The organism is Acanthopleuribacter pedis, assembly GCF_017377855.1.
Taxonomy (GTDB): Bacteria; Acidobacteriota; Holophagae; order Acanthopleuribacterales; family Acanthopleuribacteraceae; genus Acanthopleuribacter; species Acanthopleuribacter pedis.
This window is the reverse complement of record NZ_JAFREP010000037.1, coordinates 57,672-99,594: the sequence shown is the minus strand read 5'-3', so window position 1 is coordinate 99,594 and position 41,923 is coordinate 57,672. Positions and strand designations below refer to the sequence as shown.

Here is a 41,923-nt window from a genome sequence, read left to right as displayed (position 1 = left end):
GCACGAGACCTTCAACCTGATCTAGCGTTGGCTCGTGGTTCTAGCTTAAAGGAAGCGAGGGCGCGTTTTTGCCTGCTCGTTGGTAGGCTTACAAACTTGGCGCGTTTCCCATTTCATTGGGTTTCATGTGGCCGCCGCGGAACAAAGCAGCCGCAAGGCCGGATCTGCCGCTACACCTTCGAAAAGGGTTCAATCCAGTGTTTTTCCGTCCCATGGGTCTTGTTGTTGGCCGGGCGTTCCTGCAAATAACGGCATGAAAAATATTTTAAAAAAATCGAGTCCGGGTAGCCGCCTGAACGAGGTGGTTGATTCGGAGCGGCCGACAATGTTTTGGTGATTGCCTCGTGGAGGTTTCGCAGCCAGCCCGTTGGGTGCGGAGAGTTTTTCGCAAGGCTTTGTCGTCTGGACGTTTGGTAAAAACCCTCAAGGATTATCGAGGTGCTTAGGTTTAATCGCTGAGCTCGGGATAGTAGTTGTTGTAAACCGCTTCAGCTTCATCAACCCGTCCAAGTGAAACAAGCGTGATGCCATATTCATGAAAAAAGCCTCGTGCGATCTTTGGGTGCTGCTCACGTAGCATAATTAAACTTTCTTTATGAGGCAATAAAAATTCGAGTCCTTTTTGTGGCTCCTGTTTATATCGGTATATTTTACTGAGGATGGTCGCGATTTCCACGGTTCTCAATAAATGCGTTATCTGCTGAGACGGATCCTTGGCATTTAGATATGCGTTGGCACCTCGATTGTAGGCTGACAACAAGAAAGGCAACGATTCTTTATCTTTGCCCATGTAATACAGTTGGGTACCAAAGCGAGCTTCTGCCTCAAGTAAACCAATTGAATCAATATTCGGAACCTTAATCGTGGCAAGGTAAATTTTAGTTTCGGCGGCAGAACGACCTTCATAATGGCGGGTGTTCTTGAATAACCTGGCATAAATTTCCAATATTTTCTTTTTGTTGGCTTCTGTTATTTGGTATTGGTCAAAATTCAGGGCGCTTTGATAGACACGTTCCGAAATAGTGGCCTCGGCATGCAAAGAAGGCTGATGCCCGTCACCAATAATCCCACTCATCACCGAAAGGATCTCCTCCGCCTCTTTCTTTGCATGAAAGGCAGCTCGAATTTTATCCTCTGTTTTTCTTAGCTCTGTTGAAAGGGTAAGCGATAACCCAGCCAAAAAAAGCATGGTCCAACACATGATTTGAATTGTTGGTTTGTTGTTTCTTGTAATTTGTCGTAAACGCGCCATTGGTGAGTTTATGAGTCTATCCAATGGTTGGTTTTCAATCGTTTGTTGTAGGTCATATTGAAGATCATGAAGGGATAAATATCGGTCATCGGGGTTGAAGGCGATACATTTCAAAATAATTTCAAATAGGTTGTTCATGTATTGTTGCTTGTTTCTCATCGAGGATAGGGTGCTTTTGATAAAGATACGTACCTTTTCGTTCAGGTTACTACCCATGATTAAGCCCATTGAACTTGTAGTTTTTGATAAACGGTTTAAGAAGTTTGTAATTTTTACTCCAGAAAAAATTTCAAAAATAATGATCCCAAGTGCATAGATGTCAGAAGAAGTGCTTGGTAAGGCCATATTAACATGCAATCTATAAGGATCAAGATAGCCAAGGGTTCCGCCTATTTCTGCCGCTTGAGGCATAGGACTGCTGATATTTGGTTGCTTCGTTTTCTGAGAAAGGCCAAAATCGATAATCTTTACCTTGGGTTCTTTTTCAGAAGTATCAACAAGAATGTTTTCAGGTTTCAAGTCGGCGTGGACTACACCTTTGTTGTGGATATACTTTAAACCAGAGCATAGCTGCATTACAAGGTCTAGGTTATGTCTTGGCGTGCAGTTGCTTCTCTTGATATATTCAAGAATGTTTCCTCCATCTATGCATTCCATAACTATGTAAAACAGATGGTTTTCAATATTGCTGCAATGGAAAAATTTAACGACGTTTGGATGATTCAAGCCTGAGACAGATTCAATCTCGCGATAGAAAGCTTGTTCCTGTGTTTTTTGATAGCCGCTTGTGTTAATCACCTTCACTGCGACCTTTCTTTTAATCGGCCTTTTCTCAAACCCAATATAAACCTTCGAGTTCACACTAGCTTTGATCAACCCTTTGATCTCGATTTCTCTCAACTTGAAATATATTGATTGTTCGATACTCAAGTGAATTCCTTTTAACGACCTAAATGAAAACCCCTGCTACAACTAAACGGTCACCTCAAACGATGATTTGTTTTACCTAAAAGGTGCAATCACTGCGAGGTGTTTCTGGTAAAACATCTTTCGACGGATTTCCCACGGGGGCCTTCCATCCCAACATTTTATGCGGGTAGGCCGGCCGCGCATCGCTCACTTTCGCTCAATACTACCCCGAACCTTCTTGTTCAGAGCCCCGTCCCTTTAGACGTGTCCTCACCCAGTAACCAGCGGGCGTAGTCCGTTCCTGGTTGGTAGGGTTGGTCGAGGTGGTCCCAGTTGGAGGGCTGCACGGGTTTGCCGACGCCTTCTAGGCGGAGGTGGGGTTGGGGGATGAGCAGGAAACCGTCGAGGCGGTAGCCCATTTGGTACAGGGCGCGGTCGCGTAGTTCACGGTAATACTGGAACGCGGGGACGTCGGCCGGGGCGCGGATCAGGCGCGCCAAATGCCAGAAACGGATGCGGTTGTCGTTGGTGACCGTGGCGAGTTGGCTGCCGCCCGGCTGGAAGGCGGCGCAGAAGTTGAGGCCGCTTGAGTGACCCTCGAGGACGGCCAGCGGGCGGCGGCTCCGCACATCCCACAGCCGCACGGTTAGGTCCGACGATGCGGTTGCCAACAGCGCGCCGTCCGGGGAGAAGCCGACCCCGTAGACGGCGCCTTGGTGGCCGTGCAGTACCGCGCGTTCCGCCTCCGCCGCCGGCGCGTTCGGGTCCCACAGGCGCACGCTTTGATCGTGGGAGGCAGTGGCCAAGAGCGCGCCGTCCGGTGAAAACGCCACCCCGATCACGCTGCCCGCGTGGCCGCGCAGAATGACGGGTTCTTTTTCTCCGTCGGCCGTCTGGTAGCGCCACAGCCGCGCGGTTTGGTCACGGGATCCGCTGGCGAGCAGGCGGCTGTCCGGCGAAAAAGCCAAGCCGATCACGCTGGCACCGTGGCCCTCGAAAACGGCGACGGCGGCCCGACCCGGCGGCGCGGATGGGTCCCACAGGCGCACGCTTTGATCGCGTCCGCCGGTGGCGATCCGGCGGCCGTCGGGTGAAAAGGCCACGCATCGTATCGATGATTGGTGGGTGCCGATCACGCCGCGGGCCGCTTTTCCCGGCGGGGCATGGGGATCCCACATGCGCAGGCTGTGGTCCAGGCCGATGGTGGCTAGGCGCTTGCCGTCTGGGGAAAAAACCACGTCGTTGACCGCGCCGGTATGACCCCGCAACACCGCGCGGGCCTCGCCGGTACGGGGATCCCACACCCGCACCGTGCCGTCTTGGGAGGCCGAGGCCAGGAGTTGCCCGTTCGGCGCGAAGGCCATGCCCAAAATGTTTTCCGTGTGGCCGGTTAGGAGCGGGGTGACGGCGTCTTCCCGCGGGTCCCAGATGCGCAGGGTTTGGTCCACGGAAACGCCGGCCAAGCGTGTTCCCTCCGGGGCGTAGGCCACGTCCCAGACCGCATCGTGGTGGCCGCGTAACACCCCACGTAACGCGGTTTCGGCCGGGGCGGCGGCATCCCACAAGCGCACGGTGCTGTCACCGGAAGAGGAGGCGATCCGCGTGCCGTCCGGCGAAAAGGCGACGCCCGAGACGGAGGCACGGTGGCCGTGGAAAACCTGGCGGGCGGCCTCGGCTTCCGGTACGCGGTTATCCCACAAGCGCACGGTTTTATCCTCGCCGGCGGTTGCCAGGCGGTTACCGTCCGGCGAAAAAACCACTTCCCACACGCGGCCCCGATGGCCGAGGTACATTCGTTTTTGTGCGATGTCCGGCGCGGCCTCGGGATCCCACAGCCGCACGGTTGTGTCCCCGGCCGCGCTGGCCACGCGGGTGCCGTCCGGTGAATAAACCACCGAGTAAATGCTGTGCGCGTGGCCCGTAAACACGGCGAGCGGGCCCTGGTCGGCCGGGGCGTCGGGGTCCCACAGGCGCAGGGTGCGATCACCCGAGCCGGAGACGAGCCGGCGGCCGTCCGGTGAAAAAGCCACGCTGAATACGGTGTTTTCGTGGCCGCGCAAGACGGCGGTTTCGCGGCCGTCGGCCAGGTTCCACAGGCGAATGGTTTGGTCTTCACCACAGGAGGCCAGCCGTTTGCCGTCGGGTGAAAACGCCACGTCAAACACCACGCCCTGATGCCCGCGCAGGACCTTGGTTTGGCGGACGCCTTCGCGCGGTCTGTAAAGCAACACGCTGCCGTCCAAACAGGCCGCGGCTAGCTTGGTGCCGTCAGGGCTGTAGGCCACCCGCCACAGTCCGGCCGCCGCGCCCAGCAGGGCTTGGCGCGGTTTGCCGGTGTGGATGTCGAGACGAAGGAGCCGCCCGGTTGGGTCCAAGCCGCTGAGTGTTTCGCCGTGGAGAAAAAGCTGCTGCAATTCGGTGCCGGTTTCGAGTTGGTATTCCTGTTTGGCATCGGGGTCCCACACCCGGAGCGGTGCCTTCCCGTCGGCGAGCACGATCCGTCCGTCGGTGCGCGCGATGCCGGCGGCGGTAACGGTGTGGTTCAATTCCCGCGACTGGACGCGGGTGCCGTCGTGGCGGTACAACTCGAAACGACCGGCGCCGTCTACCAAACCAACGCGGTCATCGCCGATCAGGCCCAAAGCGCGCACGGGATGCTCGCGCGCGGGCGACAGGCTTCTGGGTACGGGTGTTTGCCCCGGCCTGACCGGGAGGTGCCACAACGCGCCCGCCTGGTTGGCCGCGAACAAAACGTCATCGAGGAACACCAAGTGGCTGGGCCACCCCAAATCCGCGAAATGGTGAAGGGTGCGGTTATTTTGGGGATCAGCCAGCACCAAGGTACCACTGTCGTGGGCAACGGCAATCCAGCGGCCGTCGGCGGAAAGGGCCTGGGCGGCGACCCCGTCCCCGGTATTTTCGCCGACCTTGAGCCCGTGTCGACGGGCCAGGTCCCATACAATTACGCCACCTTGGCGGGAACCGGCGGCCACGGCGCCGCCGTCCGGGCGAAAGGCCAGGTGGGAAACGCCTTGGTTGACCTGGCCGAGTACGGCTTCTTCGATTCCGGTCGCCCCGTTGAGCAAACGCACCAAACCCTGCCGGTCGGCCAAGGCGATCCAACGGCCGTCGTCGCTTACGGCGAGCTGAACGGCGCTGGTGACAACGGGAGAGGTCCACAGCAGTCGGTTTTTGGCTTGCAGGCGCGGATCGGCGAAGCGGCCGACCGGTTCGGGCAAGGCTTTGTCGGCGGGTATTTCCTGGCTGAGTGCCGCGAGCGATAGCAGCCAGGCCTCTTGCGCCTTGCCATTGTCGAGGGCGATCCCTGCTTTTTCGTTCAGGGCGAGCGCCAGGTTGTAATTGCTTGCCAAGGTTTGTTGTTCCGCTTGGTTCCTGGCGGTTTCGGCCCGCTCCCTGGCCGCCGAGACGGCGGCGTTGGCGGCCTTGGATTGGAAAAACAAGGTAAAGGCAAACACGGCCAGCGCCGCGCTGACCAGCCCCAAGGCCGAGACAACCACCAGCATCAGCCGTTGCCGTTGCTGCTCCCGCGCGCGACCTTCCAGCGAACGCGTCACAAATTCGGTTTCCAAGGCGCCCACTACGCCGCCGTGGTTTTCCTGGAGTTCCGCCATTTGCAGCAGGGGACCGCCGCGCAACAGGTGATCGCGGTCGCGGCCGGCGTCGTCCCATTCGGCCGCCCGCCGACGCAAGCGGTTGATGCGCCGCGCGGTATCGCGATCTTCATCCATCCATTCGCGGATGCGGTGCCAGTTGCGGATCAAGGCCTCGTGGGCCACATCCACCAAAATCACATTGCGCACCGAATCGTGGGAACTGGAGAGCAGCCGCGCCGCGGTCCAATCGTCCAGCAATGCTTGCGCGTGTTCGCCGCCGACCGCGGCCAGTTCTTTTTGGGTGGCCCGGCGTCGGGTGTCCTGCGTGCCCTCGCCGGGATGCACCAAACACAGGGTAAACATCGAACGCAGCGCCTTCTGCGCCTCGGGTGTCAAGGCGGCGTATTCCTGTTCGGCGCGACCGGCAAGCGCACCGGCGATGCCGCCGACGGCGTCGTAGGCGGCGCGGGTCAACAGCCCTTCCTCGCGGCGTTCGTACAACTCCAGCAGCGCGTGCTCCAGTAAGGGGAGTTTGCCCGCCGCGCCGGCGACGTCGTCGAGCAAGCGGTCCAACAAACCGGCTTCCAGGCGCAAACCGGCGAGCAGGGCCGGGGCCGTAATCGCACGGGCCAAATCAACGCGGTCCATCGGCATGACTTGGAAGAGGTGGTCGACAATGTAGTTGTTGAGCCCAAAATGGACGGCGCATTTACCCAAAAAATCGGCGCGCATGGTCAGCAACACCTGAATCCCCGGGTCGGCCTGATCGAGGAGCCGGCACAAACTGTCGGCGAAGGCGGTGGTTTCCGCCTCATCGGCCAGGGTGAACAGTTCCTCGAATTGGTCGATCACCAAACACAGATTGGTTTGTTCGGCGATGACCTGCCAATCGCGCAGAATGGTGGTGAGCGCTTCGCTCGAGGCCTGGAGGCGACGCAACAGGTGTTCGGCCGGGCGGAAGGCCTCGCGGGTGGCAAACAAACCACTGAGACCGAACGCCAGCTCGGCGAAGGGGTTCTGCGTGGGGGCCATCAGCAACACGGCGGTGTCTTTTTTGCGCAGGGCGGGCAAGACGCCGGCCTGGACCAGCGACGATTTGCCGCTGCCGGACGGCCCGCACACGGCGCTGAAGCGGTGGACGCGGACATGTTCCAAAACGGCCTGGCTCAGTGCCTCGCGCCCGAAAAACAAATGCTGATCCTCCTCGCGAAACACCTCGAGACCGCGGAACGGGCACAGCCCGTTGGGTTGCAGCGCGACTTTTTCGTCGCGGGTTTTGCCGTGGATCGCCGCCACCAGCGCGGCCATTTCGTGTTCGTTGCCGGGATTGACGCGTCGCCAGGTTCGTCCCCGTAGAAATCCCGGCAGGGCGCTTTGTTTTTCGGGGAAAGCCGCGCCGGGGAGCAGGAGCGGCACCAGGTTGAGGTCGCCCGCATAAAAGGCGAGGGCGTCGCGCTGGGCCGAACCCACCCACCAGGGGATGTGATCGTCGCGGCCCAGGCAAATCACACAGGCGTGGGCGTTGGCCACCGTCGTTTCAAAGCGTTCGTCGTCCAGTTCCGCGGCACCCTCGCGCGATTTCGGCTGGACCCGGAGCTTGTACCGTTCGGCCAAAACGGCGGTGAGTTCGGTGACCTGATCGCGATCATGCGGATGGCACCAAAAGACGGCGTCGAGGGATTTGGCGGGATCGGTCGGGGCGCTTTGGAGATGGAACACATTTTTTTTCAAGCGCTTGAGGGCGGTAGCCAAGGTGTTGCCGTTGGCAAAACGTTCGTGGCCCCAATCCGCCAAACACCGCCGCAACACGTAACCCAAGGCCTCGGGAAAAGGTTGCCGCGCGCCCCCGGGACGGGGTGGGGGTGGTGAACCCTGGGAATCCCGGTTCGGCGTAAGGGCCTCGGGGGTGTCGATGGTTTTTTCGGCGGCATGGTGACACAGGGTCGGCGCGCCCTCGGCAAAAGCCGGGTCTTCGGCGAGCAGACGGCCTTGTAACAGGTGATCCACGGCCTCGCGTGGACTGCAACCCAGGCGATAGGGTGCGGCGCCGGAAAGCAATTGGAACAGAACCAAACCGAGGGCGTACACGTCGGTTGCGGGGGAGACGCCGCGGGCGAACCGCTGTTCCGGCGCGGCGTAAGCAGGGGTCATGGGTCCCTGCTCGCTTCTGCCGTCGCCGGTCTCGGCGAAATGGGCAATGCCGAAATCCAGTAATTTGGGAATGTTCTGGTCGGTCACCAAAATGTTTTGCGGCTTGATGTCACGGTGAATGATGCCTTGTTCGTGGGCGGAACCCACGGCTTCAACCACCTTGAGGAAGGTTTCCAGGAGGAGGGCCAGGTCGGGATGGGTATCGCGGAACCAGGCATCGATGTGGCGGCCGCGAATGTGTTCCATAATGATGTAGGGTCGGCCCTTTTCGGTGAGCCCGGCATCCAGGAGGGTGGCGATATGAGGATGGTTGAGGTCGGCCATGAGTTGGCGTTCGCGACGAAAGCGGGCCAACACCTCGGGGGTATTCATGTGCTCGTGCAGGAACTTGATGCACACGTTCATGTGCAACACATCGTCCTCGCGTTTGGCCAAGTAAACGGCGCCCATGCCGCCGGCACCCAATTTGCGCAAAATGCGATAGGGGCCGACACGCGAGCCGATAACGGGAAGTTCTTCCGCAAAAGAAAGGCTCATGTTCTTTGGAATCCTGAAAATGTGGCGAATAGAGAACTTCACTTTATCACAGTTGTTTCAATCGGGTCCAAGGAAGGCATTTCATCTAAGAAACGCCCGAGGAAGTGAATTTCCAAAACAAAACTCGCGCCGAGGGGTAGCGACCGGTTCGTGTTAAGATTCGATGCCGTTTTCAGATTCGCTTTTTTGCTCTGTTGGGGAGGTTGTTCTTGTCCAGACCGATTGCGATTGACTTGTTTGCCGGGGCGGGCGGGATGAGTCTTGGTTTTGAGGAGGCCGGCTTCGACATCGCCGCGGCCGTTGAGATCGATCCGGTCCATGCCGGCATCCACGCTTACAACTTTCCCTTATGTACAACCATCCCTTTCTCGGTTCTCGGTCTCTCAGGTCAGACGATTCGCGACGCCGCAAAATTGCACGGCAAACCCATCGATCTCGTGTTTGGCGGGGCGCCCTGTCAGGGGTTTTCCATGATTGGTCAGCGATCCCTGGACGATCCGCGCAACGCCTTGGTGCGGGAATTCGTTCGCTTGATTGCCGAACTTTCACCTACCTATTTTGTGTTCGAAAATGTCAAAGGCCTGACCTTAGGGAAACATCGTTCCTTCTTAGGGGAATTGTTGGAAGCCTTTGAACAAGTTGGTTATCAAGTTCAAGATCCCTGGCGGATTCTCAACGCATGTGATTTCGGGGCACCCCAATATCGGGAGCGGCTTTTTTTAATGGGTGCGCGCAAAGGCCACCCCTTACCCGATTACCCAAATCCGCGTACCGCCTCACCCAAAACCCCCAATCTTTTGCTGCCAAAGGCCCCCAATTGTGCCGAGGCTTTGGCCGATCTTCCGAAAGTAGAGCGGTTTCCGCTGCTGGCAAGAAGGGATTGGGTTCATACAGATGATTGGGGACAGCCGAGCGAATATGCGGCAACAATGAGACGGATCAAACACCAGGATTGGGGATGTGGTTACCGGCGAAACTTTGATCGCAAGCTGCTCTCCTCCAGCATGCGAACGAATCACACCATGATTTCGCAACGACGGTTCACGGAAACAGAACCGGGCAAGGTTGAGCCTATTTCTCGTTTTTTCAAGTTGGCACCCCATGGGTTATCCAACACCTTGCGCGCGGGGACGGATTCGGCACGAGGCGCATTCACCTCACCGCGTCCGATCCATTACGCCGTACCTCGTTGTGTGACCGTCCGCGAAATGGCGCGCCTACACGGCTTTCCCGATTGGTTTCGTTTCCATGCCACCAAATGGCACGGCGCGCGTCAAATCGGAAATGCGGTGCCGCCGCCGTTGGCGAGAGCGATTGGAGAACAAATCCTCGCGGTACTTGAGGCACAACCCACGATGCCGGAACGGATACTAGATTTGGGTGATGAACAACTGCTGGTTCTTGATATGAAACATGCCGCAAAGTATTGGGGCGTACCGGTTCCCATCGCGGGACGAAACAAGAAAAGCGGCGCAAAAAAACGAAAACAAACAGAAATCGAAGCGCTTCGAATCCAATAGGTAAGGAGGGACCTTGGTGGATGACGGAAAGGGTAAAACGCAAAACAGGTATCAACGCATCGCCGAGAAGATTTTTTTCGACCGTTATCAGGCGGGCCGAACCGTCTTGCCCTTTCTCAGAACAGATTTAGAAAGCGCGGCGGAAGAATTAGGGGTTGCCTTGCCAAAAAATCTTGGCGATGTGGTTTATGCCCTTCGGTATCGCATTGAAATGCCCAAACGCATCCGCGATACTCAAACCGGTGAAAAAGAATGGGTCATTCAAGGCGCGGGACGCGCAAAATACGAATTTCGGTTGGTGACGGTTAACAGGATCAAACCCAATCCCCATTTGCTCACCATCAAAATCCCTGATGCGACACCAGAAATCATCAACGCTTATGCATTCTCGGATGAACAAGCGCTGCTTGCGAAGGTGCGCTACAACAGGCTGATTGATCTTTTTTTAGGTCTACCCACTTTTTCGCTCCAAAACCACCTGCGTACGACCGTGAAAGGCGTTGGCCAAATCGAAATTGACGAAATCTATGTAGGAATCGATAAAAAAGGCCGCCAATTTGTTATTCCCGTTCAGGCGAAAGGGGGGAACGATCAGTTGGAGGGATCCAAACGCGGCAGGATTTGTTATGTTGCAGGCAAAAATTTCCAAATCTCATTTGTCGGTCGGTATCCACCCAATTCCTCGTGAACGACTTGATCGCGATGTTCGAACTCACTTTGGTTGATGATGTCATCAAGGTCGTTCAGGAGTCCCACTACCAGTTGGTGCCTCACCAACGCATCCACGAAAGCGAGTTGCGGCGCTACAACCAATTAACCTAGCCCGCAATGCTCACTTTTTCGGTGGAAACTGACCCGCGCGGATCGCACTTGACCCGGTCTTACAAAACTTTCTGTCGCGGCTGACGGAAATCACCAAAATAAATTTTGCGTTGATTATCGTTCACTCAGGCCTTATTCTTTAGTGCAGGTTGTCTTCTTCAATTTGGTGCTCGGCGATTCAGCCGCCCTTCATCTAGCTTTTTAGCCCTTGTCCTCTTTTTAAACCCTTTATCGTTCTTATTCATCGGCACTTACGCCCTAAGTCAACCCCTTCAGGACAACGATTTTTGAACCGGACCCCCATTACCCGGCCGGCCCTCAAACATCGCACCATACGCCCATCCAACCAACATTCGTTGGTATCGCCAAACGCCCCAACGCGGGGAAGGTTGACGCGACATACCCAACAAAATCGCGAATTTGCCAAGAGGGAGGTTTGCTTGGTGCGTTTTGTTTCGTATGTAACCCTTTTGCTGAGTCTGGCGGCGGCCCCTTGCTGGGCGCAGAGCCCAGGCTTTTCATCAAACCCTTCCGAACCCGGTGACGCCGAAGACGTCAAACACGTTTTGGCCGCGCGCTCCTGCGGCGAAATGGATGTCACCCTAACGCTGCCCGGTTATGCGGTGATTTCGGGTGGGAACCAGCGCCAGGCGCTTAAGACCGGCGACAGGCTGGGCATGGAAGCCTTTAAGGTCGTCGCCGTGCAAGATGAACAAATTTTTCTAGAGACACCCTTGGGTTTTGCTTTATTGGAACGCTTGGAAAATGGGCGTACCCATTTCCGCAACGTGCGCCCGGCGGAAATTCCGCTCGAACTGCGCAACGGTTTTACGGTTGCCAATCGCGATTAACGCGCCTACAAATCCCAAAAACTTTTGGTTTCTTCGTCCACGTCGAAAATGCGCGCGTGGATCACCAACGCATCGCCGCTTTGAATCACCAGGTTCATCACCCACAAGTCGGCTTGTTCCGGGTGCTCGTGTACATCAATCGAGGCGATGGCTTCGCTGCGTCCCTTGGGAAAAGTTCGCGACAGCGCGGTGTGCATGAAGCCGTGGCCCACAATCGTGATTTCGCGGTGATCTTCACCGGTGGTTTCTACTTTGATGCGCGCGTCACCGGCGAACCAATCAAGTTCGACCTCGTGTAAAACAGCATCGTTAAATGTTTCCCATTGGAAATTGGCGTTTTGCTCGCTTAATCGCTGTTCGGCCATGTGAGAACCCCCTCCATCCGTGCGGGTCCTTGGTAAACGCTGTCGCGGGAAGGGGAGAGGGTGACGTGAACCCATGCCTCGTAGCTGTCTTCCAGTTTGCGTCGATCCACCAGGATCCCTGTTGAGAAATTGTGCCGTGCCAAAATTGCGTCGACTTGGTCGGCCAAGGTCACCGTCAGATTACCGGATTGGGCTTGCCAGTCGAGGTTCTCCAACGCGTTAAGGTTGCTGTCCCGATAGTCCTCGGGAAGATGGTCGGTATCAAGCGGTAGAAAGACGCCTTCAATTTTGGGCTGGAGGCAGGAGTGACCACCGACTTGATTGCTGTAAATGACGCCGGTTTGTTTCTTAATAACAACACCAACGCCGTTGAGGTTGTACAAACTTAAGTGAATCGGTTGCGATGCCACTATTGGGTTCCCGTTTTTTTATGGTCCTCACCAAATTCTAGACGAAAATTGCAAAACAGCGATTTGAAACGGAGCAACCGCCGTCCCTTTGAGGCCTTGATGCGGGCGTTCGTCGATGGGCCCGGGTGAGGTCAGCAGTCGGCAAGTGTTTTCGTTCCTGCCCGAAAGCCGCATGGTGTATACTTCGCGCATATCTTCTTCTTCCCGCTTGACAGGCTTCAAGCACGATTTTGGCGGGGTTTAACGTTCTTCATTATTTCACCAATTTGTCTCGAATTACTTATTCAAAAAACAGCTTTTGTCCTGGAACCGTGGCTTGTTGTGGGCCGCAAGGTTTCGATCTGGACGCCTGCACCTATCGATATTTACCCCCTATTACCCCATAAGGAAAAATCATGCACTTTTCTTGGTGGAACCTGTTCCACATCACCTTACTTTGCTGTTGTTTTGTCGTGGACGAGGTTGCCGCGAGCGAGCTCTATGCCGAACACGCTTCTACGACACGCTTTTTTTTGGCCAATCAGGCCCATCCCCGAACCGGAAAAACCCTGGTGGATCAAGACGCGGTGGTCGCCTTTGTGCAAACCCAACAGGGTCGGGTTTTGTTTACCCCGGCCGGGGCGGCGATTGGGATGCCCGCTGCCGACAAAACCAAACGCGGGGGTGCCCAAAGCGGTACCGTCGTCCTGCAGGCGGGTTTTGCCCCCGGTCACGCGGCCAAGCGTGCGTTATCACCCCGTCTCGCCGCGCCTAGCCCGGCCAAGGCGCATTTTTTGGTGGGTGAGCGTGCCAATTGGCGCACCGATCAAACCATGTACGGCGAATTGGTTTACGACCACGTCTGGGACGGTATCTCGGTGACCTACCTCGCCGGCGCCGATCATCTACGCATGCGCGTCACCGTGGAACCGCACGCGGATCCGGCTCGCATCGCCCTGCACAGCGGCGGCGACATGCAGCTTGGCGCCGACGGCACGATCACGGCTTCGCTGGCGGGTGCCGAACTGCATTGGGCCACACCCCAGGCCTACCAAGAAGTCGGCGGTCGGCGATTGGCGCGCACCGTTTTTTACCGCATCTTGCCCGACGGCGGCTTGGGCTTTTCAATCGACGGGTTCGATCCCAGCCGGGCGCTGACCATCGAACCCCAACTCTCTTGGAGTACCTTTCTCGGCGGTGGCGGCGGGTCCGGCGAGGAAACCGCCGAGGCGGTCACGGTCGACGGCGAGGGCCACGCCTACGTCACCGGTGCCACACCCACCGCGGATTTCCCCACGACCGCCGGCAGCTACGCGGTCGATTTCCACGGTCGCTTGGATGTTTATGTCGCCAAGCTGAACCCCGACGGGTCCGCCTTGCTTTACAGCACCTTTATCGGTGGTCGTCACGATGATCTACCTTGGGCGGTGAAGGTTGATGCATCGGGGCATGCTTACGTGGGCGGCTACACCCGATCCGACAATTTCCCCACCACGCCCGGCGCCTACGACCAAACCTTCGGCGGAAATTTTTCATCCGACGCCTTTTTGGTCAAACTCGATCCGGCCGGTGCCGCGATGGAATACGGAACCTACCTTGGCGGTGACTTCTACGAGGTGATCACCGATCTTGCACTGAATGAGGCCGGCGAGGTGACGGTGGTTGGCGAGACCTTTTCCAGCGACTTTCCCACAACCCCTGGTGCGTTTGATGAAACCCACGGCGGCAGTATGGATGCCTTTGTCGCCAAGTTCAACAGCGCCGGCAGCGGGCTTGCCTTTGCAACCTACCTCGGCGGCGCGGCCGATGACGGTGCCGCTCGTCTGGCCCTGGCGCCCAACGGCAACGTCTAGGTGACCGGCTACACTGAAGACCCCCTGTTTCCCACCACGCCCGGCGCCTACGACGAAAGCCACAACGGGGGCCGTGACGCCTTTGTGAGCGCGTTGCAGGCCGACGGGTCCGCCTTGGTCTACAGCACCCTGCTCGGAGAAAGCGGCCGGGATGCCGGAACCGCGATTGCCCTGGACGCCGCGGGCAACGCCTACATCGCCGGAAAAACCAGCTCGCGGACCTTTCCCACCACACCCGGCGTGTTCGATCCGACCAGCAACGGGTCCGCCGACGCCTTTATTACCAAACCGCCGCGGTGCCGGCCGCCCCCGAGGTGATTAACGGCAACGCGGTCATTTGCGCGGGCGACACCAACGTGGTGTTCACCGTGCCGACCGTGGCGACCGCCACGGGTTATAGCTGGTCGGTACCTGACGATGCGGTGATTACCGGCGGGCAAGGAACCCATGAAATCACCGTGACCTTCGGCGCGGCCGGCGGTCCGGTATCGGTTGCGGCCGAAAACGCCTGTGGTCCCGGCCAGGCCTTTTCCTTGGACGTGGCCCTGCTGCCGGACGTGACCGTGGATGTGGGACCCGCGACGCTTTTGGTTTGTCCCGGCGATCCCGTCACCCTGATCGCATCCATCGCTGATGTCAAAGACTTGAATTACCAGTGGTTTAAAGATGAGGTGCTGCTGGAAGGGGAGGCCGAGGGAAGCTTGCGTTTGGCTGGAATCGATCTTGCCCAAGAGGGCGCCTACCACTGCACCGTGACCGCGCCCCGCGGGACCTTTGTGTCCACCGCGACAAACCTGACGATTGACGCCTTGCAACGGGTAAGCCTCACCCCACGGGACCAAATCGCACGCACCGAACCCCTGATCTTCGACCTGCGTTTGGCCTTTTCCTTCCAAAACATGCGCGTGGCCTGGACCGCGACCCCGGCGACCACGCTTATTGAGGACGGCCCACGCGTCACCATGGATCCGCCGCCGACGGAAACCACGCTGTTGGAGATGGTCCTCAGCGACGACACCACCGGCAACCAAGCGACCGATTTCGTGTGGATCCTGGTTGCGGCCAACACCGGCTTCGAGGATTACAACGACGACGGCTGCAGCAACACGCAAGACCTGTGGGACTTGGCCCAATTCTGGAACCAAGATTTCGCGGGCGATCCCAGCGGGGACGGAAAAATCACGGTGCTTGATTTTCTTTTTGTGAGGATGACCGATCCGACGCCCTGTCCGTAGGTGAGACGGAAAACCACCGCGGTCCTCCCCTTGTACAAAACATCATTCAGAGTCATGCCGATCCAAAGCGATGTGGCTCAGGGGCCCATCGGAACAGCCCCTTTGTCGGCGTGCCGACAAAGGGGCGACCCGCCTGCAGCGGTAACCACCCGCTGAGAACGCACGGTGCGCGACCAAACCAAGGGCGCGGTGCCGGATTCTTTGGAGGAACAAAGAAGGTTTCTCGAGTCGTCGCGGGTGCGCAACATATATATAATGATCACCGTTTTATTCTTCAACCTTTTGTTAACCACGCCTTTAATGCTATTTTCTTGGATATCATCCTGCAAAAACACGTAAATCGCGTCGCGATGGAATCACCCCCACGCGGACCGTGCCGCATCCGACCTACGTGCCGAGGGGGGTGGTCTTGAAGATTTCCTCACCCTATCCATAAAGGAAGTGTTATGACACGTTTAACCACGACCAGTGTCACCCTGATCTTACTCAGTGTAGGAATGCTTTTCGGCCAGGTAACGACCGAGACCGAAACGGCCGCGACGGCGTCCTATATGTCGGCGCCCAGTTACTTCATCCCCAACCAGGCACACCCCAACACCGGCAAACGGCTTTCCCAGCAGGACGGGGTGACAGCCTTCGTTCAAACGCGCTTCGGCCGCGTTTATTTCACCGCTTCAGGTGCCTTTATCGGCATGCGTGCCCCATCGCCCGCGCAAAAAGTCGGCAACACCGGTACCGGAACACCTTTGGCCGTGTTCCAGTCCGGGTTTGACCCCGCGTTTGCCGCCAAAAAAGGGTTAACCCCACGCTTGGCCGGCCAAACCGATGCAACCGTTAACTTCCTTGTCGGACCCCGTGAACGCTGGCAAACCGGTTTGCCCACTTACGAAAAAGTGGTTTACGACCGGGTTTGGGACGGCGTCTCCGTCGAATACCTCGGGTTTATGGACCGACTCGCTTATCGGGTGATCGTTGCGCCCGGTGCCGATCCCTCGGTGATCGAAATGCAAACCGGCGCCGCCTTGACCCAAACCGAGAACGGTGACCTGATCGCCGAAATCGCCGGCGCACAACTGCAGATCGGCCGCGTCAAAGCGTCCCAACTGATCGACGGGCGCCGCGTCCCGGTGAGCGTCGCCCTGCGCATTTTGGGTGACGGCGCTTATGGATTCGCCCCGGGTAACTACAACCCGCGCTACGCGCTGAAAATGGAACCCGAACTGACCTGGAGCACCTTCCTCGGGGGTGGTGGTGGTTTTGGCGACGAAATCGCCCGCGCCGCGGCAAGCGATGTGCAAGGCGACACCTACATCGCCGGTGAAACGCCCACCGCGGATTTTCCCACCCAAGCCGGTGCCATTGACGCGGAATGGAACGGGACCACCGATGTGTTTGTCACCAAACTCAACAGCGCCGGCAGCGGCCTTGAGTACAGCACCTTTCTCGGCGGTGAAGGGGCGGATATCGCCTACGGCCTGACCCTGGACATCTTCGACAACCTGTACCTCACCGGCTCCGCCTCGCCTGGTTTTCCCACCACCAACAACGGTTGGAACCGAACCCATGAGGGCGATTTGGATGTGTTTGTCGCCAAGTTAAACCCAAACGGCACCCAACTCCTGTACGCCGGGCTTTTGGGGGGCGGCGATGATGATGTCGGTTACGCCGTCGCCGTGGACGACAACGGCGCCGCGGTGGTCACCGGCGGCACCGCTTCTTCCGATTTTCCCACCACCGCCGGCGTCTATGACGGCAGCCACAACGGCTTCGAGGACGGTTTTGTCGCCCGCATCGACGCGCTCGGCAGCAACCTCGAATACGCCACCTTGATCGGCGGGACCCGCTTTGACCGACCCGTTACCATCGCCCTGGACAGCAGCGGCAACACCCTGATCGCCGGGGAAACCGCCTCCTCCGATTATCCCGTTTCGGGCGGCGCTTTTGACGAGGAAGCCAACGGTTCCCACGACGCCTTTGTGAGCAAACTCAGTCAAAACGGCGCCACGCTGATGTTTTCTACCTTTCTGGGCGGCAGCAGTTTCGACGACATTGCCGGGCTGGTGCTGGACGGGAACGGCGACATCATCGTCGCGGGTTCAACGTTTTCCAACGATTTCCCCGCGAGTAACGGCGCCTTCGACCAAACGCTGAGCGGCACCAACGACGGTTTTGTCGCGAAACTGGACGCCGCCGGCGCCAACCTCATGTTCGCCACCTATCTCGGCGGCTCATCCACGGAGGACGTCGTCGGGGTCGCGGTCGATTCTGAAGGCAACGCCTACCTGGCCGGAACCACGGCGTCGAGCAATTTCCCCGCATCCCTGGGCGGCGTTCAAGAGAACTTCGGCGGGGTCCTCGATGCGTTTATCGTAAAGGTGAATGCAACCGGTACCAACCTTGAGTTCGCGACCTTTCTCGGCGGCACGGGCACCGATGAGGCCTTTGGGATGAACCTCGACCTCGATAACCAAGTGATCGTCGTCGGCAAAACCCATTCTGCGGATTACCCCACCTCTGCCTCCGGTTTTGATCGCGCCCTCGGCGGGAATGTCGACGCCTTTGTCACCAAAATTGATTCGACCGGGACCACCCTGCGGTTCAGTACCTTCCTCGGGGGGTCTAGCGGCGACGCCGCCTTTGATGTGGCCGTCGACGGCGCGGGTGCCGTCTATGTCACCGGCGATACCCAAGCCGAGGACTTTCCCACCACCGGCGGGGTTTTTGACCCCGATTTTAATGGTTCAAACGATGTCTATGTCGCCAAACTGGACCCCACCGGGGCCAATTTGACCTACGCCACCTACATCGGCGGCAGTCAGGAAGAGGGCGGGGTCGCCGTCGCCGTCGACGGCGCCGGTAATGCTTATGTCACCGGCTTTACCCGCTCCAGCGATTTCCCAACCACCGCCGGCGCCTTCTCCCAAACGCTGACCGGTACTTCCGATGTGTTTGTCACCAAACTCAACGCAACCGGTACCGCTTTGTCCTACTCTTCCTTTTTGGGAGGGGACGGGTTTGAGCGCGCCACCGACATTGCCGTCGACGGCGCCGGCAACGCGCACGTGGTGGGTGCCACCTTTGCCAGTGATTTTCCCACCACCGGCGGCGCCTTCGACACCACCTTCGCGAGCAGTTCAGACGGGTTTGTCACCAAATTCAACGCCACCGGCACCGCGCTGCTGTATTCGACCTTATTGGGTACCACGGGCGGGGCCGAGGTCGCCGGGATCGCCTTGGACGGCGCCGGTAACGCCGCCCTTGCCGGCACCACCGGCGCGGCCGACTTCCCAACCACCGCCGGCGCCTACGACGAAACCGCCAACGGCGACGACGACGTATTTGTCAGCCTGTTGAACGTCACCGGCACCAACCTCATCTTTTCCACCCTGCTCGGCGGCAGCGGCCAAGACACCGCCACCGGCATCGCCATCGGCCAAAACGACGATCTTTACGTGACGGGGTACACCCGTTCCTCCTCGTTCCCGATCACCGGCGGCGCCTTTGACACCAGTTTCAGCGGCGTCTACGAAGGTTTTGCCGCGCGGATTGCAAGCGCGGGTAATGCCTTGACCTATGCCACCTACCTCGGCGGTTCCCGTAGCGATTACCCCGCATCCATCGCGGTGGACAGCGACGACCGGGCCGTGATCACCGGCCAAACCGAATCCACCAACTTCCCCACGACCACCAATGCCTTTGATCGCTCCGCCAACGGCGGGACCGATGCGTTTGTCACCCTGCTGAGCGATGACGGAACCCAGTCCTTGTACTCGAGTTACCTCGGCGGCGCGGACGAAGATTACGGCAACGGTGTTGTGTTTGACCCAAGCGGCAACGGCGTGGTCGTCGGTTCCACCCGCTCCAGTGAATTCCCAACCACCGCGGGGTCCTTCAAACCCAATCCCGGCGGCGTGGGCGACGGTTTTGTTACCGCGATCTGTTTCGACCTCCCCGATCCCGCGGGCGCCATCACCGGCAGCACCACCTTCTGCTCGGGTCAAACCGGGGTGACCTACAGCGTGGCCGCGGTGACCGGCGCAACCGGTTATACCTGGACCGTGCCGTTCGGCGCCACCATCACCGCGGGGCAGGGGACCACCTCGATTACCGTTACCTTTGGAACGATTGCCGGCAACGTCACCGTGGCCGCCGAAAACGCCTGCGGCCCCAGCCCGCGCGCCGAGTTAGCGGTGACCTTGTCCGGGGGCGTTTCCTTTACCACCCAGCCGTCGGATGTAACCACCTGCCCCACGGAACAAGTCCAATTCAGCGTCGTGGCCGAGGGCGCCGGTTCGTTGACCTACCAATGGTACAAAGACAATGTGTTGCTGGGTGGCGAAACCAGTGCCGACTTGGTGCTGGCCTCGGTGACGAGCGCGGATGCGGGTTCCTACCAGTGTGAGGTTACCGATAGTTGCAGCAGCCTGCGTTCCGATGCCGCCCTGCTCACCATCAGCGGTCTTGCCGATGTATCGGTCCAACCCGTATCCCAAGGGCTCGGTCTTAACCCGCCGGAATTTGAAGTCAACCTCGCCTGTGCCGGGATCAACACGACGACCCTATGGTCGGCAGACCCCGCCACCACCTTGGTCACCAACGGGGGCATGGTCACGCTGAACCCGCCGCCGTCCGTTTCCACCCAGGTCACGGCCACCGTCCGCGACACCGACACCAACGCGGAAACCACGGCAAGCGCCTGGCTGCTGGTTTCGCCCAACACGGGGTACGACGACGCCAACGGGGACGGGTGCAACAACATCGCCGACCTGTGGGAGCTCACCCCGTTCTGGCAACGCCCCTTCGAAAACGACCCCGACGGCAACGGCTTCATCGACGTGCGCGACTTCCTGTACCTCAACCTGACCGATCCATTCCCTTGCCCGCTTTAACCCAATCCTAGAAACAACACCACGGGGCCGGATGTCAATCAAGCATCCGGCCTTTTTTCTTTAAGAATTAGCGTACGGTTCACTTACCATACTTTATTTAACGAGGGCACAGAGTTCTATTTTTCACAAGCCACGATTTATGTTTTTTTTTAATGCAATTTTTATTTATTTTTATTATTCTGAAAATTCCCCAAATAGCCGGCTATCCACGTGTTGGTTCGTTGATCCACTTATCCGCTTTGATTAAAACAACATACGCTTTTAATTCAATAATCCTTGTTCAAACCTTTTGATGCGGTGGTCCGTGGAGAAATAAATGATCAAATCCTTATTTTCGATAATCCTCGCTCTCGCTTTGGCTTTTGCAAATCTGTTTGGCGGAAATAGCCCAATTCCTAGCGAATCATCTTTACATCGCTTCAATACCACCCCAACCAACTTCATCCCCAACCAACGCCACCACAAAACCGGTAAACCTTTGGTTTCAGACGAGGCGGTTGTCGCCTTCCTCCAGACACGGCAAGGTCGTGTCCTTTTTACCCCAACGGGTGCCTACATGGCTGCACCAGGGGTCGCTACTGGGAAGTCTTATGGAATGAAGGAGGAAACGGAGTCGCTGCCGACCAGGAAAACCGTTGTCTTTAAGGCTGGTTTTGCCAAGGATCTGATAGCCAAACGCCGTTTAACACCGCGTTTATCCAATCCGGCGGGGACGGTCAACTTTTTTATCGGTCCCCCGGAAAACTGGCGCACCCAAATCCGCACGTACGGGGAACTTGTTTACGAACAGGTTTGGGAAGGGGTATCGGTGGTTTACCAAGGCCGAATGCAGGGGCTCGCGATGCGCGTAGAAGTAGCGGCCCACGCCGACCCATCGAACATAGCGCTCCAGATGGGCAGTACACCGACCGTGGATGAAGCGGGAGCATTACGCGTGACAAGGGAGGGCGCTGAGATGGTATTCTCCAAACCCACCGCGTCCCAAATCATTCAGGGACAACGGGTTCCCGTGAATGTCGCTTACCGCGTCCTTCCGTCTGGTTCGGTTGGCTTTTCGCTTGAGCATTACAACCCCGAGGCCTCACTCACGATTCATCCACAAATAACCTGGAGTACCTTGCTCGGCGGCGAAGGCGGTGACGGAACTGAAGAGAGCCGAGGCATTGCTGTCGATTCCCAGGGACACGCGTACCTTACCGGGTCCTCCCCGAACGCTGACTTTCCAGTTGTCACGGGCGCCTATGATGAAAGTTGGAACGGCGCCCACGATGTATTTGTAACCAAGTTTAATCAAACGGGAACCGACTTGGTTTACGCGACTTTTCTGGGGGGGACCTCGATTGATCAAGGATTTGCAATTGCTTTGGATGAGGTTGGTAATGCAACCGTGGTGGGACGCACCTATTCGAACGATTTCCCAACAACCCAGGCCGCGGTTGATCGAACCTTTGGAGGCGTTACTGAAGCCTTCGTCTTTCAACTCAATGCATCCGGCGACACACTAAATTTCAGCACCTTACTTGGCGGTGACACCGAGGATCACGGGTTTGGCGTAGCCCATGACGCGGAGAGGAATGTCTACGTGACCGGCGAAACCTTCTCCCAAAACTTTCCCACCACGGACGGTGCTTACAACGAAACCAACCTCGGTTTTGGCCATGCGTACGTGTGTAAGTTAAATGCTACGGGTTCCCTGATGGTTTATTCGACCTTGATCGGCGGAAACAGTACGGCAAGTGCACGATCAATTTTTGTAAACCACCGTGGCGAAGCCTACATTGCAGGCCTTACCGCCGACAGTACTTTTCCAACAACAGCCGGTGCGATCACAACAACCTTCGCGGGTGAGAGGGATGGGTTTGTAAGTAAATTGAACGCTACCGGCTCGGCATTGGTTTATTCGACCTTTTTGGGGGGCTCCAGTGAAGACAACGCCTCAGCAGTTTTCGTCGACAATAGCGATCACGCTTACGTGACAGGAACGACCTCGTCTTCCGACTTTCCAACTACAGTTGGATCGTTTGATCCAAGTTTTAACGGCGCCACGGATGGGTTTGTGGTGAAACTAAACAGCAACGGTTCGGCCTTTCTTTACGCCACGTTTTTGGGTTCTTTCGGTAATGACATCGGAAACGACATAGTGGTGGACACGGAAGGGCAAGCTTATATAACCGGTGAAACGTCGTCGAGCGGTTTTCCTGTGACCGACCAGGCTTACGATACCACCTACAACGGGAGTTCAGATGCGTATGTTGCCAAATTAAATCCATCGGGCGCCTTATTAACTTATGCCTCGTTTCTTGGTGGCTCTAGTGAGGATCGTGCTGCCGCGGTCGCCATCGACCCTGCCGGAAATGCGTATGTCACAGGTCTCACACGTTCGACCCGTTTCCCAACAACCCCCGGCGCATTTGACCGCGCATATTCCGGTAATTCCAATCTATTTCTAAGCAAAATTCAATCAGGCGGCGACACCCTAGCTTTTTCAACATTTTTTGGTGGATCGGGTCGCGATTTCCTTCAAGACTTAGCCGTTGACGGCGCTGGAAATGCGTATTTGACAGGATCCGTACAAAGTAATTCCTTTCCAACAACCGACGGTGTTTTCTCTCAGCAATATGCTGGAAACAGGGATGTACACATTACAAAGGTAGACGCATCCGGTTCCACCCTTCTGTACGCAACCTATATGGGCGGTCCCGGAACAGAAGCAGGAACAGGGATCGCAATCGACCTCGATGGCAATGCTTATGTCACCGGGGTCACGGATTCCGGTGCCTTTCCTACCACGCCAGGCGCCTTTGATATCAGTTTTAATGGGTTAGACGATGTTTTTGTAACCAAGTTAAATTCTACAGGTTCGTCATTGTTGTATTCAACTTTTCTTGGCGGGTTCGATACTGAATGGGCGTTTGACCTTGCGCTGGACAACTTAGGTCACGCCTACGTTGTCGGCCTTACACCCGGACAAAATTTCCCCATTACTCCAGGTGCTTACGATGAAACCTACAACGGCTTCTTTGATGGATTTGTGAGCAAGCTAAACCCAACCGGATCAGCATTGGTGTATTCAACTTTTCTCGGTGGCTCAAGCAGAGATGAACTGATCTCAGTGGATTTAACTTCTGACGGCGAAGCAATCGTAACCGGCCAAACGCGATCCTACGATTATCCAACCATCGCGAATGGCTTTGATACCTCTTATAATGGTGGTTTGGATGTTGTTGTTTCAAAATTAAACAGCATGGGAAGTGATCTGATCTTCTCAACCTTCCTTGGCGGTATGCAAGATGATGCGGTTCGAAAAATTACCTTAGATGCAAATGGGAATTCATACGTATGTGGGATCACCTTTTCAAGCGACTTTCCCACGACGCAGGGTGCTTTTAATAATACTTACAGTGGAAATCAAGAAGGTTATGTAACTAAGTTAAGTTCAGACGGCAATAGATTATCATATTCCACTTTTCTTGGCGACACGGGGAATGACATTGTCTATGGTATTGCGGTTGGCACCGGCGGCGAAGCAACGCTTACCGGCAGTACGTCTTCTGTTAATTTTCCCACGACCGTTGGTTCTTTCGATGAATCCCACAACGGTGGTCTTGATGCCTTTGTAGCGCGACTTGATCCACGCGGCGAAGCGCTCCTGTATGGCACGTTTCTCGGCGGTGAAAACCGGGATTCGGGTTTCGGTATTGTCCTCGACCAAAGCGAAAACCCACTCATCATTGGACACACAAATTCGCTGCTGTTTCCCACCTCTGACGATGCCTTTGACCAAACCCTTGGCGGCAACGGGGACGGGTTTGTTGCCAAACTTTGTCTTTTCCTTCCCGAGCAACCCGCGGCCATCCTCGGCGTCGATAATCCGTGCCCCGGGGAACACGGGCTTGTTTATTCGACCACGCCGGTTCCCGGTGCTACTCGTTACCGTTGGACCGTACCCGAGGGCGCCATGATCACCGCGGGATGGGGGACGCCCACCGTGACCGTGCGCATGGGAAGCCGGCCTGGTCACATCACCGTGGCGGGCGAAAATCTCTGTGGACCCGGTCCCGCGATAAGCCTTGCGGTTACCCCGGCCACTTTACCGCCACAACCCGGCGCCATCACCGGCGCCAATACCATCTGTGCCGATGACGATGATTTTTCGTTCCGTGTCGAGGAAATCACTGGCGCAACGGGTTACCTCTGGAGCGTTCCCGAGGGTGCCGTCATTACAAGCGGACAGGGAACAGCAACCGTGACCGTCATTTTCGGTCCCCATGTAGGCCTTGTTTCTGTTGCTGCTGAAAACGCCTGTGGTTGGGGTCCCCCGCAAACCCTAGAGGTACGCCTCCTTCAGAACGAAACAGTCTCCGTGGTGCCGGCCTTGGTCACCCTTTGTCCCGGCGAATCAGCGCGCTTGACGGCAACGAGCGCCGGTTCACCAACACTTAGCTACCAATGGTTCAAGGACAATCTTCCATTATCCGGCCAGACCAAGGCAATCTTGGTTCTGGATGCGGTAACCGATGAGGATACGGGCGCGTACCATTGTCACATCACTGGAGCTTGCGGTACGGCGGCAACGGAGCCCGCGAGACTTTCCATCAACCCCCTGCGTGATGTGATAGTGGTTCCCGGATCGCAGAGTTTGGGGTTGACCCTCCCCGAATTTGACATCGCCTTGGCCTGCATCGTGGACGCGGATGTCGCATGGCGCGCAATTCCGTCAACCCAATTGGTTCTAAACGGAACGGGCGTCACCTTGAATCCTCCACCACCGATCACCACCCGCATCGAGGTCACCGTAACCGACCCCGCAACAGCCCAACAGACTCGAGCCAATGCCTGGCTTCTGGTAGCAAATGAGAGCGGCTTTGAGGATGCTAACCACGATGGGTGCAACAACATCGCCGACTTGTGGGAACTCACCCCATTTTGGCGACAAGCCTTCGAAAACGACCCGGACGGTAGCGGTTTCATTGACGTGCGTGACCTCCTGTATCTTAACCTGGGGGATCCCTTTCCTTGCCCAATAACAAAACCCTAATAGCCACGTCAGGGGTCGGGCGTCTATCAAGAAGGTGGCGGTGGGAAAAGGGTTCTTCAAAAGGTGGTGGTGTGGACAGGTATCGACAAGGTGCTGAATTGGTTTGGGATGCTCCGCTGCGCCTTCAGCGCAGGTGTCACCATTTCCCGTTACCCATGGTTGGTAACCGGCTGCGCCGCGCCTGTTACAAACCATGGGTTTAAATCCGGCTAGGCTTCACCTTGCCAACGGTTTACGAGCCTGCGTCCCTTTCTACGGGTTTGAATCGGCGACCGTTTTCTTTTGGATCACCTGATGCGCGGGCCGGTTCATCATGACGTTGGCGGTGCCGGTTTTGGCGTTTTCATCCCTGAATGCTCCCGGAAGACAGGCCTCACGCTGGCGGAACCATGTGCAACAGGTTCCAGGGGAAGATTCCTAGAACTTTGGGTTGGTAAGTGCTGAAACATGATGTAAGGTACGCTTGTGTGAAAATTTGCCCTCTTCAATTTATAGCGTAAATTTGTTCTACCCTTTTTGATTTTTTATGGTTCCCGGCTATTCCGGGTTCGCCGCCAAGCGGCATCACTTCTTTTAACTTATTCAAACCAAAGGGACAGCCCCATCAACGTGGTCTGGTTCCGCTTGTCGCCATCCCCCGGTGTTTTTCCGGGATCGGGTCGGCTCAGGCGCGGCTCGTCTAGGTGGTACGCACGGGTGAATTCCTCTGTCCCAACGGAATGTCATTACCATGACAAAAGGAAACGGCATGAACCACTTTATGTTCAAACGTGTTGCGATGATGGTCCTCGGTTTTGTTTTTCTGCTCGGCCACACCCAAGCCACACCCCCGGCGTCGGAGCTGCACCTTTTTGCGAAGGCATCGAACTTTTTCGTTCCCAACCACCGCCATGAGACGACCGGCAAACGGCTGGTCGCCGACGATGCGGTGGTTGCTTTTGCCCAAACCCGGCGCGGTCGCGTGTTGTTCACCCCAGGTGGCGCTTTTGTGGCGGCAAGGACCGGCCCCGATGACCGCAACGGCTACCCAGGAACCCTGGACGTTGCCGCCCCAAAAAGAAGAACCGCTGTATTTCAAGTAGGTTTCGCCGCTAGCCAGGTGGCGAAAGGAACGGTGAAACCGCGTTTGGTGGAACCGAGCGAGGTGCCGGTTAACTTTTTGACCGGGCCTTCCACGAATTGGCAGACCGGTGTCACCACCTATCAAAAATTAATTTATGACCAGGTTTGGGAGGGGATCCACGTTGAATACTTGGCCGGCGCGGATCGGCTGAACATGCGGCTGGTGTTGGAACCTTTTGCCGACCTGAATCAGGTCCATCTGGAAACCGGCGCCGTTGTCGCCACGACCGAGGAGGGCGGCCTGGAAGCGGCGCTCGGCGATGCGGTTCTGCAGGGGGCGCGTCCCATCGCTTATCAAATCATCGACGGTCGCCGGGTAACCCGTGCCGCCGTTTACCGGGCGAAGGCGAACGGTGCGTTTGGGTTCGTCGTGCCGGATGCGGATCCCGCTGTTGCCTTGGTTTTGGAACCCACCTTGAGTTGGAGTTCCTACCTTGGCGGCGACGGGGGGTTTTCCACCGAGCGCGGGACCGATGTGGCTTTGGACGCCGCGGGCAATACCTACATCATCGGGTACACCGGTACGGCCGATTTTCCCACCACCGCCGGTGCCTTCAACCAAAGTTGGAGTGGTGATGAGGATGTGTTTGTGGCTAAACTCAACCCCGGCGGCACCGAGGTGATGTACGCCACCTACCTCGGTGGCTTGAACGCGGACCGAGGTATTGCCGTCGCCCTTGACGGCGATCAAGCGGTGATCCTCGGCCATACCGAATCGCCCGAATTCCCGACCACCGTCGGCGCCTTTGAACGCACCCACAAAGCAGGGACCGATCTGTTTGTCGCCAAGCTCAACGCGACAGGTTCGGCCTTGGTATTTTCTACCTTTCTCGGTGGCTACCGCAACGATGAAGCGCGAGATCTCGCCCTGGATGCAAAGGGCCGTGTGCTCATCACGGGCGGCACCACCTCGCAAGGTTTCCCGACCACCGAAAACGCCTTCGACCCGTCTTTTAACGGCATTGAAGATGCTTTTGTCGCCAAACTGGACGCGGACGGTGCATCGCTGCTTTTTTCTACCTTCTTGGGCGGGGCGGCCAGGGAGAAGGCCTACGCCGTGGCCGTTGATGCCGCGGGCAACACCTATGTGGCCGGTGAAACAGCCTCGGAAAACTTCCCAACCACCGCCGACGCTTACGGTACCGAGCCGGTGGGATCGTATGACGGTTTCGTGGCCAAACTCAACAGCACGGGTACTGAATTGTTGGCGGCAACCTTCTTGGGCGGCTCGGAAACGGAACGCTGCACCGGGATTGCCGTGGGTGCGGGGGGCGCGGTGACCGTGGTGGGCACCGGCCGTTCCCCCGATCTTCCCACCACCGCCGGCGCCTTCGACACCCAACCCAATGGCGGCCTGGACGCTTTTGTGGTGCGCCTGAATCCCAGTTGCACCGGGTTAATCTATGCCACCCTGCTTGGTGGTGAACGTTCGGATAGGGCCGGGGCCGTGCACTTGGACGAACGGGGGAACGCCTTCATCTTCGGCGAAACCTATTCCCCCGATTTCCCCGCAACAGAAGGGGCGTACGACGTCCGCCACAACGGAAACCAGGATCTTTTCCTCGCCAAGCTAAGCAATGACGGCGCCCAACTTATTTATGCCACCTACCTGGGCGGGGAAGGCAATGATTACGCCGGTGGCGCGGCGTTTGATCCCGCCGGAAACGCCACCCTGGTAGGTTATTCTTCTTCAGACAACTACCCCACCACCACCGGTGTCCTCGGTGAACGGCGCAACGGGCTTGCCGATGTGGTGGTTACCCGACTTAATGCGACCGGTTCCGACCTGCTGTTCTCTACGTACATCGGGGGGTCCGGTTATGACGAGGGTCAAGCGCTTGCCTTGGATGGCGAGGGCGCGGTTTATGTGGCCGGCAACACCTTCTCCGATTCCTTTCCAACCACCGGCGGCGTGGTTGATCAAACCTACAACGGGGATTTTGATGTGTTTGTCGGCAAAATGACGCCCGAGGGGGATCGCTTGCTGTACGCCACCTATCTTGGTGGCGGCCGTGCTGATTCCGTCCACGGGATCACCGTCGACGGGGACGGAAACGCCTACCTCACCGGGATTACCTATTCCGCGAATTTCCCCACCACGGCCGGCGCCTTTGAGACGGGCTACAACCAATATGGCGACCTCTTTGTGGCCAAGCTCAATCCCGGTGGTACGGCATTGGCCTATTCGACCTTTCTCGGCGGTTATTACGGTGATTCGGGACGCGCGATCGCCGTTGACGGGATGGGACAGGTCACCGTAACCGGCAGCACCCATTCCGCGGATTTCCCGGTTACGGAAGATGCCTTGGATGACAGCTTCGACGGCAATGAAGACGCCTTTGTGGCGCGCTTCAATGCAACCGGATCCACGCTTATCTACAGTACGTTTTTGGGGGGCGAAGGCGGGGATTCCGCTCGCGCCCTTGCGCTGGACGAAAACGGGAACATGGTCATCGCGGGAAGCACGGATTCGGCCGCGTTCCCGGTGACCGCCGGCGCCTATGACACCACCCATAACGGCGGCAGCGATATTTTTGTCGTCAAGATGAATGCCGAGGGTTCTGCTTTAAACTTTTCGAGTTATCTTGGTGGAGAAGGATCAGACACACTTGGCGCAATGGTACGGGATCCTGCCGGAAACCTGTACGTGACGGGGAATACCACTTCTTCTGATTTCCCCGTCACCGCCGCCGCCTTTGATCCAACCCAAAACGGGTATACCGATGCCTTTGTCGCCAAATTCAACAGCGCCGGCACCGCGGTGGCGTATGCGACTTACCTGGGCGGGCAAAGGGATGATCGCGCCTTGGGCATTGATGTCACCGAGGCGGGCCACGCCGTGATCACCGGAACGACGTATTCTGAGACCTTCCCGGTCAGCCACCATGGTTTCAGTCAAAGCTTGAGCGGTTCCCATGATGCTTTTTTGGTCACCCTCGATGAAACGGGTTCGGCACTCAATTACGGATCCTATTTAGGGGGCCCCCATTACGAGGAAGGCCGCGCGGTCGTTTTGTCGGACGCCGGTTACGCCTACGTCACCGGTTATACCGAATCCAGTATTTTCCCGACCACCGCGGGCGCGTATGATGAAACGCCCAACGGCGCGGGCAATGCGTTTGTGGCCAGGCTCAATCTCAGCGCGCCCAATCAGCCGGGGTCCGTGAGTGGCCCGGAAGTGGTGTGTTTCTATCAGCGAGGCGTGGTTTATGCTGTTCCGCCCGTGCCCCGTGCGACCGAATACCTTTGGCGGATTCCGGCGGACGCCACCCTCGCCAGAGGCGCCGGTACCAACCGCATCATGGTTCATTTCGGCGAGGAAGGGGGCGAGATTGGGGTGCGGGCAATCAATGCGTATGGGGCCGGGCCTGAACAGACGACCCAGGTTCTCATCAAAACCGCGCCGCCGATGCCTGAACCTATTTCCGGCCCAACCGAGGTTTGTGCCAGGGAAAACAATTTGGTGTATTCGATTCCAGCGGTAGCGGGCGCGGACGGCTACCTTTGGCGCGTTCCGCGCGGTGCGCGCATCATCTCGGGTTGGGACACGAATCAGGTAACCCTGCGCATGGGCGAAAACTCGGGCATGGTTGCCGTTTATGCAACCAGCGACTGCGGCGTGGGGCCGAAACGCGAGCTACCGGTCAGGGTAACGGGTTTGGTGCCGGCCTCATCACCCCGTGATACCCGTGCCTGCTTTGGGGATTCGGTGAATTGGTCGGTCACACTTGTTGGTGACAAACCGGCTACTTATCAGTGGTTTAAAGACGGGGTTCCCCTGACGGGTGCGACCGCGTCTCGCCTCACGTTGCACGAAGTCGACGCAAGCGACGCGGGGTTTTACCATTGCGAGGTTCGCGACGATTGTGGTTCGGTGACCACCCGTTCAGCCCGGCTTTCGCTCTCGAATTTGGCCGGGATCGTCGTCGCCCCAGGCGCGCAAGCGTTGGGTGTCAACCCGCCGCGTTTTGAGGCATATTCCCGTTGTCCGCTCGGCGCGTTGTCTTACGATTGGTCGACCGATCCGAGCACCCCGTTTGTTGCGACCGGGAACAGCATCCAGTTCGACCCAGCCCCCCTCGAAACGACCCGAATCCTCTTGACGGTTACCCATGAAGACACCCAAGAACGAGCCACGGTCGAGGCATGGCTCCTCGTACCGCCAAATACCGGCTTCGAAGATGTGAATGGGGATGGGTGCAACAGCATCACGGACTTGTGGGAACTGCTCCCGTCTTGGCGACAGACCCTTGCGGGCGATCCCAACGCCGACGGCCTCGTCAATGTCTTGGATTTCCTGTTTATCCCGCTAACCGGCCCAACACCTTGTCCTTAGAGCCCGCATCGCTCATCAAGATGGGTTGCCAGGGAGATTGAACCAGCCGTGGGAACGCAGCTTGCGTCCGAGGGCAAGCAACGGTGCCAACCGTTCGGCGTGGCGGTGCCACGTCGGCACGGTCGCACCGTTGTTTGCTGTAGGCGTTACCGAGAGGGATTTTGGGGACGAGTTTCTGCAAGGTTCTGTAATGGTTTGCGTTGTTCCTCTGCGCCTACAGCGCAGTTTTCCACCTTTCCAGAGACCCATGGTTGGCAAGCGGCTGCTTCGCGCCTGTTGCCAACCATGGGCTTAAATCCGGCAAGGTTTCACCTTGCCAATGGTTCGCGAGCCGGCGTCACAAAAACGGTGGAACCTAAGATTTCCCCCTGCAAAAACCCACAACACACTATCAGGGGTGGCGCAACAACGCCGCGGCCTTGCCAGGCCGGATGGTCTGCCCCGCTACCTTTCTTACTCGTAAACGACGTATGCGCAAGGGTTGCCACGTCGCTGAAACCTTTGTCGGCAATGCGGGTTATCCCGGCGCCGTCCGTTGTTTAACCGATGCCTTGCCCGTCCCCCAAAAAAATAGGAATCCGTGGTAGGGGTGTTTTTCAAACCTCCCGTATCCAATCATGACAGGCGTTCCGCCTCTCAATGATTGCAAGCACCAGTTCAGCGAGGGTAACCCCCTCGCTATTTTTTTTGGGCCCGATCTGGATCTTTACCCAGCCGGTTATGGAGAAATGAATCTGGCGGGGACCCGGCCTTGCCATACAGGCGCAACGGCATACTGAACCCCCATCTTCGCAATAGGGGGTTCAAAAATAACCCCCCATTGCGCCGCCAAATAATCTGAGACGATGATGCTGTCATCGAAATGGGGAAAGACACAGTTGCAACGAAACTCGGGCACAACCGAACGCTTCCGGTTCAACCAAAACCATGGCGCATGATCGGTGACATGGGGTCTTGGCGGTTTCATTTTTATGTAGAAACAAACCCCTTGTTGTTCGACGCGGAATAGACATGCCGCGACGTCTTTTTGTGAAATGACGCCCTTGCCGTTCCGAAACCGGAATTTGATGCCTTGGGGCGAAAATTGGACCGTCCCCAGCATTCATTCTGGTCGCACGACTTCAAGATACAGGAAGGGATGGGCTTGACCCTTCAAGACAATTGATGGAACCACCGTTCACGTCCTTTGTTATGCAACAACATGTTATCCAAGACCTTTTGCCGTGTTTGGTGTGCCCGTTCAGGTAATCCACCCAAGCATAAATTCAAGCGCGTCCCGGCGACAAGCCGGGCAAGTCTGTTTGTTTTCCGGCCAGTCGGAGCTTAAAGCGCCGACAACCCGGCAGTGGCTACAGGCTTGGTTGGCGAGTTCGAAATGCCGGTTGAGTCCCTTGGTCGGTCCCAGGACCGACATCGGTGACCATGGGTTCTCTAAATGAACATCCAATTGTTTCAAGGCATCCATGGCGTCATTCTCAACAAGTTGCGAATAGGAACCCGCTTCAGAAATCAAAGGTTTGGACCATGTTTCCAAGCGATCCGACTGGATGGGTCCATAAACCGGATTGGGTTGCGGGGGTAGTGGCTCGAAATGAACCTCGCCGACAAAGTCCGGGTTTAAATCCCGCCAGCCTGCCTTGGAGACTTTTGTCGCCAAGACAAGTGGCAGGTTAGCAACCTTTTGCCTGATTTCTGCCAAGTTGAACCCAAACATCGTGCGCAATTGCTTCATGAGGATTACCTTCCAGCGGGGTTCGTAACCCATTAAAAGGACATCGTAATAAGTGAAGCTCGGGGGGCCGCGATCCGCGAGTGCATGGAGCCGGCGATGCCACGTTCCACAAGCACTGCAAACCAAATAGGTCACCGAACCATAGCCTTCGCTGAGATCAAAAAAGTGTTCCCAGCCAACGGCGAAGCTGAGAAAACAAGCCTTGCAGTGGTATTCAATCGGCATGTTTTTCTTTGGGTTTCCTTCATTGGGATTTTTTTGTTGGGAGGGGCCTTGGTTCAACTTAAGAAGCGCGATAACTCGCGGCGATTTTGGCTAAACCTCTGGGCTGCAACGGTCTGTGAAAATGCTCACCGCACCCAATGGGTGCGCGTCGTGCGCGACCCCGGCCCGCTTTTTCCAAACCATTTCGCTCCAGATCTTTAGCCAAAATCTCTCGCTCTTATCGCGCTTCTTAGGTTCAAGAGCCCTACTTGGCAGTCTTTCGCCTCTCATTGATTGTCGGCACGCATACAAGCCCTACTTGGCAGTCTTTCGCCTCTCATTGATTGTCGGCACGCGTGCACCGGGACCACGCTTTTTTGGCCGGAAACCTACCTTGCGTAACCTAAGGTGTGCAAATCGGTTGGATGCAATTGTGTGTGTTACCCAAGCGTGAACCGGCATTTCAGAACGCGAAACTAAGGAACAACGGGAACAGTGTCGATCCCATGCGGCCAATGTCGGGTACCATCGCGACCAGGTTGGAAGACCACCGCGCATCCTTGACCCGGGTGGGGCCGACGCGCTGAGAGGCCATACGGCCGACGGGAAGACTGATGATGCATGAACGGTTTCGCCGCCGACCGGCACTGATTTTAGCGCGCCACCACCCGCGTCAAGGACCGCTCCGAGAAAAAATCGGTACCTCCCAACCGAGCTAGCTCGGCTGGGCGCCTCCAATTTTTTCTCTCCGCTTGCGCTAGACTGGGTCGTTCGGCCTCCTAGAATCCTGATGTTTACGAGGGGAGATACGCTTGTCGTGGCCGAACTGATGCAACCCGGCTCACCGCATTGCTCACCAGGGATTCTGCTACGGTGTAACCCATTCTATTGAATGAGCTTGCTATCCGCGGGGCGACCATCCGCGGGGCGGCCATCCGCGGGGCGGCGCCCCGCTTTACTCTGTCGCGCAATTCGGGACGTAGCGCTACTCCGCCGAAAGGGCGGACCCGCGAATGGGCGGCCACGCGAATGGGCGGACCCCTGTGACATGGCTTGGTCGTCATCTTCGTGCGCACACGGCGTTCAGCTTCTTATGACGAATCCTCGTAAGCAATGCAGGCTAGATGGGAACCCGTCCGGCCTCCTGGAATCCTGATGTGTTCCAGAGAGGATGCGCTTGTCGTGGCCTGATGCAACCCGGCTAACCGCCTCAGCTAAATAAGTGGGAGCGATAATCATAAAAACGATGAAGATTATCGGTGGCGCTTTGTAACCATCACGCGGCGACCCATCAACATAAGTTACCACCGCAACCATAAGGCGTTCAGGCGCCGAAAGAACCATCATCCACATCCCAAAAGTGCTTGCAAAAGGTTACACAAAACGCTCCATCAAACGGGTGAATTCGGGTTCGTCGTGGAGACCGGTCCAGTCCGGGTCTTGGGCGACTTGGCGCGGCAACACGGCCCGCTCGCTCAGGCAACGTTCCAGCACGGTCAGCGCTTCGCTGCGTTTGCCGCTGAGTGCCAACACACAGGCGTAATTGTAGTTGCGGTTGATCGGAATGCCGGTCAGCGATGAGAGCTCGTGGATGATGGCTTCGGCCTCATCGGCCAAAATGCGTTCCTGGTCCGCGTCGGACGCCATTTTTAGGAGTTTTTTGGAACAGTTAAGCGCCATCGACAGCAGTTCTTTGTGGTGTGGGTTGAGCAGGCGCGCCTTGCGGTAGTATGTTTGCGCGTTTTGCAGCAGATCGCGTTTTTGGACGGGATCGTCGTTGCATTTGGCTTTGAGTTCACACTGGAGCCCGTGGTTCACCAAGGCTTGGTAGGGTGCCACATCGGCTTGCAGTCCGCGTTCGTATTTGGTAAGCGCCTCGCCCCACAAACGCCGTTGCCGCTCCGGGTCGCTAGTGTTCGCCGCCATTTGGTCGAGCAGGTAACCCCAGTTGCGCCAAGCCGCGTAGTTGTCGGGTTGGGCCTGGGTGATCTGCTTATAATTGTCGGCGGCCTCGGTGAGCAGCGTGTTGGCCTGTTGGGGTTGCTCGGCCAGAAATGCCAGATGGGTCAGTTGGTGGGCCAAGGTCGTGTAAATCAGATGGTGGCGGCTGCCCGCGGCGGCGGCGCGTTTGAGGGTGCTCACCGCTTGGAGGTGGTATTCGCGACGGCGATCCACGTGATGGGTGGCGTCGGCGAGGGCGGCCAGCTCGGCGCCGAGGTTAATCAGCGAGGGGAGGTGCTGCCGATCCTGTGCCAAAGCCTTGTGGTAATAGGAGACGGCGGCCTGGCGGTATTCGCGAACTTGGATTGGGTTGTCCACGGCGCTTGCCAGTCGCCCCAACTGCTCGGCAACCCGATAGACGACGTCGGCACGGGCTGAGACCTGGTCAAATGCCCGTTTCAAGGCGCCGAGGGCGGTTTCCAAATGTTCTCGACGCTGTTCCCCGGTTTCCGCCACCTCGGCTTGGCGGTTGTGTTCGTCGGCAAGACTTTCGAGGCATGCGATGTCCGCCGGCGTGGCCGCGGTCTGCGCTTCGAACAAGGAGATTGCGCGGGCACGGAGGGTGCGGCGTTGTTTCTGATTCGCCGCGCGTTTGGCTTGTTTCGAAAGCACGACGGCATGGTGGAAAAGGGTTCGGTCGCCGGGTTCGGCCAATGCCTCGGCTTTTTCAAAAAGGCGCTCGATGATTTCGGCAAGGGCGCTGTCAAAGGCGGGGTCACCCAAGAGTTCGGCCAGATGGTTGAGGCGGCCGGCCATGCCCACGTAGGGAATACGGGCGGGGCGTAATGGTGCTTCAAGACTTTTGCGAAAAAGCGCCACGGCCTGATCCAGCGCTTCCCGCCGGTTGGTTTGGTCATGAAATGCGGTGTAACAAAGCTGAACCCCGACGTTGTAGGCGGCGAACGGATCCGTTGGTTCCTGTTTAAGAACCCTTTGAAAGACGGCCAGCGCTTGCTTGTGGCGCTCGAGCGCGGCGTCGCCGTCGTTCTGCAGGGCGGCCAGGCGGTGGAGTTGGTGGCCCCAATCGGTGAGTGCGTTGGTGGCGGCCGGATTGAGTTGGTACACGCCGCGAAACTTGCCGGCGGCGGCGTGGTGATAGGCCTGTTTTTGGCCGGGATCAACACAAATTTCGGCCAATTCTGCCAGCGAGCAACCCCACTGATAAAGCGCGGCAATTTTTCCCGGCTGAAAACCGAGCGCTTTTTTGTAGTAACCAAGAGCTTCCAGCAGGGCGGTGCGTCGGCCGGCGTGGGCCTCGGTCAAGCGGGCGATGGATTCGGTTTGGAAACCCAACTGGAACCAATCCTCGGCTTCTTCAGGTTTAAGGGCGAGTGCGGCCTGGTAATGGGACGCGGCGCGGCGGTGGTTTTCGATTTGCAACCGGGTTTCGCCGCCCAATTTGGCCAAACCCGCGAACACGCAAGCCATCCCGACTTGGGCACCATGGCGTTGACCGTCCAGACTCAGGGTTTTCTCAAAAGCTTGGCGTGCCTCGCCTAAGCGGTGGCGGGTTTTGCCGGGATCGTCGCCCGCATCCGCCAAGCGCAGCCAGGTGAGGCCTAGGTAGTACCAAGTGGTATCGTCTTCAGGTGCCGAGGCCAGCGCTTGTTTGTAGTGATACACCGCGCGATCCAGGGTTTCCCGACAAGCGACCGGGTCATCCAAGGTAAAGGCAGACTCGTCCAGATGGTAGGCCAGTTTGAAATGGCCGCTGCCCGCGTCGGGTTCCATGCGCACGTACATTTCGAACTCGATCAGGGCCGCCAAACGCAGCCGCTCCCGCTCGTCCGAGTCCTTGGTTAGGGTCGAAAGCTGCTCGTGTTCGTAGGCGCAGTTGTAGTGGACAAGATGCATGTCGGGGTTGAGTTCGAGGGCGCGTTGGTAGTGTTCAATCGCCTGGCGCCGTAGGGTACCGATGCGTTCAACATCGGGGTACAAACCGGCCAGGCAGCTTTTTTGGTAGCCGAGATGGAAAAAGGCACGTTCCTCGTCCGGGTCTAGGACGGTGGCGTCTAGATAGCGCTGGACCGCCTGCTCGCGGTAGCCGCGGCAAATATCGTCCCGTTTGGCGGCTTCGGCCAAATCGTCCCAGTGATGGCCGAGCATGAGCGCGACATCGGGGCGGTCCGGGTCGAGGGTAAGCAGGTTGTCGAGCAGGCTGATCGCTTGTTGCATATAGCGCGCCTGTTCGGTGGGGTCGCTGAGTTCTCGGGCAACCGCGGCCAATTGCCCGGCGCATTTTTCGAGGGAATCCACATCGCGTTGGCGAATTTCGGCGCACTCACCGTAGTGGCGCGCGGCTTCCTGGAACAGTTGCGCCGCTTCTTCCGGTTCCTCGGCGAGGCGGGCCAGTTGAAAGAGTTCGTTACCCCAATTGTAGTGGGCGTTGCCCATGCGGGGTTTTACGGCCAGTGCTTCGCGGTACTTTTCGATGGCGGCGCGACGCAAAGCGCGTTGTTCAGCGGGTTCCTCGGCCAATACGGCGTCCTCACCGTATTCGTAGGCAATGCCGAACAAGGCGGAGGCGTCGTCCGGCGCCAATTCCAAGCACCATTCGTATTTTGCCAAGGCCTCGCGTCGACGGCGCCTGGCTTCCTCGGGGTGTTCCGCCCATTCGGCGGCACTGCTGTGGGTAAACCCCCACAGGTAAAAGAAGGCGGGGTAGGCCGGGAAAAACGGTGCTATGTTTTCCAGCATTTCGAGCGATTGGACGACCAGTCGAAACGCTTCATCGGCATCCTCGGTGGCTTGGGCGGCGGTTGACACGGCTTGAAACCAGGCGATGCGGTCGTTTTCGCTTAGCCCATCCTCTTGCGCCACATCGGCGTAGGCCTCGGCGGCGGCTTGGGCGGCGTCCTCGGCGCGGTGGTGGTCCATATCGCGCAGGGCGTTGATCATTTCGGCTGAGGCGCGGCGTGCGATAAACAGGGTTTTTACGCTGGGCCGTTCCACCCAACGATCCAGTTTCTTTTGGAAGCCGCGCCCACGGGCGACGAGATGGTCGACGGCACGTTCTAATGAAAACACGCGACAAAACTGGAACAGTGCGAACAGGCGCTCGCAAAGGCGAATACGTTCGAAGCAGAAGGGGAGGGTTACGGCTGCCTCGGCACGGGTCAATTGGGAAATCACCGATTCGACCTTGACCGGATCCTCCGCCGCCAGGGCGTCGAGCATGTATTTTTCGACCGGGCTCAGGCCGTAACATTCGTCCAGCATCGGCAATAAACGGCGCAAGATGGGATGCTCTTGGCGCAACGGGTAAGCGCGACCCTCGCCGGGGGAATACGGCTTGAGCCAATGGAAGGCCTGTTCCTCCGGGTCCTCGAGACGGAGCGCCGTGTCACAGAGCAGGCCTACTTCGCTGAGGACCAGGCCGTTAAGGGCCTGGTCGGTCAGGGAGAACCAGGCAAATACATCGTCTTGCGCAATAAAGCGGCGCACCCGCGCCGCGGTTTTGGGACGGGCGTTGAGTTTTTTGACCGCGTCCTCATTGGCGAGCAAAAGCGCCAAGACCATGGCCGATTCGGCTTCAACCCGCGGCTCGCCGCATTCGGCGATGTCCAACATCGCGGCGAGAGCGTCCTCGCATCCGTGTAAAAAAGCAAAAAAGTACAGGTCGACCAACACCACGCGTTCGGCCGGCTCGGCTTCCTCGGCAATGCGGCGCAATGCGCTGAGGGTAAGGTGTTCGGCGTCTTCGCCGGATTCAAATACGGCGGCGATTGCGGCCCCGCGCAAGTGGGGTTTCACCGGATGCCGGGGTTCTCGATGGGACGGGGTTAGGGACTCGGCGAGGCGTTCGTTCAGCTGTTGGCGAAATTGTTCACGCTGATTTTCGAGGGCGCCGAGCAAGCCGAAATTTAAATCTTCCATAGATACTGTGAGAACTCCGGGCAGCGCAACGCGGGCGGTTACGGTGCAATATGCGAGCGACCGTTGCCGAAACGGTTGAGACTCAGTTCCGCCAAAGGACGCGGGATTTCGTAAATTAGCGCTTTTTGGCGCGGATCTCAACAGTTTTACCATGGGTTGGTCGCGGCTGCCGGGCTTTTTGTTTAGGAATACACCAGATGGGCGGGGGCGGCGAATCCCGACCGGTTAACCCGCATTTCTCACAAGGAATTCTGCTACGAAGCCGAAAACCATGCGCTTGCGAGGGGGCGGCCTTCCGCATTACTCGGTCGAGCGCCTTCGCCTCAGCTGCTACGCCGAAAGGTCGGCCCCGCGAAAGGTCGGACCCGCGAATGGTCGGACCCGCGAATGGTCGGACCCGCGAATGGTCGGACCCGCGAATGGTCGGACCCGCGAATGGTCGGACCCGCGAATGGTCGGACCCGCGAATGGTCGGACCCGCGAATGGTCGGACCCGCGAATGGTCGGACCCCTGCGCCGTGGCTTGGTCGTAATCTTCGTACTCACAAGGCTTTCTGCTTCTCGCGACGTATCCTTGTGAGTAATGCGGGTTAGCCCTCGCTTGGTTCGGCCGCGGCCCGTTGCCGCACGGCCTCGAAGACCACCGCGGCGGTGGCGGCGCCGACGTTGAGGGAATCGAGGCGGCCGGCCATGGGTAGGTACACCAGGTGATCACAGCTTTCTTGGGTGAGGCGGCGCAGACCTTTGCCCTCGGCGCCCATCACCAGGGCGAGCGGATCGCGCATGTCAACCGCGTGCCAGGGTTTGGCGCGTGGATCCACCGCGGTGCCTACCGTCCAGACCCCTCGTTGTTTGAGGTGGTCGATGGTTTGACGCAGGTTGCCGGCTTCAATGAGGGGAACCCAGGCAAAAGCGCCCTGGGAAACCTGGGCCACGGTTTGGTTGAGATGGATGGCGCGGTGTTTGGCCACCACGAGCCCGTGGACGCCCGCCCCTTCGCAGGTGCGCAGGATTTGGCCCAGGTTCATGGGATCTTCGACTTGGTCAAGCACGACGAGCAGCGGGGTTTCACCGCGTTCGACGAGGTCGTCGAGGAGCTCGTCGAGATCGGGCGCCTCGGGAAGTTTGACAAGGGCGGCAATGCCTTGGGTAAGCGGACCGTAGGGTGTTTCCTTGGCGCCGGTTTCTTCAATTTGGCGGCCGTATTGGCGGATGCCTTTCCAATCGGTTTCGTTCATTTTGCGCGGATCGAGCCAAACCTGGTGGACTTTGACTTTGTCGGAGGCCAAACACTCTCGAACCCCGTTCCAGCCGGTGATATAGGCATCGCCCTGACCCACGGATCGTTTGGGCTGCGGTGCATTGCTTCGACCGCCCCCTTGTTTGCCTTTTTGCCATTTACCCGATCGCGACGATTTCATACCGTGAAACTCCCTGATGGTCTGTGCCGGCGCGCCCGGAGCCGCGTAGGTGACGCGAAGCAAGTCGCGTAGAGCACGCGGCAAAAGCCGCTTAGTTGACGCGGCAGGAACCGCGTTGGAGGAACAAGCTACCATTCCGGGCGCCGTGCGACAACTTAAACCGAATGAGCAAGAACGATTATGGGGGTTCTGCAGGCCCAGGCGCGCACCTGTCATCGGGTCTGCAATTTGGCGGCCGTCACGCGGCGGGTCCCCGATTACGTCGTCTTTCTCTGTTGCCGGCGTATTACGGTTTTCCTAAGCATCGCCCATCTTTGTTGAGAATCACCCCAAAATCGCCCGTTCCGACCCCCAAAAGGTCCCAAGATGCGCCCACGCATTCACGACCCGTTCCAGTATCACCAACCACACAACCCAAAATCGCCGTTTCGAAACGAGGGATTTGTCCCATCCTCACCCGAAATAGCTGCTAAAGTACCCAACGGTTTCCTAAGCGCACGACCCCCTTCAAGTGTCGACTTCCCCGGTCCCATCCTTCCCAGAACCTGCCGGCGCGGAGGCATTGTGGAGCTCCTTTTCGATTACAATTCGGTCGCCTGTCTGGCTTCGATCCTCCTGGGCGGGGTTTTATCCTTCTTCCTCCTGCGCATTCCCAATAAATCGACCAACACCTGGCTATTAACCTGGGTTTTCCTCCTATTTACCTTCGTCATGGTTGACACCCTGATCATGCTGGCCGTGCACGCCGATTGGACCACCAACGGGGTTTACCTGCTGGTCTTACTCGATGTGATCCTGGCCTTGCTGATCCAGTTTGCCTACCGCTTCCCACGCAACGACTTCCCCCGCGAAGCCCGCGTCGCGCTGTGGGTCTCACTCGCCAACGCCGCCGTGGTCGGTCTCATGATCGTGCGCACCCTCGATTTCAATGAACACGGCTGGCTCGCCGACTTTACCGACGCACTGCTGCCGATCTTCTACATTCAAGCCGCCCGCTTGCTTACCTACCTGTGGTTCCTCAGTATTTGGGTGCGCAAACTGATCCGCCTCGAGGCCCATCTCGGCCGCCCGATCTGGCTGCGCATTTTCAACCCCGAAACTGAGGACGGCTGGTCGATCCGCGCCTTTCTCGCCGCTTTTGTTACCGGCCTCTTCCTTTGGCCGTCCCAGGTCATGGTGCAATTCCGCATCCTCACCCAAGCCCAACAGGGTTTTATTTTTGTCGTGTTTACCCTGCTGCTGTTCTCGCTGTTTTTCTTGATCTACATCAACACCAGTCCCGAACTCACCAGCTTTATGGACAAGGTCCTGGGCGTGACCCTGCTGTTCCTGTTGGTTGCCTTCACCTTTACCGGCTTTTTGTCCTGGCGGCAGGCAAGCAACGCTTATTACTCACAACGCCTGCACGATGTCGCCGCATGTCGGCGCGCCGTCAATGAAAACCGATTGGACACACTTCCACCCGAGGTCCATTACCTCGCTGTCCGTCCCTTCGACAGCCATCCCGCCACCAGCACCTACCGCATCCTCTACAACAAAGACAACAGCGTGAATCCCGACCTGCTCCACGAATGGGATCGCGAAACCTACCGTCGTCTCTCCTGGTTTTGGTCGACCCGTACCCGTTGGTTCTCCTCCTTGAACCACGGCGAGGCCGCCTTTCAAACGGAAATCAATGTCTTGTCCGTATTCCAGCGCTTGATGCAGCGCGACGAACGCATGGCCGATTTGGATTTGGTCAACCTCCGCGATCACTACTACTTCTACCGATTTGTTCACAACGACGCCCTTTACGAAATCGGATTC

At 57.7% G+C, this 41,923-nt stretch carries 18 protein-coding genes and 1 pseudogene (1 of these 19 running past the window's edge); 11 read left to right on the top strand and 8 right to left on the bottom strand.

Annotated features, from left to right (window positions below):
- Nucleotides 1-448: 448 nt before the first annotated feature.
- Both J3U88_RS28660 and J3U88_RS28655 read right to left on the bottom strand, forming a co-directional pair.
- Nucleotides 449-2,182 (bottom strand): serine/threonine-protein kinase, encoded by a 1,734-nt coding sequence (locus J3U88_RS28660; protein WP_207862450.1) that lies wholly within the window; start codon nt 2,180-2,182, stop codon nt 449-451.
- A 221-nt stretch (nt 2,183-2,403) separates the two neighbouring features.
- The gene (locus J3U88_RS28655) at nt 2,404-8,463 is read right to left on the bottom strand and encodes a WD40 repeat domain-containing serine/threonine-protein kinase (RefSeq protein ID WP_207862449.1); all 6,060 of its coding nucleotides are present in this window, start codon (nt 8,461-8,463) and stop codon (nt 2,404-2,406) included.
- A 209-nt stretch (nt 8,464-8,672) separates the two neighbouring features.
- Between J3U88_RS28655 and J3U88_RS28650 the strand changes: the two genes are divergently transcribed.
- From J3U88_RS28650 to J3U88_RS28640, 3 genes are all read left to right on the top strand, one after another.
- Complete coding sequence (locus J3U88_RS28650; protein ID WP_207862448.1) at nt 8,673-9,983, top strand: DNA cytosine methyltransferase; 1,311 nt, start codon at nt 8,673-8,675, stop codon at nt 9,981-9,983.
- Nucleotides 9,984-9,996: 13 nt separating this feature from the next.
- Nucleotides 9,997-10,671, top strand: a complete 675-nt coding sequence (locus J3U88_RS28645; protein WP_207862447.1) for a hypothetical protein — start codon at nt 9,997-9,999, stop codon at nt 10,669-10,671.
- Between the two features lie 574 nt (nt 10,672-11,245).
- Complete coding sequence (locus J3U88_RS28640) at nt 11,246-11,656, top strand: hypothetical protein (RefSeq protein ID WP_207862446.1); 411 nt, start codon at nt 11,246-11,248, stop codon at nt 11,654-11,656.
- 5 nt (nt 11,657-11,661) lie between these two features.
- Here the strand turns inward: J3U88_RS28640 and J3U88_RS28635 are convergent, their stop codons facing one another.
- Both J3U88_RS28635 and J3U88_RS28630 read right to left on the bottom strand, forming a co-directional pair.
- Nucleotides 11,662-12,021: a hypothetical protein gene (locus J3U88_RS28635; protein ID WP_207862445.1), complete on the bottom strand. Its 360-nt coding sequence runs from the start codon at nt 12,019-12,021 to the stop codon at nt 11,662-11,664.
- Entirely contained in the window at nt 12,003-12,431 is a 429-nt protein-coding gene (locus tag J3U88_RS28630) for a DUF6210 family protein (protein WP_207862444.1), read from the bottom strand. The genes J3U88_RS28635 and J3U88_RS28630 overlap by 19 nt, the downstream gene beginning before the upstream one ends.
- A gap of 395 nt (nt 12,432-12,826) precedes the next feature.
- Here J3U88_RS28630 and J3U88_RS28625 point away from each other — a divergent pair, with 395 nt between their 5' ends.
- From J3U88_RS28625 to J3U88_RS35470, 4 genes and pseudogenes are all read left to right on the top strand, one after another.
- Nucleotides 12,827-14,263 carry a DUF7948 domain-containing protein gene (locus tag J3U88_RS28625; protein ID WP_207862443.1) on the top strand — a complete coding sequence of 479 codons (1,437 nt, stop codon included), beginning with the start codon at nt 12,827-12,829 and terminating at the stop codon, nt 14,261-14,263.
- Nucleotides 14,264-14,581, top strand: a complete 318-nt coding sequence (locus J3U88_RS35115) for an SBBP repeat-containing protein (protein ID WP_207862442.1) — start codon at nt 14,264-14,266, stop codon at nt 14,579-14,581.
- Nucleotides 14,560-15,498 carry an immunoglobulin domain-containing protein gene (locus tag J3U88_RS28615; RefSeq protein WP_207862441.1) on the top strand — a complete coding sequence of 313 codons (939 nt, stop codon included), beginning with the start codon at nt 14,560-14,562 and terminating at the stop codon, nt 15,496-15,498. Before J3U88_RS35115 ends, J3U88_RS28615 begins: the two co-directional genes overlap by 22 nt.
- A 446-nt stretch (nt 15,499-15,944) precedes the next feature.
- A pseudogene (locus J3U88_RS35470) lies at nt 15,945-17,006 on the top strand (DUF7948 domain-containing protein); the annotation flags it as partial.
- An 87-nt stretch (nt 17,007-17,093) separates the two neighbouring features.
- On the opposite strand, the gene J3U88_RS35465 reads toward J3U88_RS35470, so the two are convergent.
- A complete protein-coding gene (locus J3U88_RS35465) occupies nt 17,094-17,258 on the bottom strand; it encodes a hypothetical protein (RefSeq protein WP_423842091.1) in 165 nt (54 codons plus the stop codon).
- 249 nt (nt 17,259-17,507) lie between these two features.
- On the opposite strand from J3U88_RS35465, the gene J3U88_RS35460 reads away from it, so the two are divergent.
- The 3 genes from J3U88_RS35460 (at nt 17,508) to J3U88_RS28600 (ending at nt 30,883) form a co-directional block, all read left to right on the top strand.
- On the top strand, nt 17,508-20,387 hold the full coding sequence (locus tag J3U88_RS35460) for an SBBP repeat-containing protein (RefSeq protein WP_423842090.1): 2,880 nt from the start codon (nt 17,508-17,510) through the stop codon (nt 20,385-20,387).
- A 316-nt stretch (nt 20,388-20,703) separates the two neighbouring features.
- Complete coding sequence (locus J3U88_RS28605) at nt 20,704-25,425, top strand: SBBP repeat-containing protein (protein ID WP_207862439.1); 4,722 nt, start codon at nt 20,704-20,706, stop codon at nt 25,423-25,425.
- 748 nt (nt 25,426-26,173) lie between these two features.
- Nucleotides 26,174-30,883, top strand: a complete 4,710-nt coding sequence (locus J3U88_RS28600; RefSeq protein ID WP_207862438.1) for an SBBP repeat-containing protein — start codon at nt 26,174-26,176, stop codon at nt 30,881-30,883.
- A 1,240-nt stretch (nt 30,884-32,123) separates the two neighbouring features.
- On the opposite strand, the gene J3U88_RS28595 is transcribed toward J3U88_RS28600, so the two are convergent.
- The 3 genes from J3U88_RS28595 to rlmB form a co-directional block, all read right to left on the bottom strand.
- On the bottom strand, nt 32,124-32,840 hold the full coding sequence (locus J3U88_RS28595) for a hypothetical protein (protein ID WP_207862437.1): 717 nt from the start codon (nt 32,838-32,840) through the stop codon (nt 32,124-32,126).
- Nucleotides 32,841-34,193: 1,353 nt separating this feature from the next.
- Nucleotides 34,194-38,696 (bottom strand): TPR end-of-group domain-containing protein, encoded by a 4,503-nt coding sequence (locus J3U88_RS28590; protein ID WP_207862436.1) that lies wholly within the window; start codon nt 38,694-38,696, stop codon nt 34,194-34,196.
- Between the two features lie 590 nt (nt 38,697-39,286).
- Nucleotides 39,287-40,117: a 23S rRNA (guanosine(2251)-2'-O)-methyltransferase RlmB gene (gene rlmB, locus J3U88_RS28585; protein WP_207862435.1), complete on the bottom strand. Its 831-nt coding sequence runs from the start codon at nt 40,115-40,117 to the stop codon at nt 39,287-39,289.
- A 564-nt stretch (nt 40,118-40,681) separates the two neighbouring features.
- On the opposite strand from rlmB, the gene J3U88_RS35110 reads away from it, so the two are divergent.
- A protein-coding gene (locus J3U88_RS35110; protein WP_207862434.1) for an ATP-binding protein crosses the window boundary here: on the top strand, nt 40,682-41,923 show its 5' end (the start). It continues 2,343 nt past the right edge of the window; the window shows 1,242 of its 3,585 coding nt (coding positions 1-1,242); it begins with the start codon at nt 40,682-40,684; its stop codon lies off the right edge, out of view.

Coding starts and splice junctions, on each gene's coding strand:
- J3U88_RS28655 (WP_207862449.1), bottom strand. CDS start 8,463: ATGAGCCTTTCTTTTGCGGAAGAACTTCCCGTTATCGGCTCGCGTGTC.
- J3U88_RS28635 (WP_207862445.1), bottom strand. CDS start 12,021: ATGGCCGAACAGCGATTAAGCGAGCAAAACGCCAATTTCCAATGGGAA.
- J3U88_RS28625 (WP_207862443.1), top strand. CDS start 12,827: ATGCACTTTTCTTGGTGGAACCTGTTCCACATCACCTTACTTTGCTGT.
- J3U88_RS35460 (WP_423842090.1), top strand. CDS start 17,508: ATGTTTTCTACCTTTCTGGGCGGCAGCAGTTTCGACGACATTGCCGGG.
- J3U88_RS28605 (WP_207862439.1), top strand. CDS start 20,704: ATGATCAAATCCTTATTTTCGATAATCCTCGCTCTCGCTTTGGCTTTT.
- J3U88_RS28600 (WP_207862438.1), top strand. CDS start 26,174: ATGAACCACTTTATGTTCAAACGTGTTGCGATGATGGTCCTCGGTTTT.
- J3U88_RS28595 (WP_207862437.1), bottom strand. CDS start 32,840: ATGCCGATTGAATACCACTGCAAGGCTTGTTTTCTCAGCTTCGCCGTT.
- J3U88_RS28590 (WP_207862436.1), bottom strand. CDS start 38,696: ATGGAAGATTTAAATTTCGGCTTGCTCGGCGCCCTCGAAAATCAGCGT.
- rlmB (WP_207862435.1), bottom strand. CDS start 40,117: ATGAAATCGTCGCGATCGGGTAAATGGCAAAAAGGCAAACAAGGGGGC.